At 67.9% G+C, this 57,671-nt stretch carries 46 protein-coding genes (2 of these 46 only partly in view); 42 read left to right on the top strand and 4 right to left on the bottom strand.

From position 1 onward, the window contains the following. From L1081_RS19200 to L1081_RS19065, 28 genes are all read left to right on the top strand, one after another. Nucleotides 1-436: the 3' portion of a 6-hydroxynicotinate reductase gene (locus tag L1081_RS19200; RefSeq protein WP_489413597.1), read on the top strand. Its footprint begins 1,172 nt before the window's first position; the window shows 436 of its 1,608 coding nt (coding positions 1,173-1,608); its start codon lies beyond the left edge, outside the window; its stop codon occupies nt 434-436. Nucleotides 437-603: 167 nt separating this feature from the next. Continuing rightward, complete coding sequence (locus L1081_RS19195; protein WP_489413596.1) at nt 604-1,521, top strand: UPF0280 family protein; 918 nt, start codon at nt 604-606, stop codon at nt 1,519-1,521. 21 nt (nt 1,522-1,542) lie between these two features. Beyond that, complete coding sequence (locus L1081_RS19190) at nt 1,543-2,184, top strand: amino acid synthesis family protein (RefSeq protein ID WP_307656144.1); 642 nt, start codon at nt 1,543-1,545, stop codon at nt 2,182-2,184. A 37-nt stretch (nt 2,185-2,221) separates the two neighbouring features. Then, complete coding sequence (locus L1081_RS19185) at nt 2,222-2,806, top strand: amino acid synthesis family protein (protein ID WP_489413595.1); 585 nt, start codon at nt 2,222-2,224, stop codon at nt 2,804-2,806. A gap of 68 nt (nt 2,807-2,874) precedes the next feature. Next, entirely contained in the window at nt 2,875-4,080 is a 1,206-nt protein-coding gene (locus L1081_RS19180) for an ABC transporter substrate-binding protein (RefSeq protein ID WP_489413594.1), read from the top strand. 27 nt (nt 4,081-4,107) lie between these two features. After that, nucleotides 4,108-6,036, top strand: a complete 1,929-nt coding sequence (locus L1081_RS19175; RefSeq protein ID WP_489413593.1) for an ABC transporter permease subunit — start codon at nt 4,108-4,110, stop codon at nt 6,034-6,036. A 701-nt stretch (nt 6,037-6,737) separates the two neighbouring features. Further along, nucleotides 6,738-7,541, top strand: a complete 804-nt coding sequence (locus tag L1081_RS19170; RefSeq protein ID WP_489413592.1) for an ATP-binding cassette domain-containing protein — start codon at nt 6,738-6,740, stop codon at nt 7,539-7,541. Further along, a complete protein-coding gene (locus L1081_RS19165) occupies nt 7,538-8,272 on the top strand; it encodes an ATP-binding cassette domain-containing protein (protein WP_489413591.1) in 735 nt (244 codons plus the stop codon). The genes L1081_RS19170 and L1081_RS19165 overlap by 4 nt, the downstream gene beginning before the upstream one ends. Nucleotides 8,273-8,325: 53 nt before the next feature. Further along, nucleotides 8,326-9,048: a bifunctional nicotinamidase/pyrazinamidase gene (gene pncA / locus L1081_RS19160; protein ID WP_489413590.1), complete on the top strand. Its 723-nt coding sequence runs from the start codon at nt 8,326-8,328 to the stop codon at nt 9,046-9,048. Between the two features lie 70 nt (nt 9,049-9,118). Continuing rightward, nucleotides 9,119-10,279: an ABC transporter substrate-binding protein gene (locus L1081_RS19155; protein WP_489413589.1), complete on the top strand. Its 1,161-nt coding sequence runs from the start codon at nt 9,119-9,121 to the stop codon at nt 10,277-10,279. Beyond that, nucleotides 10,257-10,760 (top strand): 2Fe-2S iron-sulfur cluster-binding protein, encoded by a 504-nt coding sequence (locus L1081_RS19150; RefSeq protein ID WP_489413588.1) that lies wholly within the window; start codon nt 10,257-10,259, stop codon nt 10,758-10,760. The genes L1081_RS19155 and L1081_RS19150 overlap by 23 nt, the downstream gene beginning before the upstream one ends. Before the next feature lie 145 nt (nt 10,761-10,905). Next, nucleotides 10,906-14,688 (top strand): molybdopterin cofactor-binding domain-containing protein, encoded by a 3,783-nt coding sequence (locus tag L1081_RS19145; RefSeq protein ID WP_489413587.1) that lies wholly within the window; start codon nt 10,906-10,908, stop codon nt 14,686-14,688. A gap of 91 nt (nt 14,689-14,779) precedes the next feature. Then, a complete protein-coding gene (locus tag L1081_RS19140; RefSeq protein ID WP_489413586.1) occupies nt 14,780-15,967 on the top strand; it encodes a fumarylacetoacetate hydrolase family protein in 1,188 nt (395 codons plus the stop codon). Between the two features lie 132 nt (nt 15,968-16,099). Beyond that, nucleotides 16,100-17,194 (top strand): type VI secretion system protein TssA, encoded by a 1,095-nt coding sequence (tssA, locus tag L1081_RS19135; protein WP_489413585.1) that lies wholly within the window; start codon nt 16,100-16,102, stop codon nt 17,192-17,194. A gap of 80 nt (nt 17,195-17,274) precedes the next feature. Continuing rightward, a complete protein-coding gene (gene tssB, locus L1081_RS19130) occupies nt 17,275-17,847 on the top strand; it encodes a type VI secretion system contractile sheath small subunit (RefSeq protein ID WP_489413584.1) in 573 nt (190 codons plus the stop codon). Between the two features lie 27 nt (nt 17,848-17,874). After that, the gene (tssC, locus tag L1081_RS19125; RefSeq protein WP_319428501.1) at nt 17,875-19,383 is read left to right on the top strand and encodes a type VI secretion system contractile sheath large subunit; all 1,509 of its coding nucleotides are present in this window, start codon (nt 17,875-17,877) and stop codon (nt 19,381-19,383) included. Between the two features lie 49 nt (nt 19,384-19,432). Further along, entirely contained in the window at nt 19,433-19,915 is a 483-nt protein-coding gene (locus tag L1081_RS19120; RefSeq protein WP_319427133.1) for an Hcp family type VI secretion system effector, read from the top strand. A 107-nt stretch (nt 19,916-20,022) separates the two neighbouring features. After that, nucleotides 20,023-20,889, top strand: a complete 867-nt coding sequence (locus L1081_RS19115; RefSeq protein ID WP_489413583.1) for a type VI secretion system accessory protein TagJ — start codon at nt 20,023-20,025, stop codon at nt 20,887-20,889. A 29-nt stretch (nt 20,890-20,918) separates the two neighbouring features. After that, nucleotides 20,919-21,446 (top strand): type VI secretion system baseplate subunit TssE, encoded by a 528-nt coding sequence (tssE, locus tag L1081_RS19110; RefSeq protein ID WP_012745362.1) that lies wholly within the window; start codon nt 20,919-20,921, stop codon nt 21,444-21,446. Further along, nucleotides 21,447-23,318: a type VI secretion system baseplate subunit TssF gene (gene tssF, locus L1081_RS19105; protein WP_489413582.1), complete on the top strand. Its 1,872-nt coding sequence runs from the start codon at nt 21,447-21,449 to the stop codon at nt 23,316-23,318. Between the two features lie 67 nt (nt 23,319-23,385). Next, the gene (gene tssG / locus L1081_RS19100; RefSeq protein WP_489413581.1) at nt 23,386-24,543 is read left to right on the top strand and encodes a type VI secretion system baseplate subunit TssG; all 1,158 of its coding nucleotides are present in this window, start codon (nt 23,386-23,388) and stop codon (nt 24,541-24,543) included. After that, nucleotides 24,540-27,272 carry a type VI secretion system ATPase TssH gene (tssH, locus tag L1081_RS19095; RefSeq protein WP_489413580.1) on the top strand — a complete coding sequence of 911 codons (2,733 nt, stop codon included), beginning with the start codon at nt 24,540-24,542 and terminating at the stop codon, nt 27,270-27,272. The genes tssG and tssH overlap by 4 nt, the downstream gene beginning before the upstream one ends. Before the next feature lie 20 nt (nt 27,273-27,292). Further along, nucleotides 27,293-29,638: a type VI secretion system tip protein TssI/VgrG gene (locus L1081_RS19090; RefSeq protein ID WP_489413579.1), complete on the top strand. Its 2,346-nt coding sequence runs from the start codon at nt 27,293-27,295 to the stop codon at nt 29,636-29,638. Next, nucleotides 29,632-30,111, top strand: coding sequence for a DUF3592 domain-containing protein (locus L1081_RS19085; RefSeq protein WP_489413578.1), 480 nt, complete (start codon nt 29,632-29,634; stop codon nt 30,109-30,111). Before L1081_RS19090 ends, L1081_RS19085 begins: the two co-directional genes overlap by 7 nt. 3 nt (nt 30,112-30,114) lie before the next feature. Then, nucleotides 30,115-32,652, top strand: a complete 2,538-nt coding sequence (locus L1081_RS19080) for a DUF2169 domain-containing protein (protein WP_489413577.1) — start codon at nt 30,115-30,117, stop codon at nt 32,650-32,652. A gap of 4 nt (nt 32,653-32,656) precedes the next feature. Further along, on the top strand, nt 32,657-33,757 hold the full coding sequence (locus L1081_RS19075) for a pentapeptide repeat-containing protein (RefSeq protein ID WP_489413576.1): 1,101 nt from the start codon (nt 32,657-32,659) through the stop codon (nt 33,755-33,757). Then, nucleotides 33,754-34,362, top strand: a complete 609-nt coding sequence (locus L1081_RS19070) for a DUF3540 domain-containing protein (protein ID WP_489413575.1) — start codon at nt 33,754-33,756, stop codon at nt 34,360-34,362. Before L1081_RS19075 ends, L1081_RS19070 begins: the two co-directional genes overlap by 4 nt. Nucleotides 34,363-34,373: 11 nt before the next feature. Further along, a complete protein-coding gene (locus tag L1081_RS19065) occupies nt 34,374-34,769 on the top strand; it encodes a PAAR-like domain-containing protein (RefSeq protein ID WP_489413574.1) in 396 nt (131 codons plus the stop codon). A 22-nt stretch (nt 34,770-34,791) separates the two neighbouring features. On the opposite strand, the gene L1081_RS19060 is transcribed toward L1081_RS19065, so the two are convergent. From L1081_RS19060 to L1081_RS19050, 3 genes are read right to left on the bottom strand one after another with little or no spacing between them, the layout of a single operon-like run. Continuing rightward, nucleotides 34,792-35,598 (bottom strand): protein phosphatase 2C domain-containing protein, encoded by an 807-nt coding sequence (locus L1081_RS19060; RefSeq protein ID WP_489413573.1) that lies wholly within the window; start codon nt 35,596-35,598, stop codon nt 34,792-34,794. Continuing rightward, nucleotides 35,591-37,513, bottom strand: coding sequence for a type VI secretion system-associated FHA domain protein TagH (gene tagH, locus L1081_RS19055; RefSeq protein ID WP_489413572.1), 1,923 nt, complete (start codon nt 37,511-37,513; stop codon nt 35,591-35,593). The genes L1081_RS19060 and tagH overlap by 8 nt, the downstream gene beginning before the upstream one ends. A 43-nt stretch (nt 37,514-37,556) precedes the next feature. After that, nucleotides 37,557-37,928: a TssQ family T6SS-associated lipoprotein gene (locus L1081_RS19050; RefSeq protein ID WP_489413571.1), complete on the bottom strand. Its 372-nt coding sequence runs from the start codon at nt 37,926-37,928 to the stop codon at nt 37,557-37,559. 164 nt (nt 37,929-38,092) lie between these two features. Between L1081_RS19050 and tssJ the strand changes: the two genes are divergently transcribed. The 6 genes from tssJ to L1081_RS19020 all read left to right on the top strand — a co-directional run bounded on the left by tssJ (nt 38,093) and on the right by L1081_RS19020 (nt 48,097). Further along, nucleotides 38,093-38,608, top strand: coding sequence for a type VI secretion system lipoprotein TssJ (gene tssJ, locus L1081_RS19045; protein ID WP_489413570.1), 516 nt, complete (start codon nt 38,093-38,095; stop codon nt 38,606-38,608). Between the two features lie 243 nt (nt 38,609-38,851). Further along, on the top strand, nt 38,852-40,147 hold the full coding sequence (tssK, locus tag L1081_RS19040; RefSeq protein ID WP_230537948.1) for a type VI secretion system baseplate subunit TssK: 1,296 nt from the start codon (nt 38,852-38,854) through the stop codon (nt 40,145-40,147). A gap of 8 nt (nt 40,148-40,155) precedes the next feature. Then, a complete protein-coding gene (locus L1081_RS19035) occupies nt 40,156-41,535 on the top strand; it encodes a DotU family type VI secretion system protein (protein WP_489413569.1) in 1,380 nt (459 codons plus the stop codon). Continuing rightward, on the top strand, nt 41,535-45,170 hold the full coding sequence (gene tssM, locus L1081_RS19030) for a type VI secretion system membrane subunit TssM (protein ID WP_489413568.1): 3,636 nt from the start codon (nt 41,535-41,537) through the stop codon (nt 45,168-45,170). The genes L1081_RS19035 and tssM overlap by 1 nt, the downstream gene beginning before the upstream one ends. A gap of 1 nt (nt 45,171) precedes the next feature. Continuing rightward, on the top strand, nt 45,172-45,897 hold the full coding sequence (gene tagF / locus L1081_RS19025) for a type VI secretion system-associated protein TagF (protein ID WP_145738560.1): 726 nt from the start codon (nt 45,172-45,174) through the stop codon (nt 45,895-45,897). Nucleotides 45,898-45,928: 31 nt separating this feature from the next. Beyond that, nucleotides 45,929-48,097, top strand: a complete 2,169-nt coding sequence (locus L1081_RS19020) for a protein kinase domain-containing protein (protein WP_489413567.1) — start codon at nt 45,929-45,931, stop codon at nt 48,095-48,097. A gap of 28 nt (nt 48,098-48,125) precedes the next feature. Here the strand turns inward: L1081_RS19020 and L1081_RS19015 are convergent, their stop codons facing one another. Further along, on the bottom strand, nt 48,126-49,676 hold the full coding sequence (locus L1081_RS19015; protein ID WP_489413566.1) for a YifB family Mg chelatase-like AAA ATPase: 1,551 nt from the start codon (nt 49,674-49,676) through the stop codon (nt 48,126-48,128). A 217-nt stretch (nt 49,677-49,893) separates the two neighbouring features. Here L1081_RS19015 and L1081_RS19010 point away from each other — a divergent pair, with 217 nt between their 5' ends. From L1081_RS19010 to glcF, 8 genes are all read left to right on the top strand, one after another. Beyond that, on the top strand, nt 49,894-50,718 hold the full coding sequence (locus L1081_RS19010; protein ID WP_489413565.1) for a TorF family putative porin: 825 nt from the start codon (nt 49,894-49,896) through the stop codon (nt 50,716-50,718). A gap of 70 nt (nt 50,719-50,788) precedes the next feature. Beyond that, nucleotides 50,789-51,127, top strand: coding sequence for a P-II family nitrogen regulator (gene glnK, locus L1081_RS19005; RefSeq protein WP_007833403.1), 339 nt, complete (start codon nt 50,789-50,791; stop codon nt 51,125-51,127). A 22-nt stretch (nt 51,128-51,149) separates the two neighbouring features. Next, the gene (locus L1081_RS19000; protein WP_489413564.1) at nt 51,150-52,676 is read left to right on the top strand and encodes an ammonium transporter; all 1,527 of its coding nucleotides are present in this window, start codon (nt 51,150-51,152) and stop codon (nt 52,674-52,676) included. Nucleotides 52,677-52,936: 260 nt separating this feature from the next. Further along, nucleotides 52,937-53,869 carry an SMP-30/gluconolactonase/LRE family protein gene (locus L1081_RS18995; protein ID WP_489413563.1) on the top strand — a complete coding sequence of 311 codons (933 nt, stop codon included), beginning with the start codon at nt 52,937-52,939 and terminating at the stop codon, nt 53,867-53,869. 10 nt (nt 53,870-53,879) lie between these two features. Beyond that, nucleotides 53,880-54,761 carry a LysR substrate-binding domain-containing protein gene (locus L1081_RS18990; protein WP_489413562.1) on the top strand — a complete coding sequence of 294 codons (882 nt, stop codon included), beginning with the start codon at nt 53,880-53,882 and terminating at the stop codon, nt 54,759-54,761. A gap of 112 nt (nt 54,762-54,873) precedes the next feature. Next, on the top strand, nt 54,874-56,376 hold the full coding sequence (locus L1081_RS18985; RefSeq protein ID WP_489413561.1) for an FAD-linked oxidase C-terminal domain-containing protein: 1,503 nt from the start codon (nt 54,874-54,876) through the stop codon (nt 56,374-56,376). A gap of 23 nt (nt 56,377-56,399) precedes the next feature. After that, nucleotides 56,400-57,509: a glycolate oxidase subunit GlcE gene (gene glcE, locus L1081_RS18980; protein WP_489413560.1), complete on the top strand. Its 1,110-nt coding sequence runs from the start codon at nt 56,400-56,402 to the stop codon at nt 57,507-57,509. Nucleotides 57,510-57,536: 27 nt separating this feature from the next. Continuing rightward, nucleotides 57,537-57,671: the beginning of a glycolate oxidase subunit GlcF gene (glcF, locus tag L1081_RS18975; protein ID WP_489413559.1), read on the top strand. The gene runs 1,098 nt beyond the window's last position; the window shows 135 of its 1,233 coding nt (coding positions 1-135); it begins with the start codon at nt 57,537-57,539; the stop codon falls past the right edge of the window.

The following is a 57,671-nucleotide window of genomic DNA, read 5'->3' as shown; positions in this document are numbered from 1 at the left end:
CGGCGAGAACTGCGAACCATCGCTGTGCACCGTGCTGTTCCTCGGTGGTGCGGGCGGGTCCTTGCGCGCCGGCGTCACCGAAAACCCGGTGCTGCTCACGCGCGCCATCAAGCGTGCGCTCGTCAACGTCACCTGCGGCGGCGCACCGGCCTATGTGTGGCCCGGCGGCGGCATCACCGTGATGGCGGACGTCATGCGCATGCCCGACAACAGCTTTGGCACCGTGCCCACGCCGGCCATCGTGGCGCCCATCGAGTTCAGCATGCGGCGTGACGACTACCAGGCGCTCGGCGGCCACATGGAACACATCTTCCCGCTCGAGCAGGCGCTTGCGCGCGGCGCATGGCAGGAAGACGGCGCGCCGCTGGCGCGGCAGTGGGTCGTCGTCGACGATGCCAATCCGTGGCCGCTCGGCCACCCACCCATGCTGGGTTGAGCGATGGCCGTCTTTTCGTGCGCCGTGGCTGTTGCTCCTTCCCCCACTGGGGGAAGGCCGGGATGGGGGCGGGCAGAGCGCCCGGCGGTTGCGCCGCGTGCCCCCGCCCCGACCCTCCCCCGGAAGGGGAGGGAGAAACAAGGCGCCGTCCCCGCGCTCTTGCTGCCATGACCGCCCAACGTACCGCGCTCGACGCGAACCGCTGGCACTTCAACCACGGCCCGATCGACATCGTGGCCGAGGCGCATGGCGACCCGTACGCCGTTGCCGCCGCGCACGACGCGGCCTGGGCGCGCTTCGGCCATGTGCTGGACGAACTGGTGCGCGAGCTGCCGCTGCTGCGCGCGCCCGTGACCGGCAGCGTGCGCCCACGCGGCGTGGTCGGTGCGCGCATGTGGAATGCCTGCGCTGCGTTCGCGCCGATGTTCATCACGCCGATGGCGGCGGTGGCCGGCTCGGTGGCGCAGGAGCTGATCGCGTTCTACGAGCGCCCCGGCATCGAGCGCGCCTGGATCAACAACGGCGGTGACATCGCGCTGCACCTGGCGCCGGGCCAGTCGGCGCGCGTCGGCGTCTACGCCGACCTCGCACGCTTCGACTGGCGCAATCATGTGGAGGGTGAAAGCGGCATCCTCACCACCGACGGCCAGTTCGAGATCGGCGCAGCGCAGCCGGTGCGCGGCGTGGCCACCAGCGGCTGGCGCGGGCGCAGCTTTTCCCTGGGCATTGCCGACAGCGTGACGGTTCTCGCCGCCACCGCGGCCGAGGCTGATGCCGCCGCCACCGTGATTGCCAATGCCGTCGACGTGGACGATGCGGCCATCGGGCGCCGCCCCGCCAGCGAATGCAAGGACGATAGTGACCTGGGCGACAGGTTGGTCACGGTCGACGTGCCGCCGCTTCCGCCCGCGCTGGTGAAAAGCGCGCTCGATACCGGCGCCGTGTGCGCGAAAGTGCTGCAGGAAGAGGGGCTCGCCTGGGCCGCTCTGCTCGTTTGCCAGGGGCAGTGGCGACTTGTCGAGCCCTTATGCTCGAAGGCGCTGCCCAGAGCGCCGTCCGGTGCAGTTGGTTCAGTATTTGCTTAACGAAAAGCAAGGTTCCTTTCCATGATCGATATACGCCGCGTCTTCACCCATGTCGAGCACATACACCACGAGTTCGGACCACGCGCCGCAACGCCGCTGGTGCGCGGTGCCATCGGCGCGGTGCTGACCAATCCCTTTGCGGGCCGCTACGAGCCCGACATCCTGCCGATGATGGCGCTGCTCGACCCGGTGGGCGTCGACATGGCGCACAGGCTGCACGCCGCCATGGACGTGCCGCTCGAGCAGATCGCCACCTACGGCAAGGGCGCCATCGTCGGCGCCGCCGGCGAGCTCGAGCACGGCGCGCTCTGGCATGTGCCCGGCGGCTATGCGATGCGCGAACTGCTCGGCTGGAAGGGCGACCGCGCGGCCTACACCGCGGGCAAGGCCGAGGAAAAGACCGGCCAGCCCGGCAATGCGCTGTCCATCGTGCCCTCGACCAAGAAGGTCGGACCGCCCGGCGCCGCGCTCGACGTGCCGCTCACCAACATCAACGCCAGCTACGTGCGCGGCCAGTTCGACGCCATCGAGGTGCGCGTGCCCGGCGCACCGGCGGCCGACGAGATCGTCTTCATCCTGGCAATGAGCACCGGCTACCGCGTGCATGCACGCGTGGGCGGCCTGCTCGCAAAAGACATCAGCAAATGGGACGGCCTGCGCTGACCTGATGAACAAGAGACACGAAGAAGGAACACAAGACATGACTGCCAACATCCGCAAGCTCGTCATCCAGGTCGACGAAACCCGCAAGGAAATGGGCAAGGAGATCACGCCGCCCACGCGCCGCGCCGTCGCCATTGCGGTGATCGAGAACCCCTATGCGGGCCGCTTCAGCGAAAACCTGGACGAGCTGATTGCCATCGGCGAAGAACTGGGTGCGCTCCTCGGCCAGAAGGCCGTGAAGGCGCTCGGCATCGAGCCCGGCCAGGCGCAGAGCTATGGCAAGGCCGCCATCGTCGGCGAGAACGGCGAGCTCGAGCATGCCGCCGCCATCCTGCATCCCAAGCTCGGCGCGCCGCTGCGCGTGGCCGTCGAAAAGGGCGCGGCGCTGGTGCCGTCGGCCAAGAAGCGCGGCACGCTCGGCACGGCCATCGACGTGCCGCTCGGCTACAAGGACGCGGCCTTCGTGCGCAGCCATTTCGATGCCGTCGAGGCGCGTGTGTCCGACGCGCCGCGCGCCAACGAGATCGTGGTGGCGGTGGCCGTCACCGACAGCGGCCGTCCGCTGCCGCGCATCGGCGGGCTGCAGGCCAGCGAAATCAAGGGCGAGGACGGACTGCGCTGAATCCACGGCTTCCGTTTCCACGTCGTTTCCTTTTTGTTCTCTCTTTCTCGATCCCAAGGAGTTTCCCCATGAACCCATTGCGTCACGTCTTCAGCGCCGCGGCCGTTGCCACGCTGGCCACCGCCCTCGTTCCTGCCCATGCCCAGGGCGTGATCAAGATCGGCGAGGTCAACAGCTACAAGGCCCAGCCCGCCTTCCTCGAGCCCTACAAGAAGGGCATGGAGCTGGCCGTGGAAGAGATCAACGCCAAGGGCGGGGTCAACGGCCGCAAGGTCGAGCTCATCACGCGCGACGACAACGCCAACCCCGGCGATGCGGTGCGCGTGGCCGAGGAGCTGGTGGCGCGCGAGAAGATCGACGTGCTCACCGGCACCTTCCTCTCGAACACCGGCCTGGCCGTGGCCGACTTCGCCAAGCAGAAGAAGATATTCTTCCTGGCCGGTGAGCCGCTGACCGACAAGATGACCTGGCAGGGCGGCAACGAATACACCTTCCGCCTGCGCCCCGGTACCTACATGCAGGCCGCGATGCTGGTGCCCGAGGCGGCCAAGCTCAAGAAGAAGCGCTGGGCCGTCGTGTACCCCAACTACGAATACGGGCAGTCGGCCGTGGCCGCGTTCAAGACGCTGCTGAAGGCCGCGCAGCCCGATGTGGAATTCGTCGCCGAGCAGGCGCCGCCGCTCGGCAAGGTCGATGCGGGTGCCGTGGTGCAGGCGCTGGCCGATGCCAAGCCCGATGCGGTCTTCAACGTGCTGTTCGGCGCCGACCTTTCCAAGTTCGTGCGCGAAGGCAACACCCGCGGCCTGTTCAAGGACCGCACCGTGGTGAGCGTTCTGACCGGCGAGCCCGAGTACCTCGACCCGTTGAAGGACGAGACGCCCAACGGCTGGATCGTGACCGGCTACCCCTGGTACGGCATCCAGACGCCCGAGCACAAGGCCTTCTTCCTCGCGTACCACGGCAAGTACAAGGACTACCCGCGCCTCGGTTCGGTGGTGGGCTACAGCATGATCAAGTCGGTGGCGGCCGGCATCGAGAAGGCCAGGAGCACCGAGACGCCGAAGCTCGTCGCCGCCTTCAAGGGCCTGCAGGTCGACACGCCGTTCGGCAAGATCAGCTACCGCGCCGAAGACCACCAGTCGACCATGGGCGCCTTCGTCGGCAAGACGAAGAACGAGAACGGCAAGGGCGTGATGGTCGACTACACCTACTTCGACGGCGCCAAGTTCCAGCCAACCGCCGCCGACGTGAAGAAATCGCGCGCCGCAGACTGACCTTTTCTTCCCGGAACGCTTGCACCCATGAGCCTCTCGTCCCTGCTGCTTCAGTTCCTCACCGGTCTGTCGTCGGCTTCGTCGCTGTTCCTCGTGGGGGCCGGCCTTTCGTTGATCTTCGGCGTCACGCGCATCGTCAACTTTGCGCATGGCTCCTTCTTCATGGTGGGCATCTACCTTGCCTACACGCTGGTCGAGAAACTCGGCACGCTCGGCTTCTGGCCGGCCGTGCTGATTGCCGCGCTGGCGGTGGGCGTGATCGGCGCGCTGATCGAGATGGTGCTGCTGCGCCGCATCTACAAGTCGCCCGAGCTGTTCCAGCTGCTGGCCACTTTTGCACTGGTGCTCGTCATCAAGGATGCGGTGCTCTATGTCTGGGGGCCGGACGAACTGCTCGGCCCACGCGCACCGGGCCTGTCGGGCTCGGTCGACATCCTGGGCCGGCAATTTCCGACCTACGACCTGTTCCTGATCGTGGTCGGACCGGTGGTGCTCGGCCTCATGTGGCTGCTGCTCACGCGCACCCGCTGGGGCACGCTGGTGCGCGCCGCCACGCAGGACCGCGAGATGGTCAGCGCGCTGGGCGTGAACCAGGCTTGGCTGTTCACCGCCGTGTTCGCGCTGGGCGCCACGCTCGCGGCGCTGGGCGGTGCGCTGCAGCTGCCGCGCGAGCCGGCCACGCTTGCGATGGACCTCAACACCATCGGCGCGGCCTTCGTGGTGGTGGTGGTGGGCGGCATGGGCTCGATTCCCGGTGCCTACGTTGCGGCGCTGCTGTTGTCGGAGATCAAGGCGGTGTGCATCTGGCTTGGCGTGGTCGATATCTTCGGCTACAGCGTGTCGTTCTCCAAGCTCACGCTGGTGGTCGATTTCATCGTGATGGCCATCGTGCTGGTGTGGCGCCCCTGGGGCCTGCTCGGCCGCCCGCAGGCGCCCAGCCGCTACGTGGGCATGCAGGAAGAACCGCTGCGGCGCGCGAGCAAGGGCTACCTGTGGCTCGTCGCCGCGCTCGGCCTCGCGCTCATGGCGATGCCGCTGCTCACCGCCGATTCGCCCTACACCACGGTGCTGATGATCGACCTGCTGATCGCGGCGCTGTTCGCGGCCAGCCTGCACTTCATCATGGGCCCTGCCGGCATGCATTCGTTCGGGCATGCGGCCTACTTCGGGCTCGGTGCCTACGGTGCCGCATTGCTGGTGCGCACCAGCGGCATGCCGATGGAACTCGCGCTCATCGTCGCACCGCTGGTGGCCGCCATCGGCGCTTTCGTCTACGGCTGGTTCGCGGTGCGGCTTTCGGGCGTATACCTTGCGATGCTCACGCTGGCCTTCGCGCAGATCACCTGGGCCGTGGTCTACCAGTGGGATTCGTTCACCGGCGGCAGCAACGGGCTCACCGGCGTGTGGCCTTCGGAGTGGCTGTCGGACAAGCGCACTTACTACTGGCTCACGCTGGTGCTGGTGGCCGCGGGCATCCTGATGCTGCGCCGCGTGCTGTTCTCGCCGTTCGGCTATGCGCTGCGCGCGGGCCGCGATTCGGTGCTGCGCGCCGATGCGATCGGCATCGATGTCAAGCGCATGCAATGGACGGCCTTTGTCATCGCGGGAGCGGCGGCTGGATTGGCCGGGGCGCTCTATGCTTTTTCGAAGGGCAGCATTTCGCCTGAAAGCCTGAGTGTGGACAAGTCGGTCGATGGGCTGGTGATGGTGCTGCTTGGCGGTATCCAGACGTTGGCGGGGCCGGTGGTGGGTGCGGTTACGTTCAGCTGGCTGCATGACACGGTGGCGCGCAATACCGACTACTGGCGGGCTACGCTGGGGGCGATCATCCTGCTGCTGGTGCTGTTGTTTCCGCAGGGGATTGCTGGGTTTGCGAAGCAGTTGAGCGATCGCTTGCTGCGGGGGCGGCGCCGAGCGGAAGTGGATGTGGCTGCTTTGAAGGAGAAGCGGACGTGAAGGCTGTTTGTCTTTCGTTCTGCAGGGGTTTTCTTTTGTTCCGAGGCCGGGTCTCGCCCCGGCGGGCGACTCACTTTCTTTGCTTCGCCAAAGAAAGTAAGCAAAGAAAGGCGACCCCTGCTGTCTGCGTCCCTCCGCTTCGCTGCGGGCAACCTGCGGTGCTCGACTCCGGCGGGGGTCCGCAGAACTCGCTTCGCTCAAACAGCTGCGGCCCTGATCCCGCCTCCATCTGCGCTCCTCGGCGCATACAGAAGGGGTGGGAACCAACAGGCCATCGCTTCGCTCGGCCCCAATACCAACCCCAACAGCCAAATCCAACCACCGCGGCGCTGCGCGCCGCGGTGGCTTGGTGGCCGAGCGGAGCAAAGGCCCGTTCGGTTTTCAATCCCCTCTGTATGCGCCGAGGAGCGGAGCGTTTCGCGGATCAGGGCCGCAGCTGTTTGAGCGAAGCGAGTTCTGCGGACCCCGCGAAACCCGAGCACCGCAGGTTGCCCCGTAGCGCAGCGAAGGGGTCGCAGACAGTGGGGTCGCCTTTTCTTTGGCTACTTTCTTTTGGCGAAGCAAAAGAAAGTAGCTCGCCCGCCGGGGCGAGACCCGGCCCCGGGAAGCAATCGCTCGGCATTGATCGAAAAATCTGCAGAGTTCGAAAGCCGCGAGCCCTCACCCCAACCCTCTCCCACAGAGAGAGGGAGTAAATCCAAATGACCCTCCTCAAAGTAGACAACCTGGGCAAATCCTTCGGTGGCGTCAAAGCCGTCGACGGCATCAGCTTCGAGCTCAAGGCCGGCGAGCTGCTGGCCCTCATCGGCCCGAACGGCGCTGGCAAGTCCACCACCTTCAACATGGTCAACGGCCAGCTCAAGGCCGACCAGGGTTCGATCGTGTTCGACGGCCACGAGCTCGTGGGCCAGAAGCCGCGCGAGATCTGGCGCAAGGGCGTGGGCCGCACTTTCCAGATCGCCGAAACCTTTGCCTCGCTCACCGTCGCCGAGAACGTGCAGATGGCGATGCTCTCGCACGACGGCAAGCTGTTCTCGATGTGGCGCCGCGCGGCGGACCACAAGCGCGACGAGGCGCTGGCGCTGCTTGACCAAGTCGGCATGAAGGCGCAGGCCGACCGGCCCTGCAGCGAGCTCGCCTACGGCGACGTCAAGCGCGTCGAGCTCGCGATCGCGATGGCCAATGCGCCCAAGCTGCTGCTGATGGACGAGCCCACCGCCGGCATGGCGCCGAAGGAGCGCAATTCGCTGATGGCGCTGACCAAGGAGCTCGTGGTCCAGCGCGGCCTGGCCGTGCTGTTCACCGAGCACAGCATGGACGTGGTGTTCGCCTACGCCGACCGCATGATCGTGCTGGCCCGCGGCCGCCTGATCGCGCAGGGCAGGCCGCTCGAGATCCGCGACCATCCGAAGGTGCAGGAGGTGTACTTCGGCAGCGGCAAGACCTTCGAGAAGATTGCAGAGAAAGCTGCCGAAGTGAACGCAGCAGTGGGAGCCATCGGATGAGCACGCACGAAACACTGTTGAAGGCGAACTCGCTGTGCGCCTGGTACGGCGCCGCGCAGATCCTGTACGACGTCGATCTTGAAGTGCGGCGCGGCGAGGTCGTCGCGCTCATGGGGCGCAACGGCGCCGGCAAGTCGACCACGCTCAAGACGCTGATCGGCATGCTCGCCAAGCGCAAGGGCAACGTCAGCTTCCTCGGCCACGACATCTCGAAGAGCGAACCTCATCACGCGGCGAAGCTCGGCCTCGGTTTCGTGCCCGAAGACCGCCGCGTGTTCACCGATCTCACGGTGATGGAAAACCTCGAAGTCGGCAAGCAGCCACCCCGCCGCTGGGCCGACGGCAGCGAGGCGCCGCTGTGGACGCCCGAGCGCCTGTTCAAGCTCTTTCCCAACCTGGGCGAAATGCCCGACCGCCCGGGCGGCCGCATGAGCGGCGGCGAGCAGCAGATGCTCACCGTGGCGCGCACGCTCATGGGCAACCCCTACCTGGTGCTGCTCGACGAGCCCTCCGAAGGCGTGGCGCCGGTGATCGTCGAGCAGATGGCCAACATGATCCTGGAACTCAAGGCGCAGGGCGTGAGCATCCTGCTGTCGGAGCAGAACATGCACTTCGCCGAGCTGGTGTCCGACCGCGCCTACGTGCTCGAGAAGGGCCAGATCCGCTACCACGCCACCATGGCAGAGCTGGCGGTCAACGAAGAGGTGCGCCGCGCCTACCTGAGCGTCTAGCCGCACCGCGCGGCCCTCTTCTCCATTTCTCGTCAACCACCGGAGCACACGCCATGCACGACACGCACCGCAGATCCCTTCTGAAGTCCACGGCCGCGCTGGGCCTGCTGGGCGCGGCCGGGACGCTGTTCGCGGCCCCGAAGCTCAAGCCGAACGGCAAGTCCGCGCTGATCGTGATCGACGTGCAGAACTGCTTCGTCGATGGCGGCACGCTGCCCGTCAAGGGTGGTGCCGAGGTGGTGCCGGTGATCAACAAGCTGGCCGATTCGTTCGAAAACATCGTGGTCACGCAGGACTGGCACACGCAGGGCCATGCATCGTTCGCGAGCGCGCATCCGGGGCAGAAACCGTTCAGCAGCATCAAGCTTTCGTACGGCAACCAGGTGCTCTGGCCCGACCACTGCGTGCAGGGCACGGATGACGCGGCGCTGCACAAGGACCTGAAGCTGCCCACCGCGCAGGTCATCATCCGCAAGGGCTTCCACAAGGGCGTCGACAGCTATTCGGCCTTCGAGGAGGCCGACCGCAAGACCGCCACCGGCCTGGGCGGCTACCTCAAGCAGCGCGGCATCAGGACGGTCTACGTGGCCGGCCTGGCCACCGACTTCTGCGTGGCCTGGACCGCGCTCGATGCGCGCAAGGCCGGCTTCGAGGTCTACGTGATCGAGGACGCCACGCGCGCCATCGACCTCAACGGCTCGCTCGCCGCGGCATGGAAGCAGATGGCGGCCAAGGGCGTCAAGCGTATCCAGTCTGCCGACATCGAGGCGGCCTGAGCCAACCAGATCCGCACCGCATTCATCGCACCCCGCCCGGCAACAACGACAACAACGAGCTCGACAACGCATGACGATTCCGATTTCAAGGCGCGCCCTGGTGGCGGGCGGCGCAGCCCTGGCATTGGGTCCCGGCCTTCTTCGTTCGGTGCGCGCCGACAACGGCGTGACCGACGGCCTCATCCGCATCGGCCAGTCGGCCGTGTTCAGCGGCCCGGCCAAGGACTTCGGCATCGACTACCGCGCGGGCATCAAGCTGTACTTCGACCGCGTCAACAAGTCGGGCGGCATCAACGGCCGCAAGCTCGAACTCGTCAGCTACGACGATGCCTACGACCCTGCCAAGACAGCCGCCAACACCGCGAAGCTGATCGACGAGGACAAGGTCTTTGCGCTCGCGGGCTTCGTAGCCACCGGCAACCTCGCGGCCGCGATGCCGTTGGTCGAGAAGGCCGGCGTTCCCATGTTCGCGCCGCTGGTGGGCACCAGCTCGTTCCGCGCCAAGGTCAACCGCCTGCTGTTCCACGTGCGCGCCGGCTACGACCTCGAGCTGCGCAAGATCATCAGCCATCTCTCGACCATCAGCCTCTCGTCGATTGCGGTGGTCTACCAGGACAGCGCGTTCGGCAAGTCGAACCTCGCCACCTGCGAGCAGCTGGCCGCCGACTACAAGGTGCAGGTCGTGAAGGCGCTGCCGCTCGCCATTGCCGTCGAAGACGCGAAGCAGGTGGTCGCCAGCCTGGCCGAGGCCAAGCCCGGCGCGGTCCTGATGATCATGGCGGGGCGCATGGTCGAAGTGTTCATGCGCGACTACCGTGCGAACGGCGGGGCGGCGCCGCTCTACACGCTGTCGGTCGGCATCACCGATGCGGCGGGTTCCGCCAAGCGGCTCGAGGGCAAGCTCGCGGGGCTGGTCACGGCCAGCATCGTGCCGCCGCCGCAGGCCCTGCGCGTGCCCATCGTGGCCGATTACCAGCGCGACCGCGCCGAGCTCGGCGAGAAGATCGATGGCTACACCACGCTCGAGGGCTACATCGCATCGCGCGTGATGGTCGAAGGCCTGCGCCGCGGGGGCAAGGCGCTCACGCGCGACAGCTTCATTGCCGGGCTCGAAAGCATCGGCAATGCGCGCTTCGGCGATTTCCCGGTCGAGTACAGCGCGAAGAATCACAACGGCTCGACCTTCGTGGACCTGGAGATGTACACCCGTGACGGCCAGTTGCGGCGCTGAGCCGCCGCTGCACCTGCAGGTCAACGGCAGGGCCTGTTCGATCGCGGGCGTGCCGCGCGAGGCCACGCTGCTGCACCTGCTGCGCAACGACCTCGGCCTGAACGGGCCCAAGTACGGCTGCGGGCTGGGGCAATGCGGCGCATGCACGGTGCATGTCGGCGGCGTGGCGGCGCGTGCCTGCGTGATTCCCGCGCACGGCGTGGCCGGCCGCGCCATCACCACGCTCGAAGGCCTTGGCACGCGCGGCCGCTGGCATCCGGTGCAGGCCGCCTTCGAGGACGCGCAGGCCGCGCAGTGCGGCTATTGCCTGAACGGCATGGTGATGCAGGCCGCGGCACTGCTCGCGCGCGATCCGCAGGCGAGCGAGGCGCGCATCCGCAGCGAGCTTTCGGGCAACCTGTGCCGGTGTGGAACGCACATCGAAATTCTGGACGCCGTGCAGCGGGCAGCGGTGCGCATGCGCGCGGAGACAAGCCGATGAGCGGCCTGCCTTATTCCCTCTCCCTCTGGGAGAGGGGCAGGGTGAGGGCATCGGCCCGTGCACAAGCATGGCCTTTGCCATCGTCGTCAGCCCTCACCCCCGCCCTCTCCCGGAGGGAGAGGGAGCAAGGCAGGGAGCAAAAGCCATGACGCGCCGCGCCGATCTTCCGCGAACCCGCGCGGACTTTCTCTCGGCCGACGGCGTGCTGCTGGTCGTGCGCGAGACCCCGCCCGCGCCGGCGCCCGCCAAGGGCCAGCCCACCGCCGTGGCGGGCAACCCGCTCGAAGGCGACGAGATCCTGCTCGCCGTGTGGGACGACGGCAGCGCGTCTGCGCTCAACGGCCATGTCGACCTGGGCACCGGCATCCAGACCGCGCTCGCGCAGATCGTGGCCGAGGAACTCGAGCTCGGCATGCCCTGCGTGCGCATGATGCTCGGCGACACCGCACGCGCGCCCAACCAGGGCGCAACGATCGCGAGCGCCTCGATCCAGATCCATGCGCAGCCGCTGCGCCTGGCCGCCGCGCAGGCGCGCGCCTGGCTGCTCGCGCGCGCGGCCGAGCGGCTCGGCGTGGCCGCCGATGCGCTTCAGGTGCGCAACGGCGTGGTGCGCGTGGCCGAGGCGCCGGACCACCGCATCAACTACGCGGAGCTGGTCGCGGGCCAGCGCACCGTGCTGCGGCTCGACCCCGCCGCAGAGCCCAAGGACCCGGCCGACTACCGCATTGTCGGCACGCCCCAGGCCCGCGTGGACATTCCCGCCAAGCTCGCCGGCGACCTCGTCTTCGTGCACGACATGCGCGTGCCCGGCATGCTGCATGGCCGCGTGGTGCGACCGCCGTATGCGGGCGCGGACCACGGCGAGTTCATCGGCAACACGCTCGAGTCGGTGGACGAGTCGTCGATTGCGCACATCCCCGGCATTCGCGCGGTGGTCGTGATCCGCGACTTCGTCGGCATCGTGGCCGAACGCGAGGAGCACGCCGAGCAGGCGCTGCGCGAACTGCGCGTCAGGTGGAAGCCCTGGCCCGGCATGCCCGACCTGTCCAACCTCGCCCAGGCCCTGCGCGACAATCCGTCGACGCAGCGACTGCTGGTCGACGAAGGCGATGTCGACGGCGCGATCGCCGCGGCCGCGCAGCCGATGCACCGCACCTATGTGTGGCCCTACCAGATGCACGCTTCCATCGGCCCCTCGTGTGCACTGGCAGAGTGGCACCCGGATGGCGGCATTGCCCTTCGCGTCTGGGCCGGCTCGCAAAACCCGCACGTGCTGCGCGCCGATCTCGCGAAGCTCATGGGCCTGGACGACGTGCAGGTCGACGTCATCCGCATGGAAGCCGCGGGCTGCTACGGCCGCAACGGCGCCGACGACGTGGCGGCCGATGCGGCGCTGCTCGCGCGCGCCGTGGGCGCACCGGTGCGCGTGCAGCTCACGCGCGAGCAGGAGCATGCCTGGGAGCCCAAGGGCGCCGCGCAGCTCATGGAAGTGGATGGCGGCCTGATGGCCGATGGCCGCATCGCCGCCTACGATTTCGAGACCTCGTACCCCTCAAACGGCGCGCCGACGCTCGCACTGCTGCTCACGCGCACCATCGAGCCGGTGGCGCAGGCCTTCGAGATGGGCGACCGCACGGCGCGCCCGCCCTACAGCGTCGACAACCTGCGCGTGAAGGTCAACGACATGGCGCCGATCGTGCGCGCCTCGTGGCTGCGTGGCGTGTCGGCCTTGCCAAGCTCCTTCGCGCACGAGTCGTACATCGACGAGCTGGCCACCGCCGCCGGCGTCGATCCGGTGCAGTTCCGCCTGCGCCACCTGGACGATCCGCGTGCGATCGAACTGGTGCAGGCCACCGCGCAGAAGGCCGGCTGGCGCATGCGCACCGGCCCAGAGGAGGACGCCGACGGCGACCATCCTTCGAGGCCCGCGCATGCGCGCGTGGGCAAGGGCGGCGACATCCTCTTCGGCCAGGGCTTTGCCTATGCGCGCTACATCCACAGCAAATGGCCGGGCTTCGGTGCCGCATGGGCCGCATGGGTGGCCGACGTCGAGGTCAACCGCAAGACCGGCGAGGTACACGTGCGCCGCGTGGTGGTGGGGCACGACGCGGGGCTGCTGGTCAACCCCGCGGGCGTCGAGCACCAGGTGCACGGCAACGTGATCCAGACCACGAGCCGCGCGCTCAGGGAAGAGGTGCAGTTCGCGCCGCAGCAAGACGTGGCAACGGCCGGCGCGCAGCTGCTGCCCGGCGTGCTGCCCTCGGGCGTGGTTGCGAGCCGCGAGTGGGGCGGCTACCCGATCATCAACTTCCGCGACGTGCCGGTGATCGAGGTCATGCACATGCCGCGGCCCGGCGAACCGTCGCTCGGCGCGGGCGAGTCGTCGTCGGTGCCGGGAACGGCGGCGATTGCGAATGCGATCTTCGACGCGACGGGCGTGCGCTTCCGCGAGCCGCCGTTCACGCCGGAGAAAGTGCTGGCGGCGTTGAACCCGGGTTTGCTCCCTCCCCTTCCGGGGGAGGGCGGGGGTGGGGGTGGGGGCGAGCGGCGCTCGAATGGTGGCGCTGCCGTGCCCGCATCCCAACCTTCCGCCGGAAGGGGAAGGAGCAACACGGGCTGGCCCCGGCGCAAAGGCCTCTGGGCCACCGCCTCCGCCCTCGCCATTGGCGGTATCGGCCTCATCGCCAGCCTGCTCGGCTGGCGCTCCGCCATCGCCCCTGTCTCGCTCAGCGCCCCGGTCTACAGCGAGGCCACCATCGAACGCGGCCGCGTGCTCGCCGCGCTCGGCGACTGCGCCGTGTGCCACACCGCACCGGGCGGCGCGCCCAATGCCGGCGGCCGCGCGATGCAGACGCCCTTCGGCACGCTCTACACCACCAACCTCACGCCCGATGCCGATACGGGCCTGGGCCGCTGGTCGTTCAGCGCCTTCCAGCGCGCGATGCGCGAAGGCGTCTCGCGCGACGGCCACCACCTGTACCCGGCGTTCCCGTACACCGCCTTCGCGAAGACCAGCGACGACGACCTGCAGGCGCTCTACGCCTACTTCATGTCCATGCCCGCGGTGCGCGCCGAAACGCCGAGGGCCGAGTTGAAGTTTCCGTTCAGCATGCGGCCGCTCATGGCCGGATGGAACGCGCTCTTCCACGACCCCGCGCCCCTGCAGCCGGTCGCTGCGCAAAGCGCCGAGTGGAACCGCGGTGCCTACCTTGTCAATGGCCTGGGCCATTGCGGCGCCTGCCATACGCCGCGTAACGCGCTCGGCGCGGAGCAGGGCGGCAGCGCGTTCCTCTCGGGCGCGATGGTCGACGGCTGGGAGGCACCCGCGCTCACGCAGCGCTCCAAATCCGCCGTGCCATGGGATGTTGACGAGCTCTATCGCTACCTGCGCCAGGGCCACACGCAGCGCCATGGCATCGCGGGCGGGCCGATGGCCGAGGTGGTGCGCGAACTCGCGCAGGTGCCCGATGCCGACGTGCGCGCCATGGCCACCTACCTCGCCTCGTTCAATCCGGCACCCGCGGCCGATCCGCAGGCCGTGGCGCAGCAGGTGGTCGACAACGCAGCACGTACGCAGGGCCGGCTGCTCGGCCCCGCGCAGCGCATGTTCGACAGCGCCTGCGCGTCGTGCCATCACGACGGCGACGGCCCCACGCTGCTCGGCGTGAACACGCCGCTCGCGCTCAACGGCAACCTCACGAGCGCACGGCCCGACAACCTGCTGCGCACCATCCTCGATGGCGTGCGCGAGCCCGCAAGCCAGGGCATCGGCTTCATGCCGGCCTTCCGCGACGCACTCGACGACCGGCAGATCGCCGAGCTCGCGGGCTACATGCGCGCGCGCTTCGCACCGCAGGAACCGGCGTGGAAGAACCTGCCGGCGGAAGTGGCGCGCGTGCGCGCCGCGCGCGGCCACGGCGCTCAATAGCAGTCCTGCTTTCCGCTTGCGCAGCGGCAGCGAGCACATTCATTCAGAATGTCCGCTCCAAGAACCCAACCCAAGTGCCTCCGGAGACAACATGCCCCTCGATCTTTCCACCGCCGCCAGCCTTCCCCGCGACGCCGAGCGCGCCACGCTCGTCGGCCGCATCTGGCAGCCCGGCGTGGGCCCCGTGCTCGTGGCGGTGCACGAGGGCGGGCTGCACGATCTCTCGCGGCTCGCGCCCACGATGAGCGACCTGCTCGAGGCGAAGGAGCCGCCCGCCGACGCGGTGCAGCGCGCACTGCGCAGCGGCCAGGCTCCGCGTGTCGCCTCGCTGGCCGAGGCCATTGGCAACAGCGACGCCACCGCGCGCGACGAAGCGAAGCCCTGGCTGCTCGCACCCTGCGACCTGCAGGCCATCAAGGCCAGCGGCGTGACCTTCGTCGAAAGCCTGCTGGAGCGCGTGATCGAAGAGCAGGCGCGCGGCGATGCCTCGCGTGCCGAGGCCACGCGCGCGGCACTCAGCGGCGTGCTGGGCGACAACCTCGCGGGCATCGTGCCGGGCTCGGCCGAGGCCGCGAAGGTCAAGGAGGTGCTGATCTCGCAGGGCGCATGGTCGCAGTATCTCGAGGTCGGCATCGGGCCCGACGCAGAGATCTTCACCAAGGCGCCGGTTCTCTCGGCCGTGGGCATGGGCGCCGACGTCGGCATCCATGCCGCCTCGGTGTGGAACAACCCCGAGCCCGAGGTCGTGCTCGCGGTCAACAGCCGCGGCGAGACGCTGGGCGCCGCGCTCGGCAACGACGTCAACCTGCGCGACTTCGAAGGCCGCAGCGCGCTGCTGCTCGGCAAGGCCAAGGACAACAACGCCTCCTGCGCGATCGGCCCGTTCATCCGCCTGTTCGATGCGCACTTCGGCATCGACGATGTGCGCCGCATCACGGTGGCGCTTGAAGTGAGGGGCCCCGAAGGCTTCACGCTCGAAGGCTCGAGCTCGCTCGCCAGGATCAGCCGCGATCCGCTCGACCTCGTCTCGCAGGCTGTCGGCGCGCACCACGACTATCCCGACGGCTTCATGTTGTTCCTGGGCACCATGTTCGCACCGACACAAGACCGTCATGGTCCTGGGCAAGGATTCACCCATGTCGTCGGCGATCGCGTGAGCATCGCCGCGCCGGAACTCGGTGCCCTCGTGAACCGCGTGGTCCATTCGGACCAGGCGCCGCGGTGGACTTTCGGGTTAAGTGCGCTGATGCGGAATCTGGCTGCGCGCGGGCTGCTGTAAGCGTTCTTTCTACGGTTTAAAGGGAGTTGTACTCCTTTGTGATTCATAGGCTGCACGTAGCAATCTGTTGCTGTTGACCGCGTCTCGCGTTCCCCTCAAGATAACCGGTCTTGAAAATGGTTAACACGGGAGATGGGGTTGCCGCCGAGCGAGATCGAACTACTGCAGTTGCCAGTTGAAGGCCCGCTTCCTTGCGGTGAAGACCTCGAATACGACCCCGATTTCATGGCGTTGCAGCAAGCGGCAACGGGAAAGCGGGAGCAGCAGTTCGGCTCGACCATCATTCCGGCCGAGCCGCCCGACTGGGCCCGTGTCGAGCGCATTGCCAAGCAGCTGTGCCAGCGCACGCTCGACGTACGCGTGCTGGTTCTGCTGACGCTGGCATGGACCGAGAGCCGGGGCCTGCCGGGCTACGTCGATGGCTTGCGCGTGGTGGACGGCATCCTGCAAAAGTTCTGGAACGACGTGCATCCGCGCGTCGTCGATGGCGATTTCGAAGACCCGCTGCCGCGCATGAATGCGCTGGCTGCATTGGCCGAAGCCGAAGGACTCGGACGCAGCGTGCGCGATGCGCGCCTGCTCGAGGATGCCGGCGCGTCGATGAGCCTGCGGCAGGTCGAGGCCCTGCTCGACTCGAGCAAGGCCGACCAGATCGATTACCCCGGCGGCATCGGCCGGCTGCGGGAGGTGGCGCGCCGCGCACAGGAGAAGGCAGCGCCCGCGGTGATGGCATTGCATGCGGCGCTGGAGCTGCTGCGGCGCATTCGGGAGACTTCGGAGCGGGCCTTGGGACAGAGCTGGGCGCCCGATTTTTCCCGGCTCGAACGCTCGCTTCGCACCGTGGTTCAGCTGCTGCCGGAGCAGGCCCAGCCGGAGCCGGCCGAGGTACCGCAGGCGGCCGCGCAAGGCAATGGATCGGCACCGGCCGCTCCTTCGGCGCAGGGCGCTGCGGCCTTGGGCAATGGCGCTTCCGGCGTGCGGGCGGCAAGCATTAAAGATATTGAAATATCGACTCGTGATGATGTGCAGGTCCTGTTGGAAAAGGCGTGCCGGTACATGGAACGTACCGAGCCCAGCCATCCGGCACCCATGCTCATCCGCAGAGCGCAAAGGCTGCTGGACCTCAACTTTTTCCAGATCATCGAAGAACTCGTTCCCGAGGGCCTGCAGAAGATAGAAAGCCTGGCCGGCCGCTCGCTGAGCGGCGGCGGGGCCGCGGCGGAATGAGCGGCCGGCGCAAGCGCCCGGAAACAGGCCGCCGGGACTCGACCCATACGAATACGCATTGAGATTCAAGAGGAAGCTTTATGGCAGACAACCGTGTCAGAAACAGTGGTCAGAAGTTCATCGCGCGCAACCGGGCACCCCGCGTGCAGATCGAGTACGACGTCGAGATCTACGGCAGCGAGCGCAAGATCCAGCTGCCCTTCGTGATGGGCGTGATCGCCGATCTCGCGGGCAAGCAGGTCGACCCGATGCCCGACCTCGCGGACCGCGACTTCATGGCGGTGGACATCGACAACTTCGACGACCGCATGAAGTCGATCAAGCCGCGCGTGGCCTTCCAGGTGCCCAACACCCTCACGGGCGAAGGACAGATGAACGTCGACATCACCTTCGACAGCATGGACGACTTCTCGCCCGCGCGCATCGCCCGCCAGGTGGGCGCGCTGCAGCATCTGCTCGAAGCGCGCACCGAGCTTTCCAACCTGCTGTCCTACATGGACGGCAAGAACGGCGCCGAGCAGCTGATCGCCCAGGCGCTGCAGAACCCGGAGCTGCTCAAGTCGCTCGCATCCGCACCCAATCCCGCCGTTGCCAAGGCGATCGAGGCCGCGAACGAAAAGTCGGGCAACCCCGGCACCACACCTTCCGAGTAAGCCGAGTAAGCCGACAGGATCTCCATCATGAGCACCGCACCCAAACAGACAGCGCGCGGACAGGCCGCCACCATCGAAGCGCTCGAGCCGAACGAGTTCTCCGACCTCCTGCAGCGCGAATTCAAGCCCAAGACCGACCAGGCGCGCGAGGCGGTGCAAAGCGCCGTCAAGACGCTTGCGGTGCAGGCGCTTGAAAGCACCGTCACCATCTCGAACGACGCCTACCGCACCGTGCAGGCGATCATCACCGAGATCGACCGCAAGCTCTCCGAGCAGATCAACCAGATCCTCCACCACGAAGACTTCCAGCAGCTCGAAGGCGCATGGCGCGGCCTGCACTACCTGGTCAACAACACCGAGACCGACGAGCAGCTCAAGATCCGCGTGATGTGCGCCTCCAAGCGCGAAGTGGCGCGCTCGCTCAAGCGCCACAAAGGCATCGGCTGGGACCAGAGCCCGCTGTTCAAGAAGATCTACGAACACGAGTACGGCCAGTTCGGCGGCGAGCCCTTCGGTGCGCTGATCGGTGACTTCCATTTCGACCACAGCCCGCCCGATGTCGAGATGCTCGGCGAAATGGCCAAGATCGCCGCGGCCGCGCACTGCCCCTTCATTGCCGGCGCATCGCCCACGGTGATGCAGATGGATTCGTGGCAGGAACTGTCGAACCCGCGCGACCTCACCAAGATCTTCCAGAACACCGAGCACACCGCATGGCGGTCGCTGCGCGAGTCGGAGGACGCACGCTACATCGGCTTGGCCATGCCGCGCTTCCTGGCGCGCCTGCCCTACGGCGCGCGCACCAATCCGGTCGACGAGTTCGAGTTCGAGGAAGAAACCGACTCGGCCCTGCACAACCGCTACACCTGGGCCAACTCGGCCTACGCGATGGGCGTGAACATCAATCGCTCGTTCAAGCAGTACGGCTGGTGCACGTCGATCCGCGGCGTGGAGTCGGGCGGTGCGGTTGAGAACCTGCCCACCCACACCTTCCCGACGGACGATGGCGGCGTGGACATGAAGTGCCCGACCGAGATCGCCATCAGCGACCGGCGCGAGGCCGAACTCGCCAAGAACGGCTTCATGCCGCTGGTGCACCGCAAGAACTCCGATTTCGCGGCCTTCATCGGCGCGCAGTCGCTGCAGCAGCCGGCCGAGTACTACGACGCCGATGCCACGGCCAATGCCAACCTGGCCGCGCGCCTGCCGTACCTGTTCGCGTGCTGCCGCTTCGCGCACTACCTGAAGTGCATCGTGCGCGACAAGATCGGTTCGTTCCGCGAGCGCGAGGACATGGAGCGCTGGCTCAACGACTGGATCATGAACTACGTGGACGGCAGCCCGGGCACGTCGTCCCAGGACACGAAGGCAATGAAGCCGCTGGCGGCGGCCGAAGTCCAGGTGGAAGCCATCGAGGACAACCCCGGCTACTACGCCGCCAAGTTTTTTCTCCGGCCGCACTATCAGCTCGAAGGGCTGACGGTGTCACTGCGGCTGGTTTCGAAGCTGCCATCCAACAAGAAGGACAGCAGCTAGTTCAACGGTGTCCCGCAATCGGGCATATATATAACTCTGGGGGTTAATCATGGCAGTAGACATGTTCATGCGCGTCGAGGGCGCGAACGGCGAATCCAAGGACTCGAACCACAAGGACTGGACGGATATCAAGTCGTTCGCATGGGGAGCGACGCAGCCTGGCAACATGGTCAGTGGCGGCGGGGGCGGTGTGGGCAAGGCGAGCTTCAATGACCTGCAGGTGCTCGCGCGCATCGACAAGGCGGCGCCGTCGGTGATGAAGAACTGCGCGAGCGGCAAGCACCTGAGCAAGGTGGAAGTGTCGGTGTGCAAGGCCGGGGGCTCGCAGATCGAATACACGCGCGTGACGCTGGAAGAAGTGCTGGTCACCTCGGTGCAGTACACGGCCGAGCAGGGCGGCGATGCGGTGCTGGTGCAGTTCGCGTTCCAGGCGGCCAAGGTGAAGCAGCAGTACTGGGAGCAGACCGACAAGGGCGGCAAGGGCGCCGAGACCGTGCTGGCCTGGAACATCAAGGAAAACCGGGAATCCTGATTTCCCCTTTTGCTTGTTCCCGACCGGCCCGCGCATGCCGCGGGCCGGTCGCCTGCAGATAGTTGTCGACGGCCTCCAGGCCGTGCGCGAGTCAATGAGGAAGTTTCATGGGCGATGGGTTTGCAGTGCTGGGCGAGCGCTCCGTGGCCGAACACACCGAATGGGTACAGCGGCAGATCCGCGCGAGTCCACAGAATGCCAGCCTGCGGCTTGCCCTGTGCCACTTTCTTGCGCTGCGGGGCGACTGGCAGCGGGCTGAAGACCAGCTCAAGCTGGCCGCGAAGATCGATCCTTCCTTCGCTCCCGCCAGTGCCACCTGCGCAATGGCGCTGGCCGCCGAGCGGCATCGAACCGAATTCTGGAACGGCGGCCGTGCGCCGGCCGTCATTGCCGGCCAGGCCGACTGGGTCGCGGGGCTGATTGCCGCCGCGGGTCTGTCGGCCGAACGTGCCGCCGAAGCGGCCGACCTGCGCGAAGCCGCGCGGCAGGATGCACCCGCATTGCAGGGCACGCTGAGCTGCGTCGACCGGTCGGATTCCCGCGCCGTGCAGGCTATCGACGGCGAGCCGGTGCAAAGCAATGAGTTCGCCTGGCTTTGCGACGGCGACGCGCGCATTGGCGCCGTGCTCGAGCTCCTCACGCCTTCGGGCTATGCGTGGCTGCCGCTGCCGGCAGTGCGCCGCCTCAAGTTCTCCCGTCCGCAGCACCTGGTCGACCTGCTCTGGGCACCGGCCGAGATCGAGTTGCATGACGGACGCGGACTCAACGGCCTGGTGCCGGTGCGCTATCCCGGCGCGCTTGACGCGCTGGACGACGAAACAACCCTGGGCCGCCGCACCGACTGGCTGCCGCTGGCCGGCGAAGACCAGTACGCCGGCGTCGGCCAGCGCACGCTGATCAGCGAAGCCGGCGACCATTCGCTGCTCGATATCCGGCTTGTCGAGTTCGCGCCTGCCGAGAGTGCCGCGCAGTGAGTTCCGTCCTGCCAGCCAGCCGTCCGGCGATGGAGGCCGATGGCGACCAGCAAGAAAGCGTTGCACGCGACCGCCTGCAGCCGGTGCTGCTCGACCGCCTGACCGACAAGCAGCCGCAAAGCCGCCAGGAGCGCGCGGGTGCGTTCCTCATGAGCGGCAAGCTGCTGCGCGACTCGGTGCTGCGCGACCTGCAGTGGCTGCTCAACACCACCAATTTCGGCGCGGACCACACCATCAACGCCATGCCGCGCGCGCGGCGCTCGGTCGTGAACTACGGCGTGCGCGGCTGGGCCGGCGGACGCATGTCGGAGGTCGACTTCGCGGACGTCGAGGCCGCCATCCGCGCCGCGATCATCGACTTCGAGCCGCGCATCATGAAAGACAGCATCGACGTGCGCTGCGTCACCGATGCCACCGACCTGGAGCACCACAACCTGCTCGCGCTCGAGATCCGCGGCACCTTGTGGTCGGTGCCCTACCCGATCGAATTCATCCTGCGCTCCGAGCTCGACCTCGAGAGCGGCCACATGGTCCTGCGTCCGACCGGGGGGCTCTGAATGGACGCGAGGCTGCTGGATTACTACAACCGCGAGCTCACCTACATGCACGAGCTCGGTGCCGAGTTCGCGCAGCGCTACCCGAAGATCGCCGGGCGGCTGGGCATGCGCGGCATCGAGGTCAGCGACCCCTACGTGGAGCGCCTGCTCGAGGGCTTCAGCTTTCTCACGGCGCGCATCCAGCTCAAGATGGATGCGGAGTTTCCGCGCTTCTCGCAGCGGCTGCTCGAGGTGGTGTACCCCAACTTCCTCGCGCCGCTGCCGGCCATGGCCGTGGTGCAGATCGACGGCAACCTCAACGAGGGCTCGCTGAAAGCCGGCTACGAGCTGCCGCGCCACACGATCATGCGCGGACGCATGATCAAGGGCGAGCAGACGGCCTGCGAATTCAGGACCGGCCATGAGGTCACGCTGTGGCCCATCAGGATCGCGGATGCGAGCATCGGCCCCGTGCCTGCGGAAATCGCGCACGCGATGCCCGCGGTGGCCCAGCGGGCCAAGAGCGCGATCACCATCAAGCTCGAAGCGGTGGGCGGCACCACCTTTGCCGAGCTGCCGATCGACCGGCTCGAGTTCTTTCTTTCGGGCGCGGAGCTGCATGCGCTGCGCGTGCTCGAGCTTGCGGTGCACCACAGCATCGGCACCGTATGCCGCAGCAGCCCGGGCAGCAAGGCGCGCATCGTTCCGCTCGGCGACGAAGCCATTCGCCACGAGGGCTTCGATCCCGAGCAGGCGCTGCTGCCTTATGACGCGCGCTCGTTCCAGGGCTACCGGCTGCTGCACGAGTACTTCGCCTTTCCCGACCGCTACCTGTTCTTCAGCGTGAAGAACCTGCGCGCGGCGGCCTCCGCCATGGGCGGCACCACGATGGAAATCGTGATCCTGCTCGACCGCGCCGATGGCGACCTGGAGCGGGTCGTCGACGCCAAGCACTTCTCGCTGTTCTGCACGCCAATCATCAACCTGGTGCCGCGCCGCAGCGACCGTATTCCGGTGGGCCCCGGGCAGCACGAGCATCATGCAGTGATCGATCGCACGCGTCCGCGCGACTTCGAGATCTTCACGGTGGAGCGCGTCACGGGCCACATGGCGAGCGGCTCGGAAGAGCGCGAATTCAGGCCCTTCCTGGGCTCGTTCGCCGCCGACGACGGCGACTTCGGCGCGTACTTCTCGCTGCGCCGCGAGCCGCGCCTGGTGTCCGACCGCGCACGCGCGCAGGGCACGCGCACCAGCTACACCGGCAGCGAGGTGTACGTGTCGCTGGTCGACCAGCACGACGCGCCCTTTCCGCACAGCCTGCGGCACATCACGATCGACGCGCTGTGCACCAACCGCGACCTGCCGCTGCTGCTGCCGACCGGGCTGGAGTCGGACTTCTCGCTGCGCGTGTCGGCGCCGGTGCGCGGCATCCGCATCCTGCGCGGGCCGTCGCGGCCCTATCCCGCGCTGGCGGAAGGTGCGCTCACCTGGCGCCTGATCAGCCACCTGGGCCTCAACTACCTGAGCCTGACCGACGTCGACGCCACGCAGGGCGCGGCCGCACTGCGCGAGATGCTCGACCTCTACGGCAACCTGGCCGACCCCGCGGTGCGCCGCCAGATCCAGGGCGTGCGCTCGATGGCGCTGGCGCCGGTGTTCCGCCGCCTGCCCGAGCCGGGGCCGATCGTCTTCGGGCGCGGGGTGGAAATCGCGCTGAAGATCGACGAGGTGGCCTTCTCGGGCGCGAGCCCTTATCTCTTCGGCGCCGTGCTCGAACAGTTCTTCAGCCGGCACGTGTCGCTCAACGCGTTCACCGAGTTCGCGCTCTCCAGTCTGCAGCGCGGCGAGATCGCGCGCTGGACGCCGCGCATCGGACGCCGTCCCGCCGTATGAGCATGAGCACCCGCCCGGCCGCTCCGAAGGGGGCTCGCACCGCAGCGCGTAGCGCGGAGGTTGCCTTATGAACACGGCCGACCTCACCGACGATTCGCAGCAGGTGCCGCTGGCTGCGATCGAACATGCCGCGCCCGAGGATGCCAAGGCACGCGCGCGCCGCGGCGCGGCCGAAGCCGATCCGGTCCTGTGGGCCGGCCTGGTCGACCAGCCTTTCGAGCACGACCTGTTCATGCTGCTGCGCCGCCTCGATGCGCACGGCAGCCATCCGCTGCTGGGCCGCGCCCCGCGCCCGCTCGACGAGCCGCTGCGCCTGGGCCAGGAGCCGTCGATGGCTTTTGCGCCGTCGAACGTCTCGGGCGTCGATGTCGATGGCGACGGCCCGCCGCGCATCTCGATCTACGGCTTCGGCCTGTTCGGCCCCAACGGGCCGCTGCCGCTGCACCTGACCGAGTACGCGCGCGAACGCAAGCGCCACCACAGCGACAACACGCTCAGTGCCTTCGCCGACCTGTTCCACCATCGGCTCATCCTGCTGTTCTACCGTGCCTGGGCCGATGCGCAGTCGGTCAACAGCCTGGACCGCCCCGACGGCCACCGCTTCGTCGACTACGTGGCGAGCCTCATGAACATGGGGCAGCCGGGGCTCAAGGAGCGCGACCGCATCGCCGACCACGCGCGCACCTTCATGGCCGGGCACCTCGTGCGCCAGACGCGCAACCCCGAGGGCCTGATCCAGATCCTGCGGCTGTACTTCGATGTGCCCGTGCGCGTCGAGGAGTTCGTGAGCGGCTGGGTGATGCTCGACGATCGGGAGGTCAGCCGCATCGGCACTTCCGGGCGCAACCAGAAACTGGGTGCCGGCGCCACCATCGGGCTGGCGGTGCGCGATGCGCAGGGCAAGTTCCGGCTCGAGCTCGGGCCGCTCTCGCAAAGCGAGTTCCGCGACTTCCTGCCGGGCAGCAGGCGCCTGCAGCAGGTGGTCGACTGGGTGCGCCAGTACGTGGGCATCGAGTTCGCCTGGGAGCTGCGGCTCGTGCTCAAGAAGCAGGAAGCCCTCGGCATGCAACTGGGCAGCGACCAGCGCCTGGGCTGGGGCAGCTGGCTCGGCACGCGCCTCTCGCCCACCGATGCCGGCGACATGCTGTTCCAGCCCGAAGCCCTGTATTCCCGTTCCGCATCGGCTGCTTCCACGGCGGCCGAAGCTTCTTCCATGGCCTTATGACCGATATCCGCCGCGTCTCCCTTTTCTCCAAACTCAACCCGATGCTCTACAAGGCATTGGAGACCGCCACTGCCTTTGCCAAGCTGCGCGGAAATGCCTACGTGGAACTGGTGCACTGGCTGCACCAGATACTGCAACTGCAGGACAGCGACCTGCTGCGCATCGTCAAGCGCGCGGGCCTCAACCTCGATGCAGTCGAGCAGGACCTCGTGCGTGCGCTCGACCGCCTGCCGCATGGCGCCACTTCGATCAGCGACATCTCCGAGCACGTCGACAACGCCGTCGAGCGCGCCTGGGTCTATGCGAGCCTGCGCTTCGAGGCCACATCGATCCGCGGTGCCTACCTGCTCGCGGGCATCGTCAAGACGCCGGGGCTGCGCCAGGTGCTCTCGGGCATCTCGCGCGAGTTCGACAAGATCGTGCCCGACGTTCTGATCGCCCAGCTTCCCGCATGGACCGAGGGCTCGCCCGAGGACGACTTCGATGCTGCGGTCGCGCCGGGGCAAGCCGCCGCGGCGGTGTCCCACCAGGGCGATGGCGCTGCCGCGGGCGGCTCTGCGCTCGCCAAGTACGCGAGCGACCTCACGGCCAAGGCGCGTGCGGGCGAGCTCGATCCGGTCTACGGCCGCGACGACGAGATCCGCCAGATCATCGACATCCTGATGCGCCGGCGGCAGAACAATCCGCTGCTCACGGGCGAAGCGGGCGTGGGCAAGACGGCGGTGGTCGAAGGGCTGGCCTCGCGGCTCGCGGCGGGCGATGTGCCGCCCTCGCTCAAGGACGTGTCGCTGTGGGTGCTCGACCCCACGCTGCTGCAGGCCGGCGCGGGCGTGAAGGGCGAGTTCGAGCAGCGGCTGCGCCAGGTGATCGACGAGGTCGAGAAAAGCCCAAGGCCGATCGTGCTGTTCGTCGACGAGGTGCACACGCTGGTCGGCGCGGGCGGCACGGCCGGCACCGGCGATGCGGCCAACCTGCTGAAGCCGGCGCTCGCGCGCGGGCGGCTGCGCACCATCGGCGCCACCACCTGGTCCGAGTACAAGAAGTACATCGAGAAGGATCCGGCGCTCACGCGGCGCTTCCAGACCATCCAGGTGCACGAGCCCACCGAGTCCAAGGCCGTGGTCATGCTGCGCGGCATTTCGGCCGAGCTCGAGAAGCACCACGGCGTGCTCATCCTGGACGCCGCGCTCGAAGCGGCCGTGAGCCTGTCGCACCGCTACATTCCCGCGCGCCAGCTGCCCGACAAGGCCGTGAGCCTGCTCGACACGGCCTGCGCGCGCGTGGCCTTGAGCCAGCATGCGCTGCCCGCCGCGATCGAAGACCTGCAGCGCCGCATCGAGGTGCTGGGCATCGAGTCGGGCATTGCGGGGCGCGAGGCCGCGATCGGCGTCGGCGAGCACCAGCGCGTGGAAGACATCGCGGCGCAGGTGGCTGTGGCACAGGCCGAGCTCGACCTGCTCGAGCAGCGGCGTGCGGAAGAAAGCGTGCTCGTCGAACGCATCGTGGCGCTGCGCAAGCTGCTCTCGCCCGATGCGGTGCCGGTGCGGGCCGAGGCGCAGACGGATGACGAGGCCGAGGAGGGCGGCGATGCCGAGGCACCGGCCGACGCCGCTCCGTCAGAGCCCGAGCGAACGCCCGAAGAGATTCGCGCCGAACTCGACCAGGCGCAGGACAAGCTCGTCCAGCTGCAGGGCGAATCGCCGCTCATCCTGGCGGCAGTCGATGCGCAGGCCATTGCCACCGTGGTGGCCGACTGGACCGGCATTCCGATCGGCCGCATGGTGCGCGACGACGCGCAGTCGGTGCTGCGCCTCGGCGAGATCCTCTCGGCCCGCGTGGTGGCCCAGCCCGATGCACTGGAGACCATCTCGCGGCGCATCCGCACCGCGCGCGCTCGGCTGGACAATCCGAACAAGCCGGTGGGCGTGTTCCTGCTGTGCGGCCCCTCGGGCGTGGGCAAGACCGAGACCGCGCTCGCGCTGTCGGAGGCGCTCTACGGCGGCGAGCAGAACCTCGTCACCATCAACATGAGCGAGTTCCAGGAGTCGCACACCGTCTCCACGCTCAAGGGCGCGCCGCCCGGCTACGTGGGCTACGGCGAAGGCGGCGTGCTCACCGAGGCCGTGCGCCGCCGGCCCTACAGCGTGGTGCTGCTCGACGAGATCGAGAAGGCCCACCCCGACGTGCACGAGATCTTCTTCCAGGTGTTCGACAAGGGCTGGATGGAAGACGGCGAGGGCCGCCACATCGATTTCCGCAACACCGTGATCATCATGACTTCCAACGTCGGCACCGACCTGGTCATGCAGCTGTGCGAAGACCCGACCCTGCGCCCCGACCCCGAGCCGCTCGCAGCCGCGCTGCGCGAACCGCTGCTCAAGGTGTTCGCGCCGGCGCTGCTCGGGCGGCTGGTCGTGGTGCCATATTACCCATTGCAAGCCGATGCATTGCATCGCATCATTCGCCTCCAGCTCGACCGCATTGCCACCCGCCTCGATGCGAACCATGGCATTGCGCTGGACTACGACGACAGCGCCGTCGAACTGGTGGCGCGCCGTTGCACCGCCATCGAGTCGGGCGGACGGATGATCGATGCAATCCTCACGCACACCATCCTTCCGAGATTGAGCGAGGAAGTCATCGGCGCCACGGTCAGTGCGCGCAAGCTCGCCGGCGTGCGGCTTGGCGCGGCGAACGACGATTTCCACTACGAATTTTCTGAACGCTGAGCGAAGAAAGGGAGTAAGCCATGCCCAACCGAGTCGTCAAGGCCCACACGCCGCTGGGAGAGGAGCAGCTCCTCTTTCGCTCGATGCACGGCACCGAGGGGTTGTCGCAGCTGTTCGAGTTCGAGGTGGACCTGCTGAGCCCGAACACATCCATCGACATGAAGGCTGTGCTGGGCAAGCCGCTGGCGCTCGAAATCCAGACCGCCGGGGCGCCCCGCTTCCTGAACGGACAGGTCGTGCGCTTCTCGATGATAGGACGCGAGGGCGGGACCTCCCGCTACACCATCTACAGGGCCACCGTCAGGCCCTGGCTCTGGTATCTCACGCGGTCGAGCGACAACAAGATCTTTCAGAACAAGACGGTTGTCGAGATCCTCGAGGAAGTGTTCGGCGACTACAACTTTGCCTTCGAGAAGAAGCTCAGTGCCTCGTACCGGCAGTGGGAACACTGCGTGCAATACAACGAGACGGACTTTGCCTTCGTGAGCCGGCTCATGGAACTGGAGGGCATCTACTACTACTTCAAGCACGAGAAAAACCAGCATACGCTGGTGCTCGCAGACGACGTCGGCGCGCATGCCCCGGTGCCCGACTACGAAACCATCAACTACTTCGCAGCCGATCGCGAGCTGACCGAGGACATGGAGGTCATCGACCACTGGGAGGTTGTCGAGGAGATCCGTTCCGGCGGCTACGTGATCGACGATTTCGACTTTTCCAAGCCCAAGGCCGACCTGAGCAACGTGCGCAGCCAGCCGCTGTCGAACGATCACGCGGACTACGAAATGTACGAGTGGCTTGGCGACTACACCGACCCCGGTCAAGGCGAGCATTACGCACGCGTGCGCCTCGAGGAAGCCCAATCGATGGCGCAGCGCAGTTCGGGCCACGCCACGGTGCGGGGCCTGGCGCCGGGCTATCGATTCACCATGCAGAACTCTCCGCGGGGAGACGACAACCAGGAATACCTGACGGTGGCCGTTTCCTATGCGTTGCGTGAGGGCGGCTACGCGACCGGCGCTGCCGATGGCAGCTATGGGTTCAGCTTCGTGGTCCAGCCCGCGTCGGTGCCGTTTCGGCCCGCGCGCACCACGCCCATGCCGCGCACCAGCGGCCCGCAAACGGCCACGGTCGTCGGTCCGGCAGGCGAGGAAATCTGGACCGACCAGTACGGGCGGGTCAAGGTGCAGTTCCATTGGGACCGCTATGGACAGCGCAATGAAAACAGCTCGCGCTTCGTGCGCGTGTCGCATGTCATTGCGGGCGACGGCTTCGGCGCCGTCTTCACGCCGCGCATCGGCCAGGAGGTAGTCGTCGACTTCATCTCGGGGCGTCCCGACCGGCCGATCATCGTCGGACGCGTCTACAACGCCGACCAGATGCCGCCCTTCAGCCTGCCGGGCGAGGCGAGCAAGAGCGGCTTCGTGACCCGTTCGACACCGGGGGGATCGCCCGCCACCGCCAACTCCCTGGTCTTCGAGGACAAGATGGGATCGGAGTTCGTGGCCCTGCATGCCGAGCGCGAACTGAACGTCTCGGTCGAAGCCGACGAGACGCACGACACGGGCGGATCGAGGACCACGGTCATCGAAGGCCCCGACATCCTGACCGACAACACCTTGCGCGACACCACCGTCAACGGGCCCGATACCCTGCTGGTCAACGGGCCCCAGACCGTCACCATCAACGGCCCCGAGACCTTCACGGTGAACGGCATCGAGACCACGACGATCAACGGCCCGCGCTTCGACACCGTGACGGGCGGCGAGGTCAACACCGTGCTGGTCCAGCGCACCACGACCGTCGCGGGCCCCGACACGCTCACTGTCAATGGCGGACCACGCACCGAGAACATCCATGGAGCCCAGACAACGACGGTGGACAACCACTATAAGGAAACCTCGGGCAGCAAGGAGGTGATCGTGAAGGGGGTCGAGACCTATACGGTTGCCGCCGGCAGCACGCGGACCGTCACGGGCACCGAGCAGATCGAGGCCACCGATCAGCTGAACCTGTTCTCCCAGGGCAGCACCGAGATCAGGGCCACCAACGACATCAACATCAACGCCAAGAAGGTCACCATCAAGGGAACGGACGAGATCGTGCAGGACACGCCGAAGCTCACGCGCCTGGGCGCGAGCTTCTTCGACTTCAGGAGCTCGGTCTATGCGTTCCAGTGGTTCAGTGGCTCGACGAGCGCGGTCGCGATGTTCAACAACGGCGTGACGATGTCGAACGCGCTGGTCAAGATCGACTACTGCGCACTCAACCTCAAGAACATCCCGATCAAGATGGAGTTCTGCGACTACCTGTCGTATTGGACCGGTCTTGCCATGGAGGGTGCCGGCCTGAAGGTCGAATGGTAGCTGCGACCGCGATGCCGTCGTTCGCGCGCTACCTGGTTGCGCTGCTGCTGCTCGGCGGCGGCGCGCTCCTCTGGTATCTGGCGGAGACGCGACACAGCGAGCTCCTCTTCGTGCTGGGAGCGTTCGCGCTGTGCTTCGGTTTCGTGGCCATGGCCTTCGGCGGCATGATCTCCGGAGTGATCGCCTCGGTGCGCGCCACGCGCTTCGAAGGCATCCGCGCGACGGGTCGGGTCGTGTCGTCGCGCTCGACGGGCGTCTTCGTCAACAACCATCCGATGCTGAGCATCACCATTGCCTTCGAGACGCGGGAGGGTGTGCGGCACGAGTCCGTCGCGCGCTGCGTGGTGCCGCTGCACCAGCTCTCCAGGGTCGAGCCCGGGCGCGACGTGGTGCTCAAGTACAACCCCGCCGACATCGCGCAGATCGCCCTGCTCGAAGTCGTCAAGCCCGAGGCGCGCACCCCGGCTCCCTGATTCATGCGCACCGTCAAGCCATTTCGCCTGGGATCGCTGACGCGGCCCTACAAGCACCGCGGGCAGTGCCAGCTCGGCATTGCAAGCCTTGCGATGGTGTCGATGGAGGAGTCCAGCCAACGCCTCCTGCCCGAGTCCGCGCTCTGGAAGCTGTTCGCGCAGGCGGCCGGTCCGTCGGCGATGCTGGATGCCGCCATTCCCAAGCTCGGCGGCGAGTTCCTGGTTTCGGGGCTGGCCTTTCCACGCGATGGCTCGGACCGCACGCACTCGGCCGTCGCGGTGAATCTTGCTGGCAGAGAGAAGCGGCTGAGCATCTTCGGCGACCGCTACTGGATGTCCGGCAGCGCGAGCCACCCGCTGCCTTTCGATGCAATGCCGATCGACGCGGCACACGCCTTTGGCGGTGCAGCGGACACGCGAAATCCGCAAGGCAAGGGGCTGGATCCCGTCGACGTGAACGGCCTGCGCCTGGTGCCTCTGCCCAACATCGAGACACCGGGCCGCCAGGTTGCCAAGCCGGGCGATCGCCCGGAGCCCGCCGGCTTCGGTCCTGTCGACATCATGGATCCCTCGCGCGCGCGGCGCGCCGGTACCTATGACGACCGCTGGCGCGAGTTCGATTTTCCGGGCTTTGCCGAAGACGTCGACTGGCACTACTTCAACATCGCACCCGGCGACCAATGGCTCGACGTGCTGGCCGCCGATGCGCCCTTCGAGCTGGTGGGCCTGCATCCCTCCAGGCCGGTCATCCGCGGCCGCCTGCCCGGCCTGCATGCGCGTTGTTTCGTACGCCGCCGCGGCAGCGAGGCACTGGACGAAGTGGCAATGCGGTTGACTACCGTCTGGTTCATCCCGCACCTGGAGCGGTTGATCCTCGTGTATCACGGCGCTGCCGACGTCGCGTACGACGATGGCGGCGACGTGACGGACCTGATGCACGCGATCGAACGCAACGGTGAGGCTCGTCCAGCAGCCCACTACGCCGAAGTCCTGCGCCTGCGCACGGCGCCGCGCACCGGCGGCCTGGCCATGCTGAAGGAGTCGGATCTGGTTCCGGCGGGACTCTATGTCGACGAGCCGGAATGGGGGCTCGCCGCCAATCCGCAACGCTCACCCCAGCTCGAGGAAGCGAGATTGCGCCACCAGGCCGAGATGGCGCAACTCGACGAGAAGCTCGGGCCCTACAAGGCCGATGCCGACACCCCTGCTGCTGCGCGCCGGCCGCCTCGCCTTCCGGAGACCTTCGACCAGCTCCACGACTTCTACCTGGCGCACAGGGCGGATGCGGAACTCGGCGCGGATGGCTCGAAAACGTCGCTGATCAAGCGTTCGCGTGAGTTGCGCGATGCGCTGTCGAAGGTCAAGCAGGCCGGCCACATGCCAGGGCCACGCCTTGAAGGCGGACCGCCGCGCATCGATCCGCCGCCTCCAGAGGCTCAGGCGCTGTATGCCGGCGGCAGGCCGGCGCCCGACATGCAGTCACTTGCGATGAGCGGCTATCTGCAGACGGCCCACCTGCGCGCGGCAGCGCCACGCCAGGCGAACGGAAAACGCGAGCAGGTGCTGGAGGCGATTCGCACCGGCACGTCATTGGGCAAGGCCGACCTGACGGGCGCCGACCTGTCGCAACTGACGCTCAGCGACTTGGACTTCGAGGGTGCCCAGCTGGAGGGCGCCGATTTCACCGGCGCAACGCTGACGGATTGCCGCTTCAGGAATGCCGTGCTGTCGCGTGCGCGCTTCGCCGCTGCCACGATGGCCCGGTGCCATTTCGACGGCGCGAACCTGGGAAAGAGCGAACTCTCCGACCTCGCGGTTACTGAGTGCACGTTCGAGGGTGCGATCTTCGAGCAATCGCGCTGGAACCGTGCCCGCTTCAAGGACTGCCGGTTCGCCCATGGGCGCTGGCGCTCGCTGCGTGCCGACGACGTCGAGTTCACAGGCACGGGCTTCGTCAACTGCACTTTCATGCAGGCATCGATGAAGGCCATGCGCTGGCATTCGTGCAAGCTCGAACGAACGGCCTTCGTCGAGGCCGATTTCGAGCAATGCGCGTTCGAGTCCTGCGAGCTGGCACCGGTGCTGTTTCGCATGTTGCGCAAATGCGCGCCGACGCGCTTCTCGCAGTCGCGCCTGCACCAGTCCTTCTTCTCGCCGGAGTGCGGCTTCGCGGGCTCGCGGTTCGACGGCTGCCAGTTTTCCGAGACCTCGCTGCGCGGCCTGGACCTGTCGGGAGCGGACTTCGGCGATGCCGTGCTCGACGGGCTCGATTTTTCGGAAGCCAGGCTCATGCGCTGCAGCTTCGACCGCGCATCGGCGCAAGAGGCGCTGTTCATTCGCGCAGACCTGAGCGGCGCCAGCCTGCGGGCTGCGAACCTGGCGCAGGCAATCTTCAAGTCGGCCCGGCTGAACGATGCCTGCCTCGACGGCGCGAGCCTGTACCAGAGCGACCTCTCCATGGTCGAGGCGAACGCGGGAACCTCGTTCGACCAGGCGTTGACGACATGGATGAATACCAAGCCGGTGTTCAGGGCGAAGTGAAGCAATGCCGATGACATCATGGGAAGAACTCGTCCACCAATGCCGCCAGGGCAAGCCGACCGCATCGATCGTGTTCGAAGGCGCCGCGCCAACCGAGATGCGCCTGGTGGGCGGCATCGTGCAGGACTGCAGCTTCCAGGCGGCGCAACTGGCGGGCGGCACCTGGAGCGACATGCAGTTCATTCGCTGTCGCTTCATCGGCGCAGTCTTCGAGCGCCAGCGCTTCGAGCGGGTGCAGTTCATCTCCTGCACCTTCGAGGATTGCACATGGACACAGCTCGAGGTGGCCGGCCTGGTCATGGTCTCGTGCGAGTTGCGGCGACTGGGCTTTGCACAGGCGCGCTTCGCCGATTCGGTCTGGAGCAAGAGCGTGATTGCGCAGATGCACTTCGAAGGGGGCGAGTTCGACCGCTGCGCCTTCATGGATTGCGCTGACTTCGAGATGTCTGCGCAGGACACGCGCTTTGTGCGCACCGTCTTTCATCACCTGTCGCTCTCGCGCTGCGTATTGCCGGGCTGCACCATCGGCAATTGCGTGCTGATCGCCATCGAGGCGGCGGGCTTCTCTTTCGCCGGCATGGCGCTCGCCATGACCCAGTTCACCGACAGCGACCTGCGGCGTTGCGACTTCACCGGCTGCGACCTGCGGCAGGCCAATTTCAAGGGCGCGAATCTCGCGGGTGCCGTGCTGCTGCGGGCCATGGCCACGCATGCGCTGTTCATCGGGGCAAATCTCGAAGGCGTCGATGCCACGGCCATTCATTGCCCACAGTCGATCTTCGACGGTGCCGCGCTCACGCGAAGCCGCTGGGATCGTGCGCATATGGACCAGTCGATGCTTCGACGCACTACTTGCCACGAAGCCGTTTTTGCGGAAGCATCGCTCATCTACTGCGACTTCTCCCATGCCGACGTCAGCGCCGCGGACTTTCGCGGCGCGAGATTCGGACGGACGAACTTTCATCAGGCCGCCCAGGAAGCGGCGCTCTTTTCGGACCGCGCCGGCATCTTGATGGCCGACGACAAACTTAGCGAGGCAGAGAAATGGAAGCAACCCGAGCATCGACAGGCCATGTTCCAGCAAACATCGACGAAACGGCGTTGAGCCAGTCCGGCCCGGTGCATGCCGAAGCCGAAGTGGTGGCGCAGGACCAGGGCAATGCACTGCTGGTCCGGCTGGCCAGTGAACTGCTTGCGGCGCGGCGTGCCGTGAGCTGCCTCGTGGCGCCGATGCCCGGGGACAAGGTGCTGCTGAGCGGTGCACGCGAAACCGGGCTGTGGGTCATCGCGGTGCTCGAGAGCCGCAACCCCGGGCAGCAATTGCTGCTGGACGGCGATACCCGCCTGGTGGTGCGCAATGGCGACCTGAGCTTGCAGAGCGACAAGAACATCGCGCTGGATGCCGACTCGATCGCCCTGCGCGCGAAGTCGACGCTCAGCATGCTGTGCGAGCGCGCCGTCTCCACTTGTGCGCAATGGCTCGGGCACATCGGCCTGTACCGGCTGGTGGGCAAGGAGATGGAGACCGCGCACGAGCACGTGAGCATGCATGCGGCCACCACGGTGCGCACAACGGAAATCAGCGAGACGGTGCGTGCCGGACACCTCGACTGCCAGGTCGAAGGCGTGCTCGAACTGCACGGCCACGCCACCTTCATGAGCGGCAAGACGCTGCTCAAGTTCGACAGCGAACAAGTCCATCTCGGCTAGGAGCAAGACCCATGTGTTTCGCCTGCTGCCAACTCTCCGGCTTCGATTTCGGCCTTCCGGACGTGTGCCTGACACCACCGGTGCCCGTGCCCGTGCCATACCTCAACGTCGCGGCCGGCATGACCGCTATCCCCAACGTCACCAACATCCTCGTGCTGGGCATGCCCCAGCACAACATGGGCACGAAGATTCCTTTCAGCAATGGAGACAACCCCGGCGTTTCGCTGGGCGTGGCCTCCGGATCGGTGATGGGCCCGGCCCAGCCCGTGGCGAACTGCGCCTATACGGTTATCGTCAAGGGAATGCCAGCCAGCCGGATGGGCACCGTATCGATCCAGAACCGGACCAATGTGCCGGGCGTCCGGGGAACGCCCAGCCAAGGCAGGGTCTTGGTCCCCGCGGCCTGAGCGCGGCGTATCTCAAAGAACTTCAAGCCGGCCGCGCCGTCCCCGCCAGCGTCACCTGCTGCGGAAACCCCACCCACACCGCCAGCGCCGAATAGTTGTCGCGCGACTCGTCGGCCTTGGCTTCGGCCGCGCGGCGCAGCAGGGCGAGCCATTCCTCGGCGCTGTCGGCGAGTTGCAGCGAGCGTTCCATCACCTGCTGCGAAATGAGCTGCCAGAGGCCGTCGGTGCACAGCAGGAACGCATCGCCGTCGGCGAGCCGCTGCGGCGTCGACACGGTGGTTTCCGCCGTGGCCCGGGCGCCGAGCGCGCGATACAGCAGGTTGGTCTTCACCAGCCGCTCGCCGCCGTTGGCACCGTTGCCGAGGGCCGCTTCGCCCGAGCGCTCCGACAGGCTGTGGTCTTCGGTGCGCTGCATCAGCGCGCCGCGGCGGAACCAGTAGAGGCGGCTGTCGCCCACATGGGCCCAGCAGGCCTGGCCGCTGGTGCGGTCCACGAACAGCGAGACGATGGTCGCGCTCATCCGGCTCTGATCGGCCAGCTCCCGCTGCTTGGCGAGGATGGCGTCGTTGGCGGCCTTTACGGCCTGCAGGATGTCGTGCTGCGCCACCGAGGGGTTGTCGACGAAGGTGTTGAGCGCGGTATCGACCGCGATGCGTGCGGCCAGTTCGCCGCCCGCGTTGCCGCCCACGCCATCGCTCACGACGAAGCAGGCGTTGTATTCGTCCAGGTGATAGCCAATGGCGTCCTGGTTGCCGCTGCGCTCGCCCACGCAGGAGAACTGCGAGGTCGAGATGGGCACCGCGAACGCGCGAGGGGTGGTCTCAAGCACGGCGCGCCTCCTTCAGCCGTTCCATCTCCTTGTCGTAGGCCTGCTGGAAGGCCCGGCCGAAGACGGCCTGGAAATCGTCCTCGACGGCGGCGGTGGTTTCGGCATGCAGTTTCTGCAGCTGGCGCCACAGGCGCGCCTCGCGGCCGCCGGGCAGCAGCTTCTCGCCCAGCCCGCCGTCGTGCGGCGTGGCGGTGTTCAGCGCCGTGGGGTCGAAGCGCTTGAGCACCGTGAGCAGCGCGGCGCGCATGCCGGCCACCATGCCGAGCTGATGCGACTGCAGGTCGCCGAGCGCGTCGTGCACGGCGGCCTCTGGCGACAGGAAGCCGGGCATGCGCGCGCCGAACATCTGCATCAGCACGGCGCGGCCGTTGGGAAGGATCTTGAAGGGGTTGTTCTCTTCGTCGACGATCATCGTGATCTCGGCACGCACTTCGCGCTTGAGCATGGCGCGCGACGAGAGCAGTTCGATGGTGCCGTCGGTGAACGCGCGCATGAGCCGGCCGAGGCGCCGCATGGCTTCGGCGTCCAGCGGCTGCTGGCCGGCCACGTCGGGCACGCCGGCGCCTTCGAGGAAGGCCTTGAAGAGTTCGTCCGAAGAGGACGGTGCCGATGGCGGCGCTGCGACAGGGGCTGGCGGCGCGGCCACGGGTGAAGGTGCGGCAACAGGCTTCGGCTGCTGCGTTGCGGGCGGCTCCGGCAGCGCGGCCTTCGGGGGCAGCGCAACATCCTCCACGCGCGCGGCCGCGACGGGCACCGGTGCTGGCGGTGGCGGTGGCGGTGCTGGCGGTGGCGGTGGTGGTGGCTCGGCCTGCGTGGATGCCTGCGGTTCGGCCGGCTTCGCAGCCGGCGGATCAAAGGGAACCGGGTTCGGCGGCCTGAACTGCGCCGTCAATTCACGCGCATGGTTCGAATGGCTGTAGCCCTGCGGGGCCGCCGCGGGCCTGGCCAGCAGATCGATTGCCGGGTGCACGTCGCTGAGCGGATCTTCGTGGGTCAACGCGGTGGGGCGCGGATCGGACAGCGGCGAGGGCGCGTCGTTGTCGGCGGCAAAGAAGGACAGCGGGTCCATGCCGCGCTTGAGCGCCACGTCGGACATGCCGTCTTCCGCACGCGGATTCAGCTCGGCCAGCGGATCGATCGGATTCCTGCGCGCCTGCGAGGGCAGCTCGAAGGGCTCGTGCGCCATCGGGTCGGGCATGGGCTCGGAGGCGCTCGCCTCGCGGCGCGGCGCGTTCGCGAGGATGGCATCCCAATCGGCGGCGGAGGGAATCTGCGAGGCGCTCGTCTGCGTGATTGCCGGTGATGGCGATGGCGATGGCGACGTCGCAGGCACCGGCGCGGCCGCCAATACCTGTGCGGGCGGTGGTGCCGGCACGGCCGGCGGTGGCGGCATCGCCACGGTCACGGGCTGCGTATCGCCGATCGGCAGCGCGCCGGCGCCGAAGAGGTCCGAGAACACATCGGAGACGGGTGCCGTCGGCAGCAGCGAGTCCATCGGCGCCGGCGCCATGGTGCTGGCCGGCGGTGCGCTGCGCACAGGTGCGGCCGGCGGGGGGGCCGCCGCCATCAGCGGCGCGGCGGGCTCGACGGTCGCGCCGCGCTGCCCGCTTCCGGCCACCAGCACATAGCTTCCGATGGTCACGCGGTCGCCATCGGCGATCGGCGCTTCCTGCTCGTGCTGCAGCGTGCGCTCGTTGACGCCGATGGGCAGCACCGCGCTCATGTTGCGCAGCACCGCCGCGCCACTGTCGTCGAAGCGCACCGTGGCCTGCAGGCGCGAGATCTGGCGCTGCTCGTCAGGCAGCACCAGGTGGTTGTCGGGGCTGCGCCCGATGGTTCCTCCGGGTGCCGCGAGCAAGGCCGACGGGCCCGCGGTCACCGGCTTGCCGGCATGTTCGATCACCGTCCAACGCATGGCATCTCCGTGTTGATGTCGAGCCGAGGCTCCCTTGCGGCGTTCAACGCTTCATTCGCTTGGCGGCCTCGAAGGCAGGGCCCCACACCGGGTGCTTGCGCTCTGCAACGGTGAGGTCGAAGTTCGGGAACGCATCGATGAGCTTGCGGAATTGCGCGCGGCATTCGGGCACCTGGTTGGCCACGCAATAGCTGAACGCCTCGAGCTTCATGGCGTCGAGCCGCGTGGCCGGCTCCGCGGCCTCGAACACCGAGACGCCGCCGCTCTTGAGCGTGGTGATGGCCTTGGCGTAGTCGCCCTCGTCATAGGCCTGTTGCGCGCGTTCGAGCGTGCTGCGCGCGACTTGCTGGCTCAGGCGTTCGGGTTGCGGCGGCTCGGGCGGGGGTGTGGTCGTGCAGCCAGCAAACAGAACCAAGGTGAACGCCAAAGCAGGCAGACGTGACTTCAATCTTCTCTCCTACCTTGCAAAAGGCAATGCTTGAGATAGTGTGCCGCTGTCATGCGACAGGCACGCGATGCGACGCGATTCGTGCGCACGACTTCGATAATATAGGCCGCGAACCACTAGGGAAGATCTCAATGCATCGACGAACCCTGCTTCAAGGCGCACTTGCAACCGCACCGTTGCTTGGTGGCCTCAGTGGATGCGCATCGACTGCGAAGTCATTGCCCACGCCCTACGCCGTGACGATCAGGATCGACGACGGCGTCAACCCCGACGGACGCGGCCAGCCGGCGCCGATTCTCGTCAAGGTCTTCGAACTGAAATCTTCCGGTAACTTCGAGACGGCAGACTACTTTGCACTACAGGACCGCGACCGCGAAACGCTTGGGGCGGAACTCGTGAACGCCGACCAGGCCATCATGCGCAGCGGCGAAGAGCGTGTCTTCAAGCGCGAGGCAGGACTCGACTCGCGCGCCATCGGCATCATCGCCGGCTACCGCAAGCTCGAGGCCGCGCGCTGGCGCATCGTGCTGCCGCTCAAGGAGCCGAAGCAAACCAATCTGTACAAGGTGTGGCAGTTTTCTCCGAGCGAGCAAGCTGTGCGCATCGTGATCCGCAAGAGCGGCATCGAGTTACTACCAACTCGTTAATTTCGCAGCTTTGTAGCTAAAAAGTGCGAGGAATTCGCACGCGAAATGCGGTGCAAAACGTAAGAAGCGCCGTGTAGCATCAGAGAAAAAAACCGAATCAATCGGGAGGTCGTTAACAAGCACCTCCCGCTTCAGTGTGGGCACTCCCCAGGAGGTTCTTTGGTGACAGTTCGCAATCCGGGCGCAGGAAAACAGGGCGCCCTTCCGCAGGCATTGGCGAATCGCGTGGTGTGGTCCGAAGGCATGTACCTGCGGCCGCAGCATTTCCAGCAACTGGAGCGCTATGTGGAGCAGTACGTCACGCGCCGTACCGCGGGCCTGCAAGGTGCCTATTGGGGATGGCTCAGCCTGGACATCGATCGCGATGCCCACGCGCTCGGCCGCGTGTCGCTGCTCGGCGGCGCCGGCGTGCTGCCCGATGGCACGCCGTTCTCGTTCGGCGCCGAAGATGCACCGCTGCCCTACGAGGTGCCGAGCGACCTGACCGATGAACTCATCGTGCTTGCGCTGCCGCTGCGCCGCACCGGCAGCGAAGAGGTCATCTTCGCCGACGACGAAGGCTCGGCCGCGCGCTTCGGCGTGATCGAGCGCGAGGTGGCCGATGGAAATTCGGTGGCGCTCGGCCCGGCGGTGCTGCAGCTTGCGAAGCCGCGCCTGCGCCTTGCGCGCGCATCGTCGCTTACGGCGGAGTGGCAGGCCATCGGCGCGGTGCGCGTGATCGAACGGCGCACCGACCACAAGCTGGTGATCGACGCCAACTACATTCCACCGGTGCTCGATGCATCGGCGCACCCCATGCTGCGCAGCATGGTCGCCGAACTGCACGGCCTGCTCACGCAGCGTTCCGAGGCCCTGGCCTCGCGGCTCTCGCAGCCCGGCCGCGGCGGCGTGAGCGAGGTCTCCGACTTTCTCCTGCTCGAGCTCGTCAACCGCTATCTCGCAACGACTTGGCATGCGCAGCACGCGGTGCAGGTGCACCCCGAGGAACTGTTCATCGACTGGTTCAAGCTGGCCTGCCATCTCGCCACGCACACCTCGCCCACGCGGCGTCCCGTGGTGTGGCCGAAGTACGACCACGACAATCTCAACGAGACCATCCGGCCGCTGATGGAAGAGCTGCGGCGCTCGCTCTCGGCGGTGCTCGAGCAGAGCGCCATCGCCATCGAACTGGAGGAGCGCAGCCACGGCGTGCGCGTGGGCCGCATGCCCGACCCGGTGCTGGTGCGCAACGCGGGCTTCGTGCTCGCGGTGCATGCCAACCTGCCCGCCGATGCGATCCAGCAGCGCTTTCCGACGCAGGTCAAGATCGGTTCGGTGGAGCGCATCCGCGATCTCGTGCAGCTGCAGCTGCCGGGCGTCACGGTGCGGCCGCTGCCGGTGGCGCCGCGCCAGATTCCATACAACGCGGGCTACCACTATTTCGAACTCGACAAGAGTGGCGACATGTGGCGCCAGCTCGAAAAATCGGGGGGCGTTGCAATGCACCTGGCCGGCGACTTCCCGGGGCTGGCCATGGAGTTCTGGGCAATTCGTCCGTGAGGGACCCTATGAACGGTGTCAACGACATGGCGGTCGGTCCGGGAGGCTTCGTGCCGCCCAACCCGGGCGGCGGCGCCAACAACAGCGGCAACGGCGATGCGGCAGGCATGCCACAGGCATCGCGCGGCGCGGGGCAGCAGCAGCCCCAGTCATTCACCGCATGGCATGACGCACGCCGTCCGCATGCGGGCGACACGGCACTGGCCGGCAACAACCCGCTCGTCGCGGCGGCCAACCCGCTGCTCGACCTGATCCCGCAGATCCGCGCCACCGGCCACCACGATGCGCCCGCGCAATTGCGCGAGCACCTGGTCGACGAGGTCAGGCGCTTCGAGACGCGCGCGCAGCAAAGCGGCATTGCGCCCGAAGTGATCATCGGCGCGCGCTACTGCCTGTGCACCGCGGTCGACGAAGCGGCCGCGCTCACGCCGTGGGGCGGCAGCATCTGGTCGTCGCAGAGCCTGCTCGTGATGTTCCACAACGAGACCTGGGGCGGCGAGAAATTCTTCCAGCTGCTGTCGCGGCTGGTGCAGAACCCGCAGCAGCACCTGCAGCTGATCGAACTCATCTACTTCTGCCTGGCCATGGGCTTCGAGGGGCGCTTCCGCGTCATCGACAACGGCCGCACGCAGCTCGAAACGCTCAAGCAGCGGCTGCTGCAGATCATCCGCCAGGCGCGCGGCGAGATTGCCGTGCCGCTCTCGCCGCACTGGCAGGATGCGAGCGCGCCGGTGCGCCGCACGCGCAACTGGGTGCCGCTGTGGGCCGTGGGCGCGGTGGCGGCGGTGCTGCTGGTGCTGGTGTTCGGCGTGCTCACGTTCAGCCTGGCCGGCCGTTCCGACGGCGCATTCGCCGCAGTCAATGCGGTGCGCCTGCCGCAGACGCAGCGTGCCGTAGCCGTTGCGCCGGCGCCGCAGCCGCGGCTGCAGCGCTTTCTCGAACCCGAGATCCGCGATGGCCTGCTGACCGTGCGCGACGAGGCCGACCGCAGCGTGGTGGTGCTGCGCGGCGACGGCCTGTTCGCGTCGGGCTCCGACCGCGTGCTCGACCGCTATGCGCCCGTGCTCGCGCGCGTGGCCGATGCGCTCAACTCGGTGGAGGGCAACGTGCTCATCAGCGGCTTCAGCGACGACCAGCCGATTCGCAGCGTGCGCTTTCCGTCCAACTGGCAGCTCTCGCAGGCGCGTGCCGATGCGGTCAAGAAGATGATCGCCACGCGCGTCACGCGGCCCGAGCGCCTGCGCGCCGAAGGCCGCGGCGATGCCGACCCGCTGGTGCCCAACGATTCGCCGGCCAACCGTGCGCGCAACCGGCGGGTCGAAGTGACGCTGCTGGTGGCACCCGTGGCCGCAGGCGCCGCTCCTGCACCGCAGGGAGGAACCCGCTGATGCTGCGTGCGATTTTCCGCTTTCTCGTGAGCCGCGACCTGTGGGTCTTTTTCGGCTTGCTGGCCGTTGCGTTCCTGATCTGGATCATCGGCCCCGTCATCGCGGTCGGCCGCTACCGGCCGTTCGAAAGCGAGTTCGTGCGCATCGTGGTGATCGCGCTGATGTTCGCGATCTGGATCGCGCGCGTGCTCTACCGCAAGTGGCGCGAGCGGCGCCTCAATGCGCAGCTGCTCAACCAGCTGCGCACCCCGTCGCCCAAGGAGAAGGCCGCCAAGCCCGAGGACGCGCCCGAGATCAAGGAGCTGCAAAGCGGCTTCACCGACGCGACGTCCATCCTGAAGAACATGCGCTTCGGCGCGGGCGCCGACGGCAAGCCCGCGGGGCGCTTCGCGGTGTTCGACCGCCAGTACCTGTACCAGCTGCCCTGGTACATCTTCATCGGCGCGCCGGGCTCGGGCAAGACCACCGCGCTGGTCAACTCCGACCTCGACTTTCCGCTGGCCGACCAACTCGGCAAGGCCGCGGTGCGCGGCATCGGCGGCACGCGCAACTGCGACTGGTGGTTCACCAACGAGGCGGTGCTCATCGACACCGCCGGGCGCTACACCACGCACGAGAGCAACCGCGAAACCGACGAGGGCGAGTGGAAGGGCTTCCTCGACCTGCTCAAGAAGTTCAGGCCGCGCCAGCCGATCAACGGCGCCATCCTCACCATCAGCATTGCCGACCTGCCGCTGGCCGACGATGCGCAGCGCGCGCGCCACGCCATGGCGCTGCGCAAGCGACTGCTCGAACTGCGCAACGGCCTGGGCATCAATTTTCCGGTGTACGTGCTGGTCACCAAGACCGACCTGCTGGCCGGCTTCAACGAGTACTTCGGCTCGCTGGGCCGGGCCGAGCGCTCGCAGGTGTGGGGCTTCACCTTCCCGATCGACGCCAACCCCGCGGACCCGGCCAAGGCCGACCTGCGCGAGCGCTTCCACCAGGAATACAAGCTGCTGCACCAGCGCCTGGACGAGCGCCTGCCGGAGCTGCTGGCGGCCGAGCCCGACCAGCTGCGCCGCGCGCAGGCCTACCTGCTGCCGCAGCAGTTCGCGAGCTTCGAGGACATCCTCGGCACCTTCCTGGCCGACGTGTTCAACCCTTCGAAGTTCGAAGTGGCACCGATGCTGCGCGGCGTGTACTTCACCAGCGGCACGCAGGAAGGCACGGCCTTCGACCGCGTGATGGGCGCGATCAAGCGCTACCTGCAGGTCAACGCGCCGCCCGCGCCGCCGCCGGGCCCGGGCAAGAGCTACTTCCTCAAGGAGCTGCTGCAGCAGGTGATCTTCCGCGACGCGGGCGTGGCCGGCACCAACCTGCGCTGGTACCGGCGCAAGCGGGCCATCGACCTGACGGGCTACGGCCTCATCGGCGTGCTGCTGGTGGTGGTGCTGGGTGCCTGCGTGAACAGCTGGCGCAACAACCGCGACTACGTGGCCGAGGTCGACAACAACGCCAAGGCCTTCAACAAGGCCGCGGCGCGCGGCGAGCTACCGACGGTGGTCGATTCCAACAGCGACATCGCCAGCTCGCTGCCGGTGCTCGACCGCCTGCGCGACCTGCCCAAGTCGAGCCAGTTCGACATCGGCGATCCGCCCGTGGGCTACCGCTTCGGCCTCTACCAGGGCGAGAAGCTGCAGGCCGCGACCGACGGCGTCTACCAGCGGGCGCTCGAAAGCGTGCTGCTGCCGCAGGCCGCGCAGCGCGTGGAGCAGGCGCTGCGCGAGGCCTCCAAGACCGATGCCGAATACAGCTACGAGGCGCTCAAGGCCTACCTCATGCTGTACGACGCCGAACGCTACGACGCCGACTTTCTCCAGGCCTGGCTGCTCACCGACGTCGACCGCAAGATCGGCGCCGGCCTCACGCGCGAACAGCGCACCAACCTCGAGTCGCACCTGCAGGCGCTGTTCGCCGAACGCGTGGTGACCTCGCCCTTCGCCAAGGACGACCGGCTCGTCACCGAGACGCGCAACCGCCTGGCCGGCGTCCCGCTGGCACAGCGGTCCTATGCGCGGCTGCGGCGCATCCTGCTGCAGACCAGCCCGCCCAACGCCTTCAGCATCGCGGAGGCGGCGGGGGCCGAGTCGGCGCTGGTGATCAAGCGCGCGAGCGGCAAGCCGCTCACCGACGGCATCCCGACGCTGTTCACCTACCGCGGCTACTGGGACATCTTCGACAAGCGCATGGCCGAGACCACGCTCGCGCTCGAACAGGAAGACCGCTGGGTGCTGCAGATCCGCGCGCCGGGCATGGCCGACATCACCTCGCGCGAGCTGCTGCTGCGCGAAGTGCGCCGGCTCTATCTCACCGACTACATCCGCGTCTGGGACGACTACCTGGCCGATGTCCGGCTGGCCGACAGCCGCTCGCTGCTGCAGAGCATCCAGATGACGCGCGTGCTCTCGACCAGCGAGTCGCCGATGTCGCGCCTCATCCGCGGCGCGGCGCGCGAGACCGACCTGCTGCGCAACCACGACGAGGCCACGCGCAGCCTGCTCGACCAGGCGCAGAACCGCGTGGCCAGCACGCGCGAGCGCATCGAGCAGCTCATCGGGCAGCCCGACGGCAGCCAGCGCCGCAACACCGTGCCGGACCGCCCCGAATCGCTGGTGGACAACCACTTCGCGCCGCTTCGCCGCATGGTCACCGCGCCCAAGGCCGGCGGCCAGGCGCCGATCGACGCCACCGCCGCGCTCATCAACGAGCTCTACACCTTCCTCACCGCCACCGACACGGCATTGCGCAGCGGCAACATCCCGCCATCGAGCGACGCGGTCACCAAGGTGCAGGCCGAGGCGGGCCGCCTGCCGGTGCCGTTCCAGGGCATGCTGAACGACCTCTCGGCCACCGCGTCGTCCAAGGCGGCGGCGGTGACGCGGCAGAACATCGGGCAGAACGCAGCCGCCACCATCGGCCAGTTCTGCAGCCAGGCCATTGCGGGGCGCTATCCGTTCTCGCGCGGCTCGAACCGCGACGTGGCCGCCGGCGACTTCGCGCAGCTGTTCGCGCCGGGCGGCATGATGGACGACTTCTTCCAGAAGAACCTCGCCTCGCAGGTCGACACCTCCGTCAACCCGTGGTCCTTCAAGAAGGGCGTCGACGGCAGCTCGCCGGGGCGCTCGGCCTACCTCGATTCGTTCCAGAAGGCGCAGGCGATCCGCGACGTGTTCTTCTCGGGCATGGCGGGCGGGCGCACGCCCTCGTTCACCATCGACATCCGGCCCGAGGACATGGACGCGGCCATCAGCCAGTTCACGCTCGACATCGACGGCCAGACGGTGCGCTACGCGCACGGGCCGCAGGCGCCCAGCACCGTCAAGTGGCCCGGCCCGCGCAACAGCAACCAGGTGCGGCTGCAGGTGACGACCGCCAGCGGCACGCCGGCCGGCGGCATCGTCACCGAGGGGCCGTGGGCGCTGCACCGGCTCTTCGACAAGGCCTCGATCTCGTCGGGCAGCGCGCCCGAATCGTTCAACGCGACCTTCGACCTGCAAGGCAGGAAGGTGGTGCTCGCGGTGACGGCGAACAGCGTCTACAACCCGCTGCGCCTGAACCAGATGAACGGCTTTTCATGCCCGGGGAAATCCTGAGATGAACAGCGGCATTCCTTCGCCGCGGGTGTGGGTGCCCGACGACCAGCAGATCGGCTGGTACGGCAAGCTGCCCGCGGCCGGCGACTTTCTCTATCGCCGCGTGCCGCGCGAGCTCCAGGCCTGGTGGGACCGCTGGATGCAGAACGGCCTGGGCACTTTCAAGCGCTGGCCCGACGCCATGACGCGGCACTATGTGGTGGCGCCGGTCTGGAACTTTGCGATTCCGGCCACGCAGGGCGTGGACGCGGTGCAGTTCGGCTGCCTGGCGCCCAGCTGCGACCGCGTGGGGCGCTACTACCCCGTGTGCGTGACCTTGCAGGTGGCCGCATCGAGCTACCGGCCCTCCATGCTCGAGGGCTCCGCCGCGTGGTACTGGCAATGCGGCACCGCGCTGCTGCAGGCGATCCGCCACAGCGTGGCGCCCGACCAGTTCGACCGCCAGGTGCTGGCCGCGGCCCACGGCGGCTTCCAGACCGCGAGCGGCGGCTCGGACGACATCCTTTCGATCCTCGGACCCGCGGCCGGAGGTGCTGGGGCCACAGGCGCGCAGCAGCGCCTCGGCTGGCCCGAGCTGCCGCTGTGCTTCGATGCCTTCGGAAGCACCAGCTACTGGTGGACCAACCAGGCGGACGGCTCGCCGCTGCGCACCGCCGCCCACGGCGGTGGCCTCAACACGCCGTTGTTTTCGAAGTTGTTTTCACAGGGGCATGTGCCATGGGCATGAACGACCAGACCCCCGCCGCGGGAGGAGATGCATGACGACGAACGCCAGCAATAACGACAACAGCAGCACCAGCATGCAGGCCGATCCGCAGGAGCGCCCCCATCCGCTGGACGCGGGCCACCGGCTGGACGAATTCGAGCTGCTCGAGGTCATTGGCGAAGGCGGCTTCGGCATCGTCTACCGGGCCTACGACCACTCGCTGCAGCGCGAGGTGGCCATCAAGGAATACATGCCCTCGATGCTCGCGCGCCGCGTGGGCGACGACAGCGTGCACGTGCGTTCCGACCGTCTCACGGCCACCTTCCAGGCCGGCCTGCGCAGCTTCATCAACGAGGCGCGCACGCTCGCGCAGTTCAGCCACCCGGCACTGGTGCGGGTGCACCGCTTCTGGGAGGCCAATTCCACCGCCTACATGGCGATCCAGCTCTACCGCGGCCGCACGCTGCGCCGCCTGGCCGAGGAAGAGCCGAAGAAGATCTCCGAGGCCTGGCTGCTGAGCATGCTGGGCCCGCTGCTCGGCGCGCTCGAGACGCTGCACCGCAGCCAATGCTTCCACCGCGACATCGCGCCCGACAACATCTTCATCCAGCAGGACGACCTGCCGGTGCTGCTCGACTTCGGCGCGGCGCGCAAGTCGATCGCCGACCTGGTCGACGAAGTGGCGGTGATGGTGAAGTCCGGCTACTCGCCGATCGAGCAGTACGCCGACGACAACACGCTGCTGCAGGGCGCATGGACCGACCTCTACGCGCTGGGCGCCGTGCTGTACCGCGCCGTCACCGGCCATCCGCCGCCATCGGCCGTGGTGCGCAGCGTGCAGGACGCCTACGTGCCGCTGTCGTCGCTGGGCCGCAGCGACCTGAGCCCGGCCTTCTGCGCGGCTGTCGACCACACGCTGGCCGTGCACAGCAAGGACCGCACGCAGACCGTGGCCGCGTTCGCGGCCGAACTGGGGCTCGCCAAGCTCGGCGACACCTACGTGAGCGGGCTGGCGGCGCCCACGGCCGTCGTTGCGCCGCCTGCTTCAAAGGCCGCGCCGGTCGTGGCGCCGGTGCCGCAGCAAGCGCCGGCTGCTCCGGCGCCCCAGGCATCGGCGCCGGCGGCGGCAGCAGCAGCATCGCAAGCCGCTGCATCGGCAAGTGTTGCGCGGCCTGAAGCCGCCGCTCCCGAACCCGCCAAGCCCAGGCCTCAACCCGCGTCCAAGCCCGAGCCAGCCCCCGCTCCCAAGTCCGCCGCGCCCAGGCCCGCCGCGCCGCGCGAGGCGGCGGCAGCGCCGGCACGCGCGCCATCGGTGGCCGCCGGCAAGCAGCCGTCGCCGTCCGCCGCCAGGAAATCGTCGATGCCGCGCTGGGGCCTGGTCGGCGTGCTGCTGGTGGCGCTGGTGGGCGTGGGCACCTGGATCGGCATTCACCTGACTTCGGGCCGGCAGGAGACATCGACTGCCATGGTGCCGGTGCCCCCGCCTTCAGGGCCGATGTCCGCCACCGCGCCGCCGCCCGCCGCCATGCCACCGGGCGAAAGCGCCCCCGGCGGCTCATCATCTTCGACGCCTGCGGGCGAGAACGTGGCGGCAGCGCCCGGCACGCCGCCTCCCGCGGCGGCCGCCAGCGCGCCGGCCGGCCCGTTGACGCCGCTGACCAGCGTGCCGGTCGGCGCGGCGCCAGCAGCTGCACCGGCAACACCGGACCCCGCCGCCACGCCGCCGGGCGCGACGCCCACGCCCCTGCCGCCGGAGGCCGCCATGGCCACCGCCGAAGCCGAGGACTGGAACCTGGCCCAGGCCGAGAACACGCGCGAAGGCTACGAGGCCTACCTGCGCCGCTACCGGCGCGGCCCGCATGCGCGCGATGCCCGCAACGCCATCGCCGAGCTGAACCGGCTCGCGCAGACGGTGCCCGCGGCACCCGGCACGGCGCCAACGAATTCCGTACCCACCGTGATTGCCGGCGGCCCGACACCGCCGACCGCGCCGCCGGCCGCTGCGCCCGGCATGGGACGCGTGGTGCTCAACATCCGGCCCTGGGGACAGGTCTTCGTCGACGGCGCGGAGCGCGGCGTGAGCCCGCCGCTCAAGTCGCTGTCGCTGCGCCCGGGCATCTACAACATCGAAGTGCGCAATGGCGACCTCGATGTCTATCGTCAGCGCGTGACGGTGCAGGACAGCAGGTCGGCGCCTGTGGTGAGCCACGAGTTCAAGTAGGCGCTCCTCCCGACTCTGGCGGCGACGGTCAGTTTCGCAGCGCCCTGCGGTACTGCACCGCTTCCGCCACATGCACCACCCCCACCGACTCGGCGCCCGCCAGGTCGGCCACGGTGCGCGCTACCTTGAGCGCGCGGTGCGTGCTGCGCGCCGACCAGCCGAGCTTGGCGGCGGCGTTGTAGACGAACTTGCGGGCCGCATCGTCGAGCGCGGCATGCCTGTCGATGGCGCCGGCCTGCAGCGCCTGGTTGGGGCTGCCCTGGCGCTGCAGGGCGAACTCTCGCGCGGCCACCACGCGGCTGCAGATGCTGGCTGTCGACTCGCCGGCGGGCGCATCGATGAGCTGCTGCGCCGATACCGCGGGCACCTCGATGTGCAGGTCGATGCGGTCGAGCAGCGGGCCGCTGAGCTTGCCCTGGTAGCGCGAGATCTGGTCCGGCGTGCAGCGGCAGGCCTTCAGCGTCGAGCCCAAGTAGCCGCAAGGGCAGGGGTTCATGGCCGCGACCAGCTGGAAGCGCGCCGGAAACTCGGCGCGACGGGCGGCGCGCGCGATGGTGATGGTGCCCGTCTCCAGCGGCTCGCGCAGCGCCTCGAGGGCGGAGCGCGCGAACTCCGGAAACTCGTCCAGGAACAGCACGCCGTGGTGCGCCTGCGAGATTTCGCCCGGCCGCGGGGGCGAGCCGCCGCCGCCCACCAGGGCCACGGCGCTCGACGTGTGGTGGGGCGCCGAGGTCGGCCGGTTCATCCAGCGCGCGGCCGAGAAACTGCCGGCCAGGCTGGCCACGGCCGCGCTCTCCAGCGCCTCGTCGACACTCATCGGCGGCAGCAGGCCGGCAAAGCGCTGCGCCAGCATGGACTTGCCCGAGCCGGGCTCGCCGACCATCAGCAGGCTGTGCCCGCCCGCGGCGGCGATCTCGAGGGCGCGCTTGGCGCTCGCGTGACCCTTGACGTCGGCCAGGTCGGCATAGAGCGGCGCCGGCGCCGCGGCCGCGGCATGCACCCGGGCCCAGCCGTCGGCGGCGGGCTGCTGCCCCTCTTCAGTCTGCAGCAGCGCGGCGCCCTCGGGCATGAAGCGCTGCACCACGTCCAGCAGGTGCCTGGCGCCGTACACCTCGCTGCCGGGCACCAGCGCCGCTTCCTGGGCGCTTGCGGCAGGCAGCACCAGGCGTGTCGCGATGCCGCGCGTGTGCAGGGCCAGCGCCATGGCCAGCGCGCCGCGCACGGGCCGCAGCTCGCCTGAGAGAGAGAGCTCGCCGGCAAATTCATGCCCCGCAAGGAGCGCAGGCTGTATCTGCCCGCTGGCCGCGAGGATGCCGAGCGCGATGGGCAGGTCGAAGCGGCCGGAGTCCTTGGGCAGGTCGGCCGGCGCCAGGTTGACGACGATCTTCTTGTTGTTCGGAAACTCCAGGCCGGCGTTCTGGATGGCCGAGCGCACCCGTTCGCGCGCCTCCTTGACCTCCGTTTCCGCCAGCCCGACGAGCGTAAAGCTCGGCAGGCCGTTAGCCAGATGCACCTCGACCGTGACACTGGCCGCTTCCAGCCCGAGCAAAGCACGGCTTTGCACCAAAGACAGGCTCATTCCACTCCCTCTCACCATTGTGGTGCGCCCGTTTTTGGTCGGGCTCATGCACCGCGGTGCCCCATGGGGTACCGCAACTGAACACGCTTGTAACTATTTCGCCTGGGTTGCAGGTGCGGGAGCGGCCGCCGTGCCGCAGGGCAAAACGTGCACTTTGGCACGCTCCCTGCTATGAGACGGTGTCCCCCAACAATCCAACCAACTCCGAGGAGTCCCGATGATGCACCGTAAATTCGCCCAGGCAATGGCCGTGGTTGCCCTTGCCGCCCTGCCGATGCTTGCGAGCGCACAGCTCACCGGGAATGTGGCACTGACGAGCAACTACAAGTTCCGCGGCCAGGACCAGGACATGATCGGGAACAACGACTACGCCAAGACCAAGGGCTTCAAGCCCGCCATCCAGGGCGGCTTCGACTACGCCTTCGGCGAGAGCGGCTTCTACGTGGGCAACTGGAACTCCAGCGTCAACTGGCTGCAGGGCAACAGCATCGAGAGCGACCTGTACGGCGGCTACAAGTTCAAGGCCGGCCCCTTCGACCTGGACGTGGGCGCACTCACCTACATCTACCCGGGCAACTCCATCGGCAACACCACCGAGCTGTACGGCGCCGGCACCTGGGCCGACGAAGCCATCGGCTCGTTCACGCTGAAGTACTCGCACACGGTCTCCAAGGACTACTTCGGCTATGCCGGCTACAAGTCAGGCTCGGGCCTGAAGGGCCGCAACACCGGCTACCTGAACCTGGCCTACAGCAAGGAAATCGTGCCCAAGCTCACGCTGAAGGCGGCCGTGGGCTACACCCGCATGTCCAGCGACATCCGCAGCCTGGGCTACAAGAGCTACGTGGACTACAACGTGGGCGTGTCGTACGACTTCGGCAACGGCCTGGCGCTGGCCGGCTCGGTGCAGGGCGCCAACAAGAAGAGCTCCTACCTCGCGCTGAGCAACCCGGGCGTGGACTTCGGCTTCGGCCCCATCGGCGAGCAGTACTACTCGCCCAACAAGGCGCGCTTCATCGTTACGCTCAGCAAGACGCTGTAAGCAGACACAAGAACAAGGTGCGGCCCAAGCTGCCGCACCATTCATTCCATCCAAGAAGGAGAAAGTCATCATGAAGCTGGTCACAGCCATCATCAAACCGTTCAAGCTCGATGAGGTGCGCGAAGCCCTCTCGGCCATCGGCGTGCAGGGCATCACGGTCACGGAAGTCAAGGGCTTCGGCCGCCAGAAGGGCCACACCGAGCTGTACCGCGGCGCGGAGTACGTGGTCGACTTCCTGCCCAAGGTCAAGATCGAAGCGGCGGTTTCCGACGACCTCGTCGACCGCGTGATCGAAGCCGTCGAAGGCGCAGCGCGCACCGGCAAGATCGGCGATGGAAAGATTTTTGTCTACAACCTCGAGCAGGTCGTTCGCATCCGCACCGGCGAAACCGGTCGCGAAGCCCTCTGATCCAGCCCGGAAAAAAACAACCATGAAAAAACTGCTTGTTTCTCTTGCGCTCGGTCTGAGCCTGCTCGCTGCAGGCACGGCGAGCTTCGCCCAGGCGCCTGCTGCCACGGCCGAGGCGCCGGCGGCGTCCGCGCCCGCAGCCGCCGCGCCGGCACCCGCGGCCGCCCCGGCTGCCGCCGCTCCTGCTGCCGAAGCAGCGCCCGCCGCGGCTCCTGCCGCTCCTTCCTTCAACAAGGGTGACACCAGCTGGATGATGCTGTCCACGCTGCTCGTCATCATGATGACCATCCCCGGCCTGGCGCTGTTCTACGGCGGCCTGGTGCGCAGCAAGAACATGCTGTCGGTGCTGATGCAGGTGATGGTCACCTTCTCGATGATCGTGGTGCTGTGGCTCATCTATGGCTACAGCATCGCGTTCACCGAGGGGAACGCCTTCTTCGGCGGATTCGACCGGCTCTTCATGAAGGGCGTGTTCGATCCGGCCACCGGCGTGTTCGCGCCCGGCGCCACCTTCAGCAAGGGCGTCTACATCCCCGAGCTGCTGTTCGCCGCCTTCCAGGCGACCTTCGCCGGCATCACCTGCTGCCTGATCGTGGGCGCCTTCGCGGAGCGCGCCAAGTTCTCGGCCGTGCTGCTGTTCATGGTGATCTGGTTCACCTTCAGCTATGCGCCGCTCGCGCACATGGTCTGGTTCTGGCTCGGCCCCGATGCCTACACCGCTGCCAACGTGGTGGATGCCAACAACGCCAAGGCCGGCCTGATCTGGCAGTGGGGCGCCCTCGACTTCGCGGGCGGCACCGTGGTGCACATCAACGCCGCCGTCGCAGGCCTGGTCGGTGCCTACGTGATCGGCAAGCGCGTCGGCTACGGCAAGGAAGCCTTCACGCCGCACTCGCTCACGCTCACCATGGTCGGCGCTTCGCTGCTGTGGGTCGGCTGGTTCGGCTTCAACGCAGGTTCGGCCCTCGAAGCCGGAACCAGCGCGGTGCTCGCCTTCATGAACACCTTCACCGCCACGGCCGCCGCCGTGCTCGCATGGTGCATCGGTGAAGCGCTGATGCGCGGCAAGGCCTCGATGCTGGGCGCCGCTTCGGGCGCTGTCGCAGGCCTCGTGGCCATCACCCCGGCCGCCGGCAACGTCGGCCTGATGGGCGCCATCATCATCGGCTTCATCGCCGGCTTCGCCTGCCTCTGGGGCGTCAACGGCCTCAAGAAGCTGCTCGGCGCGGACGACTCGCTCGACGTGTTCGGCGTGCATGGTGTCGGCGGTATCGTCGGCGCGCTGCTCACCGGCGTGTTCAACACCCAGGCACTCGGCGGCCCCGGCCTCGTGGGCGACTGGGTCACGGCCAGCATCGTGTCCAACGGCATCGGCGCCCAGGTCTGGATCCAGCTCAAGGGCGTGCTGCTGACCATCGTGTGGTCGGGCGTGGTGGCGTTCATTGCCTTCAAGATCGCCGATCTCACCATCGGTCTGCGTGTGTCGGAAGAAGAAGAGCGCGAAGGCCTCGACATCTCCTCGCACGGCGAGACCGCATACAACAGGTAACCCCCCAGTCTTCGCGCACTTCGTGTCGCTACGCCAACCCCCCTGCTGGGGGCAACACCAGCGGCCCGGCAAAGCCGGTTCCGCGGTGTTCCACGAAGAAGGCATATGGCGCGCAGGCTGGTTATAAAAAAACCAGGAACTCTTTTTCAGCGAGGTCTCCTTTGGATGTTCAGCCCGCGAGCGCTTCGGCGTCAGCGGGCTTTTTTTTGCCTGCGTTTTTCCTCTGGAGCGGCGATCTCCGCGCATGCACAATTCCGGGCATGTGGACCTCCATCGACAACAGCCTCTGCGAACTCGGCGAATCGCCGTTCTGGCATCCGCGGGAACGCGCCCTGTACTGGCTCGACATCCCGGGCCGCGCGGTGCTGCGCACGCGCGGCGAGATCGGCTCGCCTTCCGCCGCGGTCGAGCGCTGGGCCTTGTCCACCGAGCCCGGCTGCATGGCGCCGGCGCGCAGCGGCGGCCTCGTGATCGCGCTGCGCGACGGCATCTACCGGGCGCGCGAGTGGGGCGGTGAACTCGTCGCAATCGCGCGCGTGGAGCACGACGTGCGCACCATGCGCTTCAACGACGGCAAGTGCGATGCGCTCGGCCGCTTCTGGAGCGGTTCGATCAACGAGGCGAAAGACCGCGCCAGCGCCGCGCTCTACTGCCTCGATGCGCGCTCCGGCACCGGCGTGGCGCCGGCCCTCACGCAGATGGCCAACCAGGTGACGACGGCCAACGGGCTCGCGTTCTCGCCCGATGCGCGCACCCTGTACTGGGCCGATACGCCCGCGCACCAGGTGCGTGCCTGGGACTGGGACGCCGAAGCCAACACGCTCTCCCAGCCCCGCGTGTTCCGCCAGTTCGACGCCAAGCCCGAAGGCTGGACCCCCGGCTCGCCGGTGCGCTACGCAGGCCGCCCCGATGGCGCCACGGTCGATGCGCAAGGCCACTATTGGGTGGCGATGTTCGAAGGCGCCCAGCTGCTGCGCCTCGCGCCTTCGGGCGAGACCGTGGCTGCCGTCCCCGTTCCGGTTCAGTGCCCGACCATGCCCTGCTTCGGCGGCGACGACCTGAAGACGCTCTTCGTCACCAGCGGGCGCAAGGGTCGGCCCGCCGCCGAGATCGAGCGGCTGCCGGCCTCGGGCACGGTGATCTCCATGCGCGTCGACACCCCGGGCCTGCCGGTTGCCTTCTTCGAAGATTGAGCGGCCCCGCATGGCCCTGCAGCACATCCCGCCCATCCAGTGCCTGCTGACCTTCGAGGCCGTGGCGCGGCTGCGGCATGCGGGCCGCGCGGCCGACGAGCTGTGCGTGACCGCCAGCGCCGTGAGCCACCGCATCCGCCAGCTCGAGGCGCACGTGGGCTTCAAGCTCTTCGGCCGCGGCGACTTCAGCCTGACGGCCGACGGCGCGGCCTACCTCGCCAACGTGCGCACCGGCCTCGCGGCGCTGCAGGCCACGCCGCTCAGTGCGGCCGCCCAGCGCGCCACGCGCCTGCGCATTGCCGTCACGCCCACCTTCAGCCGCGTGTTCCTGATGCCGCGGCTCGAACTGTTCCGCAACATCTACCCCGACATCGAGCTGGTGCTGCAGGTGTCCATTCCGCTGCTCGACGTCACGGCCGAGCAGGCCGACCTCGAGGTGCGCTACGGCAGCGGCGCGTATGCCGACTGCGAACACCGGCTGCTGCTCGAAGAAGAAGTGGTGCCCGCCTGCAGCCCGAGCTACCTCAACGAGTTCGGCCCCTTCGATGGCTTTCGCACCGCGGCGGAGGTGGCCAGCGCCCGTCTGATCCGCAGCCCGCTCGAACCCTGGGGCACCTGGTTCGCGAGCTGCGGCCTCGACCATCCCGAGCCGCATGTGGGCTCCCAGTTCAACGACCTGGGCCTGGTGTACGACGCGGCGGCCAGCGGCTTCGGCGTGGCGCTGGTGCGCCAGAAGATGGGCGCCGCGTGGTTCGAATCGGGCCGGCTGGTGCCGCTGTCCGACCGGCCCGTGCCCTCGCCGCACCGCCACACCATCTGCTGGCAGCCCGGCACGCTCGATCGCTGGGAATGCGCGGCTTTTGCCGACTGGCTGGCGCAGGCGTTGCGCTGAGCCGGCGGCCGGCCGCCGCATGCGGCAAAGTTCTCTCAAGCCCGGCGCAAAAAAGCTTCAACCCGGCCGCGCCGCATTTTGCGTAGAGTGCAGGGCACCACGAGAGACATCCATGAACGCGCCGCTCACCGCCGCCCAGAACGATTCGCTGCAGAAAACCGAGCGCCAGTCGCAGATCGTGCGCGCCCTGCAGGCCCACCTGCCGGCGCACGCGCTGATCTGGCACACCGAGGACACCACGCCCTACGAGTGCGACGGCCTCACCGCCTACCGGCAGCGGCCGCTGGTGGTGGCCCTGCCCGAGACCGAGGCGCAGGTGGCGGCGGTGCTCAAGGCCTGCCATCAGCTTTCTGTGCCCGTGGTGGCGCGCGGTGCGGGCACCGGGCTCTCGGGCGGCGCCATGCCGCATGCGCTGGGCGTGACGCTGTCGCTCGCCAAGTTCAACCGCATCCTGAAGATCGACCCGGTGAGCCGAACGGCCGTGGTGCAGTGCGGCGTGCGCAACCTTGCCATCAGCGAGGCCGCCGCGCCCTTCAACCTCTACTACGCGCCCGATCCGTCGAGCCAGATCGCCTGCACCATCGGCGGCAACGTGGCCGAGAACTCGGGCGGCGTGCACTGCCTCAAGTACGGTCTCACGCTGCACAACGTGCTGCGCGTGCGCGGCTTCACGGCGGAGGGCGAGCCCGTCGAATTCGGCGGCGAGGCGCTCGACGCGCCGGGCCTGGACCTGCTCGCGCTGGTCATCGGCAGCGAAGGCATGCTGGCCGTGACCACCGAGGTCACCGTCAAGCTGGTGCCCAAGCCGCAGGTCGCGCGCTGCATCATGGCCAGCTTCGACGACGTGCGCAGGGCCGGCGACGCGGTGGCCGCGGTGATTGCGGCCGGCATCATTCCCGCGGGGCTCGAGATGATGGACAAGCCCATGACCGCCGCCGTCGAGGACTTCGTGCACGCGGGCTACGACCTCGACGCGGCCGCGATCCTGCTGTGCGAATCCGACGGCACCGCCGAAGAGGTGGAAGAAGAAATCGGCCGCATGACGACCGTGCTGCGCTCCTGCGGCGCCACCGCCATTGCGGTGAGCAGCAGCGAGGAAGAACGCATGAAGTTCTGGAGCGGCCGCAAGAACGCCTTCCCCGCATCGGGTCGCATCAGCCCCGACTACATGTGCCTCGATTCGACCATTCCGCGCAAGCGCCTGGCCGACATCCTGCTGGCCATCCAGCAGATGGAGAAGAAGTACAACCTGCGCTGCTGCAACGTGTTCCACGCGGGCGACGGCAACCTGCATCCGCTGGTGCTGTTCGATGCCAACGACCCCGACGAGCTGCACCGCTGCGAGCTCTTCGGTGCCGACATCCTCGAGACCAGCGTGGCCATGGGCGGCACCGTGTCGGGCGAGCATGGCGTGGGCGTGGAAAAGCTCAACAGCATGTGCGTGCAGTTCACCGCGGCCGAGAACGAGCAGATGTTCGGCGTCAAGCGCGCCTTCGATCCGGCCGGCCTGCTGAACCCCGGCAAGGTGATCCCCACGCTGCAGCGCTGCGCCGAGTACGGCAAGCAGGTGGTGCGCGGCGGCCGACTGCCGCATCCCGACCTGCCGCGCTTCTGAGAATGACAACAAGAACACAGACCATGGAGCCCGCCCTCAGCCAGATCGCCGAACGCATCCGCGCCGCGGCCGCCGACGCCACGCCGCTTCGCATCCGCGGCGGCGGCACCAAGGACTTTCATGGCGAGCCGCCGCGCGGCGACATCCTGGGCACCACGGCGCTCACCGGCATCACGAGCTACGAACCCAGCGAACTGGTGGTCACCGTGCGCGGCGGCACGCCGCTCGCCGAGCTCGAAGCCGTGCTGGCCGAAAAAGGACAGTGCCTGCCCTTCGAGCCGCCGCATTTCGGCCCCGGCAGCACCGTGGGCGGCATGGTGGCCGCCGGACTCAGCGGCCCGGCGCGCGCCAGCGTGGGCGCGGTGCGCGACTACGTGCTGGGTGCCACGCTTGTCAACGGCCGCGGCGACGTGCTCACATTCGGCGGCCAAGTCATGAAGAACGTGGCGGGCTACGACGTGTCGCGCGTGCTCGCTGGATCGCTCGGCACGCTGGGCGTGATTGCCGAGGTGAGCCTCAAGGTGCTGCCCGTTGCGCCCGCCGAGGCCACGCTGGCCTTCGACTGCAGCCAGGCGGATGCGCTGCGCCTGCTCAACGAGTGGGGCGGCCGGCCGCTGCCGCTCAATGCGAGCTGCTGGTTCGAACATGGGAGCGCCGGCATCCTGCAGCTGCGCCTGCGCGGTGCGGTCGCGGCGGTGGAAGCCGCGTGCGCGCATCTCGGCGGCGAGCGCAAGGACAACGCGCAGGCCGCGGCGCACTGGCAGGCGCTGCGCGACCAGCAGCTGCCGTGGTTCGACACGGCCGAGAACGCGCTGTGGCGCCTGTCGGTGCCGCAGACCGCATCGGCGATTGCATGGGGCGATGGCAATGGCGCCGCGCCGCTGGTCGAATGGCATGGCGGGCAGCGCTGGTACCAGGCACCGCCCGCGCAGGCCGCGCGCATCCGCGAAGCCGCGCGTGCGGCCGGCGGGCACGCCACGCTGTTCCGCATGCCCGCGGGCCACGCCGCGGACAGCCGCGTGCCGCGCTTCGAGGCGCTGAGCGCGCCCGTGGCCCGCATCCACCAGGCGCTGATGCACGAGTTCGATCCGCACCGCATCTTCGATCGCGCACGGCTGCTCGCCGATGCATAGTTAAAAAAAACCAAGACACCCCCCGCGATGCAAACCGAACTCGCCCCCGAATTCCGCGGCACCAACGAAGGCCGCGAGGCCGAAGCCATCCTGCGCAAATGCGTGCACTGCGGCTTCTGCACCGCCACCTGCCCCACCTACCAGCTGCTCGGCGACGAGCTC

It is taken from the genome of Variovorax sp. MSC1_012 (assembly GCF_023667525.1).
Classification (GTDB): domain Bacteria; phylum Pseudomonadota; class Gammaproteobacteria; order Burkholderiales; family Burkholderiaceae_C; genus Variovorax; species Variovorax beijingensis_B.
Note: the sequence above shows the minus strand (reverse complement) of the source record. Positions and strands in the feature narration are given on the sequence as shown.

Bases quoted from the DNA above. Each gene is read 5' to 3' on its own strand.
- tssA (WP_489413585.1), top strand. From the start codon at position 16,100: ATGGGGTTGCCGCCGAGCGAGATCGAACTACTGCAGTTGCCAGTTGAA.
- L1081_RS19180 (WP_489413594.1), top strand. From the start codon at position 2,875: ATGAACCCATTGCGTCACGTCTTCAGCGCCGCGGCCGTTGCCACGCTG.
- L1081_RS18985 (WP_489413561.1), top strand. From the start codon at position 54,874: ATGAACGCGCCGCTCACCGCCGCCCAGAACGATTCGCTGCAGAAAACC.
- L1081_RS19020 (WP_489413567.1), top strand. From the start codon at position 45,929: ATGACGACGAACGCCAGCAATAACGACAACAGCAGCACCAGCATGCAG.
- L1081_RS18990 (WP_489413562.1), top strand. From the start codon at position 53,880: ATGGCCCTGCAGCACATCCCGCCCATCCAGTGCCTGCTGACCTTCGAG.
- tssH (WP_489413580.1), top strand. From the start codon at position 24,540: ATGACCGATATCCGCCGCGTCTCCCTTTTCTCCAAACTCAACCCGATG.
- tssK (WP_230537948.1), top strand. From the start codon at position 38,852: ATGTACCTGCGGCCGCAGCATTTCCAGCAACTGGAGCGCTATGTGGAG.
- tssC (WP_319428501.1), top strand. From the start codon at position 17,875: ATGAGCACCGCACCCAAACAGACAGCGCGCGGACAGGCCGCCACCATC.
- tssG (WP_489413581.1), top strand. From the start codon at position 23,386: ATGAACACGGCCGACCTCACCGACGATTCGCAGCAGGTGCCGCTGGCT.
- L1081_RS19155 (WP_489413589.1), top strand. From the start codon at position 9,119: ATGACGATTCCGATTTCAAGGCGCGCCCTGGTGGCGGGCGGCGCAGCC.
- glnK (WP_007833403.1), top strand. From the start codon at position 50,789: ATGAAGCTGGTCACAGCCATCATCAAACCGTTCAAGCTCGATGAGGTG.
- tagH (WP_489413572.1), bottom strand. From the start codon at position 37,513: ATGCGTTGGACGGTGATCGAACATGCCGGCAAGCCGGTGACCGCGGGC.
- tssF (WP_489413582.1), top strand. From the start codon at position 21,447: ATGGACGCGAGGCTGCTGGATTACTACAACCGCGAGCTCACCTACATG.
- L1081_RS19035 (WP_489413569.1), top strand. From the start codon at position 40,156: ATGAACGGTGTCAACGACATGGCGGTCGGTCCGGGAGGCTTCGTGCCG.
- L1081_RS19190 (WP_307656144.1), top strand. From the start codon at position 1,543: ATGATCGATATACGCCGCGTCTTCACCCATGTCGAGCACATACACCAC.
- L1081_RS19145 (WP_489413587.1), top strand. From the start codon at position 10,906: ATGACGCGCCGCGCCGATCTTCCGCGAACCCGCGCGGACTTTCTCTCG.
- L1081_RS19185 (WP_489413595.1), top strand. From the start codon at position 2,222: ATGACTGCCAACATCCGCAAGCTCGTCATCCAGGTCGACGAAACCCGC.
- tssE (WP_012745362.1), top strand. From the start codon at position 20,919: ATGGAGGCCGATGGCGACCAGCAAGAAAGCGTTGCACGCGACCGCCTG.
- L1081_RS19120 (WP_319427133.1), top strand. From the start codon at position 19,433: ATGGCAGTAGACATGTTCATGCGCGTCGAGGGCGCGAACGGCGAATCC.
- L1081_RS19010 (WP_489413565.1), top strand. From the start codon at position 49,894: ATGATGCACCGTAAATTCGCCCAGGCAATGGCCGTGGTTGCCCTTGCC.
- L1081_RS19015 (WP_489413566.1), bottom strand. From the start codon at position 49,676: ATGAGCCTGTCTTTGGTGCAAAGCCGTGCTTTGCTCGGGCTGGAAGCG.
- tagF (WP_145738560.1), top strand. From the start codon at position 45,172: ATGAACAGCGGCATTCCTTCGCCGCGGGTGTGGGTGCCCGACGACCAG.
- L1081_RS19000 (WP_489413564.1), top strand. From the start codon at position 51,150: ATGAAAAAACTGCTTGTTTCTCTTGCGCTCGGTCTGAGCCTGCTCGCT.
- L1081_RS19170 (WP_489413592.1), top strand. From the start codon at position 6,738: ATGACCCTCCTCAAAGTAGACAACCTGGGCAAATCCTTCGGTGGCGTC.
- L1081_RS19085 (WP_489413578.1), top strand. From the start codon at position 29,632: ATGGTAGCTGCGACCGCGATGCCGTCGTTCGCGCGCTACCTGGTTGCG.
- L1081_RS19075 (WP_489413576.1), top strand. From the start codon at position 32,657: ATGCCGATGACATCATGGGAAGAACTCGTCCACCAATGCCGCCAGGGC.
- tssM (WP_489413568.1), top strand. From the start codon at position 41,535: ATGCTGCGTGCGATTTTCCGCTTTCTCGTGAGCCGCGACCTGTGGGTC.
- glcE (WP_489413560.1), top strand. From the start codon at position 56,400: ATGGAGCCCGCCCTCAGCCAGATCGCCGAACGCATCCGCGCCGCGGCC.
- L1081_RS19065 (WP_489413574.1), top strand. From the start codon at position 34,374: ATGTGTTTCGCCTGCTGCCAACTCTCCGGCTTCGATTTCGGCCTTCCG.
- L1081_RS19195 (WP_489413596.1), top strand. From the start codon at position 604: ATGACCGCCCAACGTACCGCGCTCGACGCGAACCGCTGGCACTTCAAC.
- L1081_RS19080 (WP_489413577.1), top strand. From the start codon at position 30,115: ATGCGCACCGTCAAGCCATTTCGCCTGGGATCGCTGACGCGGCCCTAC.
- L1081_RS19115 (WP_489413583.1), top strand. From the start codon at position 20,023: ATGGGCGATGGGTTTGCAGTGCTGGGCGAGCGCTCCGTGGCCGAACAC.
- pncA (WP_489413590.1), top strand. From the start codon at position 8,326: ATGCACGACACGCACCGCAGATCCCTTCTGAAGTCCACGGCCGCGCTG.
- L1081_RS19090 (WP_489413579.1), top strand. From the start codon at position 27,293: ATGCCCAACCGAGTCGTCAAGGCCCACACGCCGCTGGGAGAGGAGCAG.
- L1081_RS19165 (WP_489413591.1), top strand. From the start codon at position 7,538: ATGAGCACGCACGAAACACTGTTGAAGGCGAACTCGCTGTGCGCCTGG.
- L1081_RS19175 (WP_489413593.1), top strand. From the start codon at position 4,108: ATGAGCCTCTCGTCCCTGCTGCTTCAGTTCCTCACCGGTCTGTCGTCG.
- tssJ (WP_489413570.1), top strand. From the start codon at position 38,093: ATGCATCGACGAACCCTGCTTCAAGGCGCACTTGCAACCGCACCGTTG.
- L1081_RS18995 (WP_489413563.1), top strand. From the start codon at position 52,937: ATGTGGACCTCCATCGACAACAGCCTCTGCGAACTCGGCGAATCGCCG.
- L1081_RS19140 (WP_489413586.1), top strand. From the start codon at position 14,780: ATGCCCCTCGATCTTTCCACCGCCGCCAGCCTTCCCCGCGACGCCGAG.
- tssB (WP_489413584.1), top strand. From the start codon at position 17,275: ATGGCAGACAACCGTGTCAGAAACAGTGGTCAGAAGTTCATCGCGCGC.